The following is a 57,671-nucleotide window of genomic DNA, read 5'->3' on the forward strand; positions in this document are numbered from 1 at the left end:
TTTTTTACTTCATTTTGTAATATTTGAATATCATTTTCATTATTAAAGTTTAACGTTTTTAATCCATTTATTTTTTCTTTAGATAGAGATGAAGATGAATTTTTATAAAATTCAATTGCAACCTTTTTATAATAATTAAATCCAAACTCATAATTTTTCATCAAAGCATTATTTGTATATAGTTTTGAATAATCAACATCTTTTAAATTATTTAAGAAATTTTCTCTTAAATATTCATTCATCGCTTTTGCTGATTCATAATTATAATGTTGTAATGCATTAGAGGCAATGTTTTCATTGTTGTCTTGATATATTTCTGTTCTAATATATTCGCCTGTGTTATCATCAAAAATATAATTCGATTTATCTTTAGAACTCAATGAATATTTATCATACAATTTTTCTAATTTATCATAATTTTTTGAAGATTTTCTTAATAAATCTTCATCACTAAAAGGCATTGCAGATGAAGAGTTCATTGCATTTGTCGCAGCTAAATTAATAGTACCAATAGCATTAATAACATTATCGCTATTAGTTAATTTACTAATGAAAAAATCATTGTTTATATCTAAATCTAATGAATAATCATCTAGATTATATGCTTCTACTAAATTTAATTTCTTTTCTTGATTATCTACATATAAATCACCTAATGCATCACTTAAATAAGAATCTATTTTACTAATTAGATTTTTAAAGTATTTTTTAAATAATAAAACAAGCGTATTAGAAGCAACATCTTTAGCAAAATATGCTAATCCTGAAAAATATAAAACATTTAATTGATTGAAAAATGTTCCTCTTTTACCATTTTTCATAAATTTAATAATTTCTTCAAATTTTTCTCATAAATTTGAATGTTTATTATCATTGATATGAAAAGCTTTTAAATGAGTTTTTAATATTTCAGCTTCATCTATTAAAGGTAAAAAGTTAAAAATTGAAAAATTGTTGTGAAATTTATTTAATAATTCTTCTTTTTGGCCAGGATTTTCCTTTATTTTCTTTTCTAATAAATAATTATTAACCGTCATCATTAAATTTGAAACAAATTTATTAACTATTTCTTTATATATAGAATCTTTAGAAGATATAACATTTTCATTTCTTTTACGTTTTGATCATTTAGAAGGATTTTTAAAATCTCTAATTTCATCACTTGGAGATTTTAAAATATAATCACCATAAAAATTAGCCTCATCATTTTTATCTATGTCAACTAAATATTTCTTATCGCCTTTTGTTGATTTTACTTTAATAATTGATGAACCTTTTCAATCTTGTTTAGCAAAATGATTATTAACAAATTCATCAACTTCATAAATATTGCCATTATGTTTTATATATCTTTTTGCATTATTGCTAATAAACTGTTTTAATAAATCTAAATTAAATTCATTATTAGCACTTTGAAAATTAATATCAGAAACACTTCCATTAGGAGCAGTAAATCTCTTATAATCAGTGTCAGTTAAATTATATAATCGCTTAAATTCGTTTATTCTTTCGTTTTCTGTAGAATAGGTACTTTTAATTCGATTGTAATTTAATACTATTTCATTAATTATGGTTTCTTTATTTGCATAATACTTATTATTAAACTTATAAATTTGTGCGCTATTAATGTATGAAAGTTTGGCATCTTTTTCATTATTATAAGCAACATTGTTTATCCCCAAATAAGCTCTTGTATTGTAATCTAAATTATTTAAATCCATTTCATTTAGTTGATCTAATGTTAAAGGCAAATTTGAATCATTTTCATATAATATATTTTGCTTTAATAAATTTACATCATGGCTTTTTATATTCTTATATAAAAATTTATTTAAATCTGCTTCAGAATTAAATTGTTTATTAATGTTATTAGCATAATAAATTGTTCTTTCATCATAGCTCATTGCTTGACTAATTTCATTTTTAACATGATTTTCAAATTCCGAAGAATTAGCAAAATATTTATCATTGTAATAAAAACCTTCAGATTTATTTCTTTTACCTATTGCCGCTATTGTAATAATACTTGGAACAATTGTGATTGGCAATAATGTTCCAAATAAAATAGATGCAATTTTATGACTTTTTTTCATTATATCTCTCCTTTTATTGATCTAAATATTGTTAAAGGTATTGTTATATTAATAATTAATAAAAGTAAAAATGTATAGATTAAATTAAGACTTGGATCTAATTCCAAAATGGGTGTCAAAATATCTTTATTGAAGAAAAATTTATTATTAAAAAAATAAGAGAAGTTTTTAACATATTCAAACACATTTCATCATAAAGGAAATGAAAGATTTGCGTTAGAATACATACAACTTTCTCTTATTTTTACTAATTTAATATCTTCGTTTTTGATATATATATTGCCAGTATATTTTTTACCATTACTCGTAAGAATATTCATTAATGTAGATTTTCCAGCATTAGTATGTCTAAGAAAATAAAAAGATTTAGTAATTAATTTAAATAAAATATTTTCTAATAACATTTTATTTTTAATTGGTTTTGAAACATTAATTATTTCAAGAATAATATCTTTTTTAATGTATTTATTAGAAAAAGTGTTTTCCATAATAAAATTATACATTTTTATTCTTTTGAATAAAATGATTAGATTAAATTAGGACAAAAATTTTGAACTCAAATTTTAACTTTTAATATAGTTTTCCACACATTGTGCTGCATTTTTTTATTTGCTTTTTTATTTAGAAAAAAGCTAGTTTTAATAATTTTTATAAATACTTTTTAACAATTTTTCTGATGGTTAGAACATGAGAGAAAATTTTAACAAGTAGGAAAATAAAATTGTTCATCCCAACTCAGTTTCTAATGCTAAAAATATTTTTAGTTTTCTTTTTGAAAATGAAGTTGAAGATTGAAAAGTTCTTTAATTTGTTTATTAGGTTTATAAGCAAGTTATTTAAATTTCTTGGATTAGCATTTAAAGTTGAAAGTATGATGTTCAGACTTTTTTTGATTTGGCGTTCGTCTTTGCCCTCTACATTTTTGATTTTGAAAAGTGATTGAATAGTTTCATAAATAAAATCAATAGTATGGTTTATTTTATCTTTTGAAGATATTTCCAAGAAGATTTTATTAAGTACTAATAATAAATTATATTTATTATTAATTAATCATTGTTTCCAGAAAATGTCAAAATCTTGTAGATGTGAATATAAATTAGAACGGTTAATTAAACTCTTCAAAATAAATTCAGAAAATTCTTCAAATGTTTTAAGCTCTGATAAATACTTTGTAATTTTAGTATAGTTTTGATTAATCTTGAAATTGGTTAAAATTTCAAGTAAATTAGTGTTCAAGCAATCTTTTAAAAATGAAAGGACAATATCTTGAAGCACTTCTTCATTATCATTTAAAGTTCGAGAATTAAAGATTTGCTTGAAAATATCATATGAATATTTTTGGTTACTTACTAAAACTGATTGAATAACTTGTTTTAATAAATATAAATTAATTTTATGTCCTTCAAATCAATACTCTTTTAATTTGTTTTGTATTACAAATAAAAGTTTTTCAAACTTTCCATTTTTTAAAAATAAGAGTAGTAAATCACGAGTATTTTTCTCTGATGTTAAATAATTCAATATTTTGCTTATTGATTCATATTCATAATAGTTAGGGATTTTTTCTTTAATAAAAACAGTCAAAAAGTTTGAATAATCATAGTTGTAGTATCTTACATAATTATCAATGAATGATGATATTGAAAAATAAGGGTTTAATAAGCTGCTATATTTATTTTCAAGTTTATTACGGATTAATAGTTTTTGGTTTAAAGTGTTACCATAAATTTTTTCAAATAATTTAGTAGTTGAAATATTATGTTCAAATATTTGGTCATAAGAATAAATATCTGATTTTCAATATTCCATATCATATTTATATTTATAATGCACGTTTGAATGTTCTGAACCTAATAAAAAGTTTTGCTTATTTAAAGAAAGTTTGCAATAAAGATCAAGTGCAATTTTTTTATACCCTTTTTCAGTTAGATAAAATGAAAAAAAGTTTTCTTCTAATAAATCTAAATTACTTGCAAAATAATGAAAATCATAAGTGTTAACAAAATTCAAATTAAGCTCATTAGCCACTTGCTTTTGCATATAATTAAATTTTCTGAAAATATAGTCAAATAAAGAAAGTTTATTGTCCTTATCAACATCTACAAATATTTCACTCATAACTTTTTCTAAATATAGAAAAGGTTTAACATAAGGAACTATAAAAATATGAGCATTGGTAATACTAGTTATTTTTTTCATCAAATGTTGAAATTTAGATTTCAGATTTGCAAGTTTTTGTTCAAATTCTTGCAAATTATCATCTAACAATTTTTGACGTTCTTCATCAGTGTGTTTTTTAATTGCATAAAGTTTAGTAATAGCAATATTTTCAAGAAGGTCGCTAAATCCAAGTGAAATGGTTAAAAGGTTTGCTTGTTTTACTTTTTGATAAATTACTTTAAAAATATTGTCTTGCAAGTTTCAAGATTTGAAATAATTTGAAAAAAAGTTTTTGAATGGATTTTTTACACTTCAATCTTGCATTTGAATGAAGTCAATTATTCTTTGATTTTGATTTAATTTCTTTTTATCTTGTTCAATAATTGCAGTTCAAAATTCTATATTAGAAAGTGGCATTGCAAAATTATCAAAGTTTTCCAAAATACAATTTTCAGATTCATTAATTAAATTAGCAAAAAATGAAGGATAACCTAGTCCTGAAATTGATTTATCAGCTTCTAGTTTTCCATTTGAATTAAAACCATATTTTGAATTTTGCCCCGAAGCAAAAGTGTCACCTAATGCAACATAACTAACTTTACCTAATAATGTATTTTTACTTGGTTTTTTAGAAAAGAATTCATCTAATTTTTCTATATTCATTTTTTTGCCCTTAATCATATGAGACATTATCTAAATTTTGTAAGTACCTTATTAAAACTTTGATACTTTTAGCTGTGTCAACCATTCCGCCTTGTTTCAAAAAGTTATTAGCTTTACCATATTTTTCAATTTCTTCAAATATTGCATCACTTTCAATGGCTGGTTTTAAATTGATTTCTAAAAGTCTTTCAGGATATTTTGAAGAAATCAAGCGGTATAAATATTCTACTATTTGACTTTCATTTAAAACTTCAGTTTTAATAGTAGTAGTTGCAATGAATTTAGCAGCCATTTCTTCAGTTTCTATTTTAGGAATCAATATTCCAGGAGTATCTTGAAGCATATAGTTTTTGCAATTAATTCATTGTTTAGCTTTTGTAACTCCTGCCATATTACCAACTTTAGCTGATGATGATTTTGAAAGTACATTGATTAATGTGCTTTTGCCTACATTGGGAAGTCCTAAAACAATGCATTTTAAGGGAGGAGTTAATTTATTTTTCAGTTCATTTTTCTTTTTTGATTGTTCATAAAAGAAGTTAATTTCACTATTTACTTTTTTATATATTGAATGTGATTTTAGATTGGTAAGTAAAACTTTACCTAATTTTTTATATTCGGCTAAAAAAGGTTGGAGCTTATTCAAATCACATTTATCTATTTTATTGAAGATAAATAAAATAGATTTACCATTAATTATTTTATAAATATCAAGATTAAAACTTGATTTAGGAATGCGAGCATCTAAAACAATGATAAATAGATCAAAAAGCTTGTGAGTTTCACGTAGTTCTCGCAAGGTTTTTGCCATATGTCCAGGAAATCAATTTATCATTTATCGCACCATTTATTTTTTAATAAAGTCTTTACCTTTAATTACTTCAAATTCAGAAAGCCCAGTAAATTTGTTTTGACGCATAATTTCATATAAAACAATAGAAACTGTGTTGGCTAGATTTAAACTACGGCATTCTGCAAACATAGGAATACGAAGGCAATTTGAAATTTTTTGTTGCATTATTTTTTTAGGAATGCCTGTGCTTTCAGTACCAAACATAATTCATAGTTCAGATTTTTCGATTAATTCTGCGGCAAATTTTACATCAGTATATGTCTTTTGTCCATATCTTGTAATGTAATAAATATTTTTTGAACCATATTTACGAGCAAAAGCATCGTAGTTTTCATGAACTTCATGAGGTATTTCACTCAAAAAATGTCCTGCTGCTTTACGTTTTAATCAATGAGGATGCAAATCAAAACCAAGTGGTTTTATAATGTGAAGTTTTGCATTGCAAGCATAACAAGTACGGATGATATTAGCAGTATTAGGACTAATTTCGGGACTATATAAAATTATATTGATCATAACTAAATATAATTTTAGCCAAAAATTAAAATAATTGGAGCAATCCAATTATTTTGCTGGTTTTGTAGCCTTTGCGGTTTTTTTTGCGACTTTTTCAGCAGCGGTTTTTTTTGCAGCAGGAGCTGGTTGATTTGCTTTGATTTCTTTTAATCTTGCTGATTTTCCAGTTAGATTTCTCATATAGAATAGTTTTGCTCTTCTAACTTTATTTTTTCTGGTAACTTCAATACTTGAAATCAAAGGCGAATTAATTTTGAAAATTCTTTCAACACCAATTCCATAAGAATCTTTTCTAACTTGAATTGATTTATTGATACCTTCACCATAAGCAGCAATAACAAGTCCTTCAAATACTTGGATTCTTTCTTTATTTCCTTCTTTAATTCTAACATGAACTCTAACGTTATATCCTTCCCTTACTTCTGGAAGGTCTTTTCTAATTTGTTCACTTTCAACACTTTCAATTAGTTTAGTTCTCATTTTTTATCCTTTCAATAATATCTTTACGATTCTTTAATGTTTTTATATATGCCTGTTCTTTCCTTCATTTTTCAATTTCTTTATGATTTCCACTTAGAAGTACAGTTGGAACTTTAAGACCTTTGTAGTTTTCAGGACGAGTGTATTGAGGATAATCCAAAAGTCCTTGATTTTCAAAACTTTCGTTTTGATGACTATCTTTTTTAATTACACCAGGACACAGTCTTGCAACAGCTTCGCTTATTACCATTGCAGGAATCTCACCACCTGTTAATATATAATCTCCAATTGATATTTCTTCATCTACAAAATGTAGTACTCTTTCATCAAAACCTTCATAATGCCCACATACTAATGTAATTTCAGAATACTTCGCTAGTTCATGAGCCTTTTTTTGATTGAACATTTGTCCTTGGGGGCTAAGTAAAATCTTATGTGAAGATTTTACAGTTTCAAGAGCTAGATCGATTGGTTCTACTTGTAAAAGCATTCCGCTTCCACCGCCATAAACCATATCATCTACTTTTTTGTGTTTTTCTTTTGAAAAATTTCTGAAATCAATAATGTTTATTTCTAAATGTCCTAATGCTATAGCTTTAGCTATGATACTTTGTGATTTAAAGGTTTCAAAATATTCAGGAAACAAACTTAGGATATTAATTTTCATACTTATTTTTTAGCAGTTGTTTTAAGTGAATAATTTTTATAAAAATCATTTTGTTTCAATAAGTTACGTACTGTTTCAGTAGGTTTAGCACCTTGTGATAAATGTTTTTCTACAAGTTCATAGTTCAAGTGAAGTTTTTTTGAGTTAGGGTCATAATATCCTAATTCTTCAATGAACTTACCATCTCTAGGTGCTCTGGCATCTGCTGCAACTATTTTATAGGTTGCATAGAATTTTTTTCCAGTTCTTTTTAATCTTAATTTAACCATATTTACCTCTTATAAATTAAACTTGATAAAGTATATCATAATATATCTTGTTAAGTAAAAATACTTTACAAAAAAATATTTGTATTATTGATGTTTTAAAATAAGATAAATTGAAAAAATGGTAAAATTATCATTATGACTGTATACGAAAAATTAAAAGAAAAACTTGAATTAGCACATTGCCCTTTTTCAGGGGTTAAGGTTGCATGCTGTGCAATTACTAGCGATAATAAAGCATTTTATGGAGTAAATGTCGAAAATCCAGCACTACCTAGCGGCTTATGTGCTGAAAGATCATGCTTATTTGGATCTGTTGCTTATGGTGCACAAGTAGGATCATTTAAAGAAGTTCACGTATTAAGTAATTCAAAGAAAATTTTATATTGCTGCAGTGCATGTTTACAAGTTATAACTCAATTTATCCAACCTGATGGAAAAGTATATTTCTATAATGTAGATGGCACTATGAGAGAAACAAGAAGTATCAATGAACTTGTTCCTTATCAAGTAAAAATGGAAGACGTCAAATTTCAATAAAAACATAAAAACTCAGAAATAAAATCTAATCTTCTGAGTTTTTATTTGCTAATTTTACTAACTTTTATGCATTTAACTTGCTTAATAATATAATAAACTAATATAGAAGTTTAAAGAAGGGGATATGAAAAAGCAAAATTTATTACTATTTTCATTAGTTCCAGTAGTGGTTAGCCCTATTGCAGTAATGTCATGCTCTAAAGAAATTACAGCTGTAATTACGAAACTTGAAAAAAAGGATATTGATTTTTTTACTCTAAAAATTAAGAATAATTTTTTGAATTTGATTGATAAATCAAATAACGAAACTTGACTAAACGAAAATATTTTAAAGTTTTCAAAACCACTTTTTAGTGATGCTTCTATTGATGAAATACCTACAAATTTGAATATAAGTGATGAGCAATATACTAATTTAAAAATTAACTTTTTAAATTTCTTTTATCCATTTGAATCTCAAACTATAAGTGAGAAAAAATCAGCTAATGAATTTATTAAATCAAAAGGTATTGCTAATATTGCTAGAAAAAGTAGTTTAATAGCAATTAATAGCTTGGAAGAATATAATACGCTAACTAAACCTTTTTGAGATAGTCACGCTTTATTTGATGCAATAAAAAAAGAATTTGATGCAACTTATAATAAAGAATATTTTGCTAAAAAATCTTTAATTTTACTTTCAAGTATTCCTGATCTAACTATGGATTTTGGAACTGAACAAACCGAAACTATTTCTTTTAAAATTAAAAATATTGAAAAAGAATCTAAGAACAAAGTTAAATTAAATATTAATGTTTATCATTATTTAAAAAATAAAAATTTAGGTCTTTCTACAATTCCAAAATCTGAAAGCAATAACTACATTATTGAAATAAATAAATCAGATATTTCAAATATTACAATGGTTGAAGTTAATGCAACTATTAACGAACTTAACTTCATAGAATAATATAATTAGTAAAAATTTACAATTTATGGCTATTTTTAGTCTATAAATTGCACAGATCTTAATGAAAAAAGAAATTTTCTTTTTTTTATTACATTGATATATAATTTTTTTAATTTTATTAATACTCATTAATATAAGGAAATAAAAATGGTTAAATTACTTCAATTTTTAGATAGAGATTTTGCTTCTGGCGAACCACCAAAGGCTTTTAAAACTTTCCATTTAATATTTTTATTTTCATTTTTAGTTTTTGCCATTGTACTTTCTATTATTTTATATAAGAGTAGATCAGAAAAAGTAACACGTTTAGTTGTTGGTCTTTCTTGAATGGTATTAGTAGTAGTTGAAATCTTCAAACAAATCTATGCTACTGGACACATTGATAAAAATGGTAAGGTTTACTGAACTTATGAAGGGGCGGCGTATGCTATACCACTGGTTCTATGTTCTATGCCACTTTATTTCATACCAATGTATTTAATAAGTTGAAACAAAAAAGTTAGAAAGGTGTTGCTTGACTTTATTTGTGTATATAACTTATATGGCGGAGCATTTGTTATGATGATATATCCAGGAGACGTATTTACCAAAAACATCTTCATATCATTTCATACAATGATATTCCATGGAACAATGTTATTTATTGGTATCTTCTTATTGTGAACACAAAGAGTTAAGATGAGTTTTAGAACAATACTAAACACGTTCATTATTCTTTGTATGCTATGAATTGTTGCTATTGTGGGAAATGAATTCTTCTATCAATTACATAAGGCTAAAAAAATAAATGTTCTAGTAGATATTCTAAACATTAGTCATAGAAGACCTAATCCATTTGCAGCAACCATTGCTCAAATTGTACCCGGTGTAAAAGATTGAATGGTAACAGCATTCTACCCACTATTCACTTTAATGGTTTGTTATACAATATTCACTGTATTCTGAGCTGCTTGATTATTAATTCCAAATATGATTGAAAAAGCTTGAAAAAAGGATAGAAAAATTGCTTTACAACTTGCAAGCAAAAAAAGACGTGAAAAACTTATTGCCGAAACCTTTTATGCTACACCTGCTGAACTATTAAATACTAATCAATAAAATGGCTTAAAGTCCATTTTTTATTTCCTTTTTTGTTCATATTCTTATTACATAACAATAACTATTTATTATTACGTTCTAGTTCAAGTAGTTTATCTTTTATAGAAACTCCTGCTGCATATCCCACTAATTTGCCATTTATCCCTATAACCCTATGACAAGGAACAATAAGTCCAATGGGATTTTTATTATTAGCACTACCTACTGCTCTATATGCTTTAGGGTTACCTATTGCTTCTGCAATTTGTTTATATGTTCTAGTTTCGCCATAAGGAATTTTACAAAGTTCTGCTCACACTAGTTCTTGAAACTTTGTGCCATGTGATTCATAAGGAAAATCTAAAATTTTTCTACTACCTTTTAAATATTCTAAAACTTGGAAATAGACTAAATCAGTGAGTGAGTTAGGTATATTTTTAACATCAATGCTTTTTTGAATGATTGAGAGTTCTGTGATTTTTCCAGCTTCGTTGTAACATAACTTCAAATAGCCTAATGGAAATTTATAAATTGCAGTTTTAATCATAATTAAATTATACTAAAACACCACAGAGCTTGCACTAGCTTGGTGTGGTGTTTTTGATATTATTGTTTTAAAATAAAAGTTAATTTTTAATAGTTATTTTGTTATTATTCTTCATCAACTACGGCTTTTCCACCACGTTTCTTAACTATTTCATCAGCTAAGTTTCTTGGTAGTTTTTCATAGTGATCAAATCACATTTGATAGTTACCACGTCCGGTAGTCATTGAACGTAGGTCAGTAGCATATCCAAACATTTCACTTAGTGGGATGTAAGCTTTAATAACATTTGCTCCATCAGCACGAGTTTCATTTTCTCTAACTTGGCCACGACGACGAGAAATATCTCCCATAACGTCTCCAAAGAAATCTTCAGGTACAACAACAGCAACGTCCATAATAGGTTCTAGTAAAACAGTTCCCAATACTTCTCTACCTTTTGTAAGTGATTTAGAAGCAGCTATTTTATAAGCTAGTTCAGATGAATCGACTTCATGGTATGAACCATCAAATAATGTTGCTTTAACATCGATTAAAGGATAACCTGCCAAAATACCAATTTGCATTTTTTCACGAAGTCCTTTTTCGATTGACTTGATGTATTCTTTAGGGATTTTACCACCAACAATTTTGTCAACGAATTCAAAGCCTTTATCAGGGTTTGGTTCATATTTAATTCATACGTGACCATATTGACCTTTACCACCTGATTGTTTCTTGTGCATACCTTCAATATCAGCTGATTTAGTAATGGTTTCACGGTATGAAACTTGTGGTGCACCAACATTTACTTGTATATTGAATTCACGTTTTAAACGGTCACAGATAATGTCTAAGTGAAGTTCACCCATACCAGCAATAATAGTTTGTCCAGTTTCTTCATCAGTTCAGTATTTGAAAGTAGGGTCTTCTGCAGCTAAACGTTGTAAAGCTAGTGAAATTTTTTCTGATGCATCTTTAGATGCAGGTTCTAAAGCTTGCGAAATAACAGGTTCTGGGAAATTCATGTTTTCAAGCACAACATCTTTTTGTTTTTCATCAATCAATGTGTCTCCTGTGGTTGAAAACTTAAGACCAACAGCGGCTGCTATATCACCAGTTCTAACTTCTTCAATATCAGTTCTACTGTTAGCATGCATTAAAATAATTCTACCAATTCTTTCGCGTTCACCTTTGGTTGAGTTATATACATAAGAACCTTTAGTTAAAACACCTGAATATACTCTGAAGTAAGTTAAATTTCCTACATAAGGGTCATTCATAACTTTGAATGCTAGTGATGAGAAAAATTCTTCATCTTTTGCAGGTATAGCGATTTCGGTTTCACCTTTATATGCTTTCATTGGAGGAATATCAACAGGCGAAGGTAAGTAATCAACAACAGCATCTAGCATCAATTTAACACATTTGTTTTTGAAACTTGTTCCACAAACAACTGGGAAGTATTCAGCAGAAATAGTTGCTTTTCTTAATGCTTTTTTAATCAAGGCAGCACTAACTTCTTTTTCTTCAAGTAGAAGTTCCATAATTTCTTCATCAAAATCAGCTAGTGATTCAGCTAATTCTGAACGCATCAACATTGCTTCTTCTTTTAAGTGTGCGGGAATAGGAATTTCTTTATAGTTTTCTTCAATCTTACCATCAAATTCGTAAGCTTTCATTTCAACAAGGTCAATTGTACCTGTGAATTGTGCTTCTTCACCGATGTTTAATTGAATAGCGTGAGCATTAGCTCCTAATAGTTTTCTTAAAGATTCAACTGATGCTTTGAAGTTAGCTCCAGCTTTATCCATTTTGTTTACATAAACAATTCTAGGAACTTTGTAGTTTGTTGCTTGTCTTCAAACAGTTTCTGTTTGAGGTTCAACTCCAGATTGAGCATCAAGAACAGCAACAGCACCATCAAGTACACGAAGAGAACGTTCTACTTCAACAGTAAAGTCCACGTGACCTGGAGTGTCTATAATATTAATTCTTTTACCTTTTCAGTATGCAGTAGTAGCAGCAGAAGTAATAGTAATACCACGTTCTTGCTCTTGGATCATTCAGTCCATTTGTGATTTACCTTCATGAGTTTCACCAATTTTGTGAATTTTTCCAGTGTGATAAAGTACACGTTCAGTGGTAGTAGTTTTTCCAGCGTCAATATGCGCCATTATTCCTATATTTCTATAGTCTTCAATTTTATATTCTCTAGCCATACTAATGCCCTATCATCTGAAGTGAGCAAATGCTTTGTTTGATTCTGCCATTTTGTGAGTGTCTTCTCTTTTCTTAACAGCACCACCAATTTTATTTGATGCATCAATTATTTCATTTGCAAGTTTTTCTTCCATTGTTTTTTCGTTTCTTAAACGAGCATATTGAATTAATCATCTTAATGCAAGTGTTTGTTTTCTTCTTGAACTTACTTCAACAGGAACTTGATAGTTACTTCCACCAACTCTTCTTGAACGTACTTCAAGTTGAGGCGAAACGTTTTCTAAAGCTAAGTTAAATACTTCTAATGGTTCTTTTTTGGTTTTTGTTTTAATAATTTCAAATGCGTTATATAGTATAGATTCAGCAACCGATTTTTTACCATCCAACATAATTGTGTTAATTAATTTAGTAATAATTTTTGAATTAAATATTGGATCAGCTAGAACATCTCTAACTGGTGTTTTTTGTTTTCTTGACATATTATTTTCTCCTTATTACTTTCTAATTAATTAGCCTTAGGTTTCTTTGTGCCGTAAATTGAACGACCTTGTTTTCTTTTTTCAACACCAGCAGCATCTTGTGTTCCACGAATTATTGTATATCTTACTCCGGGCAAGTCTTTAACTTTACCACCTCTTATTAAAACAACTGAGTGTTCTTGCAAGTTATGTCCTTCACCAGGAATATATGCAGTAACTTCTTGACCATTTGATAATTTTACCCGAGCGTATTTTCTAATAGCTGAGTTAGGTTTTTTAGGTGTCATTGTTGCAACCCGAGTGCATACCCCTCTTTTAAAAGGACTAGGTATCTTTTTTTCTTTTTTATGTAAAGTATTGAACATCATACCTAAAGCAGGTGCTTTAGATTTTGTTCTTTTATCTTTACGACCGTGATTAATCAACTGACTAATTGTAGGCATTTTTTTGTTCCTTTCGTTTTTATAAAAATAAAATAAGTATTAAAAATACTTGTACTATTATACAACAACTTATCCGGTAGTTTCATTTTTTATTTTTTTTATTTTTACTTAATAAAAACTAATAATAATTGAATTATATTGTGGAATTTTAACTATTTGTGAATATAACAAATCAATTAAAAATTTAAGTTCATAAAATAATTATGGTTTATTAGTAAGATAGAAAAATAGTCTTGTATATAGTCATTTTTATATTAAAATTTTATGTATTGCATTTATTTAACAATAAATGTTAATTAAAAAAATAAAAAGGAAATATACGAAATTATGAATAAAAAAGTCAAGATAATTCTTTTATCTACAGTAATGACCCCCCCACAATTATTCCCTTATTAGCGGCTTCATGTGCTAATGAAGATCCTGAAAGTGAAATAAAACAGATTAAAGTTTCTGTAACTACATTAGATAAATTTGCTAAAGATGTTACTGATTCAGATATAAAAATCACAGGATACCGTCCTTCAGTATTCAAAATTAGTCAACGCACCAACCAAACAGTAGCGATCCAACTACGCTAGAAGTATTAGTGGTGTTAACAAACATTAAAAAAGGTACAAAAGCACCAAAATTCTTTACAATTAAAGGATTTAAAGCCGATTCAACTGATGAAATAGAGGCATTTTAGCTAAAGAACTTGAAAAAATTAGCGGAGTTTCAGTAGAAAATCACGCTAATAAAATAGCTAATACAATTACTTCAAGTGATATTAAAGTTGCAGAAACTACTTTTATTGATAAAAATACATTCGAATATTTTATTAATCCAAAAGTTGATTTTAACGATAAAACTAAACTTAGTGTTTCAGTAAGATTAAAACATAAACAAAGTGGTATTTTATCAAAAGCAAAAACTTTTGAAATTACAGGTTTTAAAACTCTTTCAGCAGAAGAGAAACAACAAATTAAAAATCTTGAAATTGCATCAAAGAAAATTACTGTTGATGTAGAAGGTAAAGAAAATAAATTTGCTAAAGATGCTGTAGAGGGAGATTTAAAATTCACAATTCCAAAAATCGATGGTTTGATTGATGATCCTTCAAAATATGAAATTGTTGAAAAATCATGATCTGTAACTAAGAGCGTTTTAAAAAATCTCGAAGTATATTTCCAGTTAAAAAATAAAGACACTAAATTAATATCAAGTAAACGTAAGGTGGAAATTAAAGGTTTCAAACAATCTGAAGCTTCTACTCTTGAAGAAAAGGCATTGCAAGAGGCATTAAATGCTATTACTTTATCATATGAAGATGGACCAGAAGTTCTCAAGAAAATAGATGTTGGTGATTTAGATATTGCTAAAGTTAAATTAGAGGGCAAAAAAGAAGGTTTTGATTATAGGCCTAAGTTCAAAAATGAAACACCTAATAAACAAAACTACAATGAAGGTTTTAGAACTGTAGTAATTACTGTGAAAGAAGGTTCAAAATCACTTTCAAAAGAAATTAATCTTGAATGCTTTAAATCAGATTATGATGTAATCATAAAGCAAAGAGAATTAGTAAAAACAATTGATTTAAATCAAACCTCAGAAACCAAATCTACGGTGGAATCATTGTTTCAAGGTGGAAATAATGAAATTGATATATTTTATGATTTTGATCAAAAAACATATTTTGACAAAAAATATACAGAATCAAATAGAAAACCTATATTAGATATGTCAAAAGTTAGTTGAGCATTCGGAACAATATTTGGTAATGGTAAATTAATTAAATTAGGCGAAAATAAATATAAGGCAAAAGTAACGTTAGCCAAAAGTTGAAAAGTAAGTGGAAAATGAAATTACATATATGATACAAAATTCATAGAAACTAATGAACTAAGTTTTCAAATAATCGATCAAACAGCAATAGATAAACTTGCAGAAGATAATAAAGATAAATTTGATTATCCTGATAAAACTACTATAGTAGTAGAACAAGCTGCACAAGATAAAATCATCTTACCAAATGTTAAACTTCAAAATATCCCCGTTAAATTCAATATAACAAGTTTGCAAAAAGATTCCGAACATCAAAATTAATAATAAAATATGAAGCCGAAATTGAATATAAAGGCAACAAATTAACTTCTAAAATAATAACAGCAAAAATTTCAGGATTTAAACAAGATGAACTTGGAAAAGAATTTAATGGAATGAATATAGATTATGAAGATAAGAGTAACACCGAAGTAGATAATGTACAACTAGAAAAATTCAAATTAAAGAAAAACTCTTCGGATTATTCTCCATCCAACGACATAACTAAAGAAATTAAAATCATTTCAAAAGATAAATACAATGGTAAAGTAACTATTGAAGTTATTCTAAAACAAGGTTCTAATCAAGTTTCAAAAGAATTTATTGTTGAAGATTTTAAAAAGAAACATTTTGATTTTAATACCGAAGTAGACAATAGTTTTACAATTAAAATTAAAGATATAGAAAAAGCAAATGTACTACCTAGTGCTGTTAAAAAAGAAAATATTCTAATTGAAATTAAAGACGAATATAAATCAGCTATTGAAGTTCAAAGTTACGAATTTACCGAACAAGATAATGAAAACGGTAAATTAAAAATAAAAATTACATTAAAAGATTTGATTAATAATCCTCATTCTACAAAGGATGTTATAAAAGAAGAAACAGGATTTAAAACATCTACTGCTACAACAAAAAAATTTAAATTACAAGAACTATATAATCTATCGATTTCTGGAACATTAATTTCAGTAGATCAAAGTCAAAAAGATGAAATTATAAAACTATTTAAATCTATGAAGACTTATGGAGATGAAAATAGAAGATTTTTAGCATACAAAAATGGTTCTTTCTATACAAAAAATAGTAATGGTACAAAAATAGAAGGTATTTCTATATCAGATAATTCTATAAGCAAAAGTATTTACGCATGGTAAAAATAGTAACATAGCAAAAGATTCTTCAACAGGAACCGGAAACAATAAAGGTATTACTCTCTTGAACGATGGCGAAAAATGAATTGTTAAATGAAGATTAATTTTATTAGAAGACAACACCGAAGATGATCAAGTCTTTGAACAAGTACTATCCCAATAATCAGATTAATACAAAACATCTTATTTTGCATAAATAATTATTTCAAAAAGAGAAGATGAAGCAAAAAAGTCTTCTCTTTTTGATTTCCTATCAAAAATGCAAATATGTAAAAAGGCTATGTCAAACTATTAATATATAGTAATTTATTAAATTTAAGTAGTATCCAAATTTAAAGAATAAAAAGAAATTTTTATTGAATATAATGCCTAATAAGTTGAGTAATTAGAAATTTGTTGTATATTTAAAGTACAATTTAAAGTAAGAATGGATACGGATTTCAAAAAAATTCATTTTTTGAATAAGGAATTTATTGAACATTATTCTATTATTTATAGAAACATTTTATTACAACAAAATATCATAATAAGTTCACAATTTTTTATTTTTGTCTTAAACATTATATTCAATAATTTTATTTGAGTAAAAATAATAACTTCTCTACTCTTATTGATTTCACTGATACAAATAATAATTATTATAAAATTACTTACTTTATTTAGAACACTATTTAAAAGTGAAAATATCATTAAAAAAATATATATTTTATATCGTATAAACAAAGTATTAAAGATAAAATCTATAAACATATTTTTCAAAAAATATCTTTATAAAGTAAATAAGACACTATTAAAACAAATAAGAAAAATTAACAAAAAATTTGTTTTACACGGTAGTTCCGCAATAATGTGTAATATAAATTTATTTTGAAGAGCTGCTAATGATATAGATTTAATTATTTTAGATTATGATTACAATAATAAAAAAATAGAAAAATCATTTGAAAATCAAAGGTTTTTAAAACTTATAAGTGAATTTTCATATATTAATTACAAAATTCAAGATATTAGTATTGAAATTCTTACTACAAAATTTATTCCATACACTCATATAAATAAACATAATCTAATTTGAACGTGTAATATATATTGACAAATTGCGATGAAAATTTTTCAATTAATTGAATATGTATTAACAAGAACCGACAATAAAAAGACAATTGAAATAATTATAGATTTGATGTGAATATATAATATGCATACCAAAAATTTTAAACGTATTAAAAAGATAAATAACGCGTTAAATTATTTATTATTGAGTAATTTTTTTGTATATTATTACCTTCCTTATAAAGTAAGGATAACAAATAACTTAGAACAAATAAATGAAAAAATAAAACAAATTTTTATTAAAAATAACTGATTAAATAATTTAGATAAAAAATTCTATGATTTTCTCATTAATTTAAATTTCTTAAATAGGATTTTCGATGCTAATTTACTTAAAAAAATAAATAACATAGAAAAAGTTTTGATGTTTAAAAGGGATCTAATTTGAAAAGAGATCCTTAATATTGATAGTCAAAACAATTTAAAATCAATTAAATTAAAAACAAATTTAAATAAAAATTTTTGAATAAATTTTGACAAATATTCTAAAGAAATTGTTTCGTATTTAAATTTTGATGTTAATGATTTACGGTGTTACTTATTAACAAAAATAAATATTTAGTATTAAAGGAGAAGCAATGCTAATAGAAATAAAACAAAAAAATGAATTTGACATTGATAAAAATTTGAAATTTTTACAACAATTATTAATTTGTATTAAGAAAAAAGATATAAAAAAAATTAATGAAATTTTGAATAGAAATAGTTATATACATATATTAGAAAATAAAAATAGATATAATGCCTTGGAATTAAATAAAAGAATTAATGAAATTGAAAAAATAACATTAAATACTATAAATAGCAAAATCCATAATAATTCTAAAATTAATGCAATTAAAACTAATTCAGTTAATAGTGCAAATTACTCTATTGATGGTTTTAATTGAACTGAAGTAGAAAATATACAACGTTCATTATTTTCACCCACAGTAATAGAACGCGCTTCGTTTAAAAATTATAAATTTTTTTTTAATTATAAACAAATCGAAGACAAACTTCTATATGATATAAATTGATATAAAAATTACATAACTAATTGAACAAAAGAACTAAAAGAATTAAACGAAATACTTGGAAAAATAGGCGAGGGCTTAAATAATACAGGGATTCCTATTATTGATTCTGCAATAGCAATAAAAAATGCAATTGAATTAGGTTTCTTTATTATTAACGAAATAGGAAATAAAATACAAGATTGTTGTAATTTATACTACGCTAAAATAATTCCATATTTTTTGGAAATGCTGAATCTTGTTATAAATTCTGAAAATGTTACAAAAATATATGCTTTTATGCAATATTCTCATAATTTTGCAAGAAATGAAACATACGGTATTTGATACACAATAATTAATAAGAATTTTAATCAGTATCATAAACTTTTGAAAGATGAAATGAACATAGCTAACCATATATATTGAGAAAATTATATGGCAGAAATTCATAATTACTAAATATAGAAAAAATGAAAAAAGAACTTAAAGATATTTTAGAAAAAGCTAAAATTGTAATTTCAGATGAAAAAAAGCAAAAAAAAATGTTTTGATACATTTTTATTGTATTTATTAGTATTTTCTTTTTTACGCTGTGTACTATTTGTTTATCTATCATAGAATGAGATAAATCAAATAAAATTTTAAGAATAATAATAACAACTATTTTCTATCTTATATTGGTCGCTCCTTGTAATATCTTTTTTATACTAAAAGTAGTATTTTTATGAAAAATTATAATTAATAAAGATATAAATGACTACAAAATTTCCAAGTATATGATTGGTTATTTTTTATTAAAATTTAATTTCTCATATGCAAAAGAAATAAAGATCGAATGAAGAAAATCCAAAATTAATTTATTATTAAAAGATGAAGAATTCAAAAAATTTTCTAGTTTTTTTGATAATTATGATCTAACAAATATTGAATTAATTTTCTCCGAATTTAAAAGCGAACATTTATTGATAAATAAATACAACATATTTTATTTTCTACTCAAAAATTATTTAAAAACAAACGAGAAATATATTGACATGTTAAATGCATTTGTTTGTTTAAATTTTTTAAACAAATTAAAGGTAAAAAACGTTTTTCAAAGATTTAATTTTAAATTAAATGAAAACATAATCACGTCATATAAAAAAGAATACATATTCACTTTTTTTAAGTTAAATAAAATATTTGATTTTGAAAGAAAGCAAAAACAAAATCACGATAAAAAAATAGCACGTATGAACATAATTAATATGATAAGTAGTCTAATAAATTTTTATTTTGTTTTTGCATATTCAATTTTTTTAAGCACATCATTTGTTGCTAGTTATGACAATTTGAATCATTTTGGCTTTAGTAAATTATCAATTTTCTACATATGATTGTATTTGATGTGAACATTCTTTACTATAATAATTGTTATTCTATTTGTTTTTGTTTTAAAGTATATGAAATTAAAGAAATCCGAAAAGATAATATTTATTTTTTCCGGATTAATTGTTTTAATACAAAATTTCTTAATGTGTATATTCCATGAATTGGGATTTTATCTAAAAAATAAGAATTGATCTAACTTATATATTGGTTTAGTGTTCTTGTTTTTAAACATAATAGTATACTCATTTTGATTTAATGCTCTTATTAATATTAATTTAAATTTGAATAGCAAAAAATATGAATTAGATAAAGAATAAAGTATCCAAGTCTAATTTACTTAAATTTAAAATGGAGATCTTACCTCCATTTTAAATTTAAAAAACTTTTTATAGTCTATTGGTTTTTTATTAATTTAATTTATTCCAATTGCAACACCTTTATTTTTAAAGGTTTCAGTACCATTTCCCCAAATTAATTTATATAAATCTGGATAATCAATAAATGGATTTCTAATTCCACCTTGAGCTTCTGCGATTGCTTTATTACGTTCAATTTCAACTAAATTTACAGGGTCAAATTCACTTCATTCATAATAACAATCTAAGAATTCTTTGTGAAAATAAGGAAATGTTTTATAAAACACTTGACTACCGGCTCCACTATAACCATTTTTGTGGGTTATTTGAAAGTAAAAATAAGCACGTGCGGTGTCACCTTTGAATCAATCAATTGGTTCACAATATTTATTTGAAATCTTAGTTCCATTTTTACTAGTTATTTTAGGATTTGAAACTTTAAAGTGTGGATGATTCCCTCTTCAATTATTTACTGCTTTATCAGAAGGTCATACAAAATGTGCATCATTTCTTGTAGGATTAGCCTTATTGAATCATGATTGCGGAATCATATGTTCTCTATTATACATAGAGCCTTCACCACTAGAAGGTAATCCGGTGCCATGTCCACCAGTACCTTCATATTCACCAATTTGGAAATTATAAGGATCAGAGCCATTTGGATTTTCTGAATAAATGTCTAATATAGTTCCATCATTTTCTAAATATTTATCAATAAATGCAGTTTCATAAGTTCTATATAATTGAGCATAATTATTGTGAAAGTTTTTCAAATGTTGTTTTTGGATAGTGAACAATTTTTCGAATAATTCTCTACCTCTTAATCCTTCTGCATCTTGGTAATAATTATTGCTTGCATCATATTTTACACTTACCGGGGTTCCGGGATTTGGACTTGGTGTCGGGGGGGTCTGAGGTTGTTCTTGATTACTTCCACCTCCTTGTTGCTCACCTTGACCATTTCCGCCGCCTTGGTTTCCACCACCCGGATTTTGAGGGTTTTGAGGCTGTGATTGATTGGCAGGAATAGAAACCGAACCACTTGCAATTACTTTGTTAGAAATTTTTCCTAAAATGTCATATTTAATATTAATTTGTTGCTTTGTAGCATCAAAATTTATATTAGTAATTTTTAGATCATATTGTTCATCTAGATTTGTAATAGAAAAATCATTTGAAAGTAAATTATTTATATCAGCATTAGTTTTTAATGAAATTAATGGATGAAATGTTGGTTTTGTATTATTACATTTAGATGAAAAAATTAATGGTGCGAATATCACACTTGGAACAAATGTGAATAGTAGCGTTGTTTTGAGACTTTTTTTGTTCATTATAGTCCTTGTTAATTTTTTAATAGCTATAAAATTTTATCATAAGCTAAATATTAAAAAAATTTAACTTGTTATAAACAGAAATAAGCATTTATTAATTACAAATTAATAAAAAATGTGATCTAGTTAGTCACATTCATTATTTCAATTAAAGTTTTATATGGCAAATTGTTTCTGGGTGTTTATCAACATAATCTTGATGATAATCTTCTGCTAAATAGTAATTTTGAAGTTTTAATACTTCTGTTACTACTTTGCCTTTTATAGATTCAGCAAGTTCTTGGATTTTAGATTTTATTATTTTTTCATCAGAATCATCTACAAAATAAATTCCACTGCGGTATTGCTTTCCATAATCAGGTCCTTGGTAATTTAAAGCAGTAGGATCAATTGCTGAAAATAATTTTTCTACTAAAGTTTGAAGTGGAACTTTGGTTGGATCATATTCAATTTCAACTGTTTCAGCTGCAGTAGTGGAATGTGATTTTACAAGTTCATAAGATGGATTTTTGATATCTGAATTAGCATATCCCACAGTAGTTTTAATAACCCCTGCAATTTTTTTGAAATATGCTTGAACACCTCAGAAGCATCCACCTGCTATATATATTTTTTTCATTATTTATTTTTTTATCCTTCTATAGTGATTGAACTATTTTTCTTTGAAAATATCGAACCTTTGTCAATAGTAATGATATTAACAAAAGTTTTATAAAAACTTGAATTAACAATTATTCCCGTATAAGTGAAATAAGATATGAAAGTCATTAGTAATATTAAATACATGAAAGCTGCCACAGGACCGAATTTGTTATATTTAATTAAAGGTGTAATAGAACCGAAAATTAAAATAAAGAAAGAAGTTGGTATTGAAGTTATTAAAGCGCCCGGGTGAATTTGAGGAAATTTTAATTTAAAGTTGGGCGCATACAAGTAAAACACTCCAAAACCCAAATAAGTAGAAACTGGTAAAAATAAAATTATTGTGAAATAGTAAATTACTAAAAATCAAGTTTTTGGCGTTTTATCTCAACTTACTCATTCAGCTGGATCAGTTAAGTTTTTAGGCATTGAAGCAAATCCAGCTTTTTCAATTAAAAGTGTCATAAAAGCAGTAAATGCTAATAATAAAATCGTTAATATCACAATCAATGTAATACATACAAAAATGCCTTTAACCATACTTTTTCAAGCACGAAACGCAGTTTTGTGTTCATAAAGTGCATCAATTGATAAGATGAATTTTGAATATCCTTTTGAAGCGATTCAAATAACTGAAATAATTAATAATGTGAAAGTAATAGCACCATCTACACTTGTTCAAATTGTAGATATATCTTGTGGAAGAATAGTTTCAATGTTAGGAATAATACGTCCTAATATAACATGACGGAAAATAAAGTTATATTCCGGGCGAATTGAAGTAATAATAGAAACTAAAATCAATGAAATTGGAATGAATGATAAAAATAAATACATAGCATAACCAATTGGAATGAAAGTAAATTCATTCGATTTTAGTTTTTTGTAAGCGTTATTAACAATTTCTTTACCTTTGGCACGACTGCTTTTTAGATATCTTGGAATAGCTAAAAATAAAATACCATAAATAATTCATTTAAATATTTTTTCAAAAATATTACGGTTAGGAGCAGTTTGAATTATTTGACCATTGTCATATTCTTTTTTATTAACCTCAACAAGGTCATCTTCTTTATGCTGTCAACCGCTTTTAATTTTTCATTTTCATTTATTTTTTCTTCGACACATATTTTCCTCAGAAATTAGTTTAATAATAGTTTATCTAAAATTTCATCTAATTTACTTATATTGGCTTTACCCATTGTTTTTTTCATTATTTGACCAATCAAGTATTTTTTATTTCGATCAATATTTGAATTAAAATCATTTTTCAAATTAGGATTTTCATCCAATATTTGTCTAATTACATCTTCAAGTGATATTTCTTGAACTTCAATGAATAAATTATTATCTTTAATTATTTTGTCTAGAGGTAGATCTTTATTATCTTGTTTCAATTGCAAAATATCTAAAACTTTTGCTTTATTTATTTTTTGCTCAATTAAATATTTGAACATTTTTTCAACTTCTAATAATGAAATATTTAAATCTGATATTTGCATTTTATTAGCATTTAAAAATGGAATAATTGTCGCAAAAAATAAATTAGCTTTTCTTTTAATGTCATCTAGATTTATTTTGTCAAAGTAAATTGAATATTCAATATTGTTTAATAATTGATTAATCTGAACTAGATTAAGTCCATAAGATAAATACTTTTGCTCTTTTTCATATGGTAGTTCTTCAATTTTGGTGTTTTCAATAACTGAAAGTGGAACTAAGATATCAGGAATATTAGGTTCTGGGAAATATTTATAATCAATACTATCATTTTTAGAACGCATTAAAATAGTTTGAAGTTTTGCCTCATCAAATCTTCGAGTTTCTTGTAAAACTTTTTTGCCTTCTTCAACTAGTTTTACTTGACGTTGGAATTCATAATCAATTGCTTTTTCAACATTTGCAATTGAGTTCAAATTTTTTATTTCAACACGTGTGTTGAAATCATTAGTGCCTTTTTTACGAATAGAAATGTTAGTATCAACTCTTAAACTACCTTCATTCATTTTAGCATCACTAATATTCAAACATAAAGCTGTTTGCCTAATAGCTTCTACATAAGCTTGTGCTTCTTTAGCTGAATGAATTGTAGGATGAGACACTATTTCAATTAAAGGAACACCTGCGCGGTTATAATTTAATAAAGTAGAAGTTTCAGTGTGAATTGATTTAGCTGTATCTTCTTCAAGATGAATTCTTTCAATCGAAATTTCTTTTCAAATGCCATCAACTTTAATTTTTATTTTTCCATTTTTACCAATTGGGAAAAATTGTTGGGTTATTTGATAGCCTTTCGGAAGATCGGGATAGAAGTAATTTTTTCTGTCAAATCTAACCAAATTGTCTATTTCCATATTTAAAGCTTTAGCAAGTTTTATTCCTTTTATAATAGTTTCGTTATTAACAAGTGGTAAACTTCCAGAATAAGCTAGGTCTATATTTGAAACATTTTGATTTTCTGGTGAATTAAAATCATTTAAAATAGGTGAAAACATTTTGGTTTTGGTATTAAGTTCTAAATGGATTTCAATTCCAATTACCAATTCTCATTTACTATTCATATAGTTCTCCTAATATCTTTTCAATAAAAAGAGCATATTCCATTAACTTAGTGTCGCTATATAGTTTTGCATCAATTGAAATATTAAAAGGCATATGATTTTTAGGATTTTCACCTAATTTTAAAGTAAGCGAAGGATTGCCAACTAAATTTCCATAAGTTAGAATATAGTCCATATAAGAAGATTTATAAGCTTTACCATCTTCTGGAGCAGATGCATTAGATGCTGGAAAAACAAAGATGTCACATTGTTCATGAATTTTTGTGAAATAATTCGATAAATATCTCCGCATTTTTTTAGCTTGATTGAAATATTTGCTTTGATTTTCTTGTTCTAAGAAATAAGAACCTAGTATCAAACGTGATTGTACCATTTTACCTAAATTCTTGCTCCGAGAATTTATCATAATTTCTTCTCAATTTTTACCTTCTTGTTGCATTCCAAAATTTATAGCAGCAAGGTTTGATAAATTTGAACTTGCTTCTGAAAATGCAATGATACGATAAACTGTATCAATTGATTTTAAAAGTTTTTCGTTAACTTTTATCTTTATAAGATTAATGCCTTTTGCTACAAGAGTGTCCAAAAATTTTTGATAAGATGAAGCAACATAATCTTCTAATTGGTCAAAACAATCTAAATAGCAAACTGTTTTAGGTTTTTGTTCTTTGATACTAGATGCTTCAAAACTTAATTCTTTGCTAGTCAAATCAGATTTTAAATCTTGTTTATATAAAACAGAACTCAAAGTTATTAAATCAGAAACATTATGAGCGAAGTATGCAACAGTATCCAAACTTGTAGCAAAAGCAAAAAGACCATAACGCGAAACTGCTCCGTAACTTGGTTTAAATCCACATTTACCAATGTTTGATGCGGGCTTACGTACTGAATCTCCTGTATCGCTTGCTATAGCAAAAGATATATTTTCATTAAAAGTAGCGGCAGCACCTGATGAAGATCCGCCAACTAAATACTTTTTATTTTGCGGATGCAACACTTTTCCATAAGCAGAATACTCCCCGCTTCCACCTAAACCAAATTCATCAAGATTAGTTCTAGCTATACAAGTTGCACCAGCTTGTTCTAATAAATTAATTACAGTTGCATTATATTGTGGTTTAAAGTTATTTAAAAATAAACTTGATGCCTTGCATTCAACATTTTTTTGCGCATAGTTATCTTTAATAGTGAAAACACAATTTGATAATATACCTTTGTCTTGCAATTTAGCGTTTTCAAATACATAAGCTACTGCATTATTTTTGTCAGACTTTAGCTCTTTGATAGCTTTTTTGATGTCACCTTTAATTATCATTTAGCACCTTCTTTAAACTAACAAATGAATCAGTTTTGCTAGTGGCATTAGCCAAAATTTCTTCACGTTTCAATAAAAAAGTAGAATTTTCCTCATCTTTACGTAGTAAGGAAAATTCAAGAGGTGTTTCTGAAATTTTATGCAATGGTTTTAAATTTACAATTTCATCTTTAAATTGTTCTAATTCTAAAAGTCCATTTTCTACTTTACTATACAAATCCAAAGTAAGCGAAATTACCTCTTTACTTGGTTTTAAATAAATATCTTTTGCTAATTTCTTGATTTTTTCTTCATTCATAAACGCCTCTTATCAATGTGGATGACATATAAAAGTTTGATTGTTGTATTCTTCAAAATCTTCACCAAGATTTTTGAAAGTTATTGAATAAGAATGTAAGAACATTCTTCTAGCACGTTTGCCCCCATATTTTAAATCTCCTAATATTGGAGCTTTCAAATATTCAAGAGTGGCACGAATTTGATGTTTTTTACCAGTTAGAATTTGAGCATATTTGCGATTGCCTTCAATTTTAAAAATGGTTTTTGCTTTAACACCAAAATTTTCATCAACAACCATTTTTTCATTTTTGATATCTTTTTTAAGTCTAACTGTAACTTCTTTGTAAGATTCTTGGAAATCTGAAACAAATTGATAAATCTTTTCAAAATGGTTTTGCTTCTCTTCAAATTCAACAAGTGTTTTGTAGTTTTTAGCATAAACTACAAGTCCAGAAGTTTTTTTATCAATTCGCCCAATAGATGAAGGAATAAAAGACGAAGTTTTTTTGTAGTTTAAATATTTAAGCACTTGATCATTTAAACAATTTTCTTCTGAATGCATTGCAATGTCATAGTGTTTATCAACAATAAGTAAATTCTTGTCTTCATAAATTACAGAAAAATTTATTTGGCTACTATTATGTTGCAATTCTTTTTGAATATCAGAAAGACCATAAACTATTATTTCATCATCAAGTTGGAGTTTGTACTGTTTATCATTGGTACGTTTACCATTGATTTTTATATCTTTTTCACGGAATAATTTTTCAATACGAGATATAGGAACATTATCTAGCATTCTCACTAGATATTTAAATAATGACCTATTAATGTCATTATTTTTAGCTTTAAAGGTTTTATTCATCTTCTTCAGTACTGTCTGATTCTATAATCACAGGTTCAGCTGGACGTTCAACTTCAATATGACGTTGTGAGTCAAATAAGTTGAAATCTTTGTCTTCATCGGTAGATTCTTCAGTATATCTTGCAAATTCAGGAAATGGTGGAAGTTCAGCTAATGTTTTAATTTTGAAATAATCATAGAATTTATTGGTAATTCCATAAAGAATAGGATTTCCAGGAGTAGGAGCAACTCCAACTTCTTCAATAATTCCTTTAGTTAATAAAATTGAAACTACGTGGTCACTAACAACACCTCTAATGTTTGAAATCATACTACGAGTAACAGGTTGCTTGTAGGCTACAATTCCAGCAACTTCAATACCAGCATTTGATAAATGTTGTTTTCTAGTAATAGTTACTAAATCTTCAATGTAAGTTTTAACACTAGGTACAGTTAAGAATTTAAATACATCATTAAATTCAGCCACCATAATTCCACGTTTTTCAGCATTGAAATCTTCTTTGAATTTTCTTAGTAATGCTCTAGCTTCATGTACAGTAGCAAATTTAAAGACATCTTTAATTTGAGTGCTACTTACTCCTTCTGATCCTTGGATAAATAATAATGCTTCTAATGCTTTGTAATTATTGTTCAACATATTCCACTCCTTTTGTAAATTGAATAATTCCGTCTTGTTCTATTTGTTTCATAACCACAATTTGTTGTCTTGATAAATCTAATACTGCTAGCAATGTAATTACGAAATGTCCCATTGTAGGCACGTTGAAGATTTCATTAAATGGTACTTCATCACGATTTTTGAATAATGCTTTAATTCTTTTCTTTTGTTCTTCTGGGCTTACTGCCACTGTTGTTATAACAACATTTCTAATTAATTCGGCATAAGTTCTTTCAAACATTTTCCGTAATGTTACAACTAATCTCGAACTGTTAGCATGACCATCAAGTACTGATTCATCCATTTCACGAATAAATTCTGTTATATCTTCCGGGGCTTTTGAATAGTAGTTATTTCTATCTTCTTCATGTTCTTTTAGAGTCTTAGAAATTTCTTTGAATTTTTCATATTCAGCAATTTGTTCTAATAATCTCTTCTTTTCTTTCTTAACTTCTTCTTCAACTTCAGGATCTTGTAGTAGCATTCTTGCTTTTAGTTGAAGCAATGTTGCTGCCATAACTAAGTACTCTGAGGCAATATCAAAATCATTGGCTTGTAAGTTTTTGATAATATCTAGGTATTGAGAACTAAGTTCAGCAAGGTCAACTTCAAAGATATCTAAGTTTTTTTCTTTAACTAAAGTTACAAGAAGGTCAAGTGGTCCATCAAAGTTAGAAAGACGAATGTTGTATTTAGAATCTTCTACTTTTTTTTCGTTTGGAGTTTTATTATCTTCATTTGCTTTTGGTTTTTCTTTAACTTCAAGTTTTTGTTTGTCTTTTTGCTTTTTTTGCTCTTCAAGTGAAATTTCTTTTACATCTTTTTTTGTATTATCAATTATCATTTGTTATTCCTTCTTTGCTCTTTTACTGTACTTATTATGCTTTGTCTCATCAGAAGTGATATTTTGTTCAACATAATTTGAAAGTATTTTATCTCTTACTAAGTTTCCTAAATCAGCTGGAAGCAAGGTTTGGAAATTAATTGGTTTCATTGGAGAGTGAAATGTTACAGTGACTTCAAGAATTCCTTTACGACTTTTATCATAAGCATTACATGCATTATTAATGGTGGTAGGAACTATTGGAACATAAGCCATTTGCGCAATTCGGAAAGCACCACTTTGAAATTCTCCAATTTTTCCATCTTTTGTACGCGTACCTTCTGGAAAAACAATTCCTGCTAGTTTGTTGTTTTTGATATATTCAGCAAAGTTTTTTAATACTTCAGGAATTTCACGTGGTTTAGAAAAATCAATTAAATAAGTGTTAATGAATTCTGCGATTTTTTTAATTGATTTTCTTTTTGCAATTTCTTGACGAGCAATGAAACCAAATTTTCTGCTGTCTTGTGTGTTTGAAAATTCTTTTGATAGTGCCGCAGAAATTATTAATGGATCAAAATAAGTTGAATGGTTTGGTGCTATAACGCAAGAGCCAACCGGCACATTTTCAAGACCTTCAACTTTTAATTTGATACCAAAACATTTCAAAAGTTTGATTGATCTTGTTTGAAATTGTTTGATTTTTTCACCAGTCGAATAGTATTCTGGCATTTTTTTAGCACGTTTGGCTTTTGAAATTAAGGTTAAATAGTGATGTAATATTGGTCCTAAATTTCAAAAAATTCTTGTTTTTAGTTTCACTTTATTTTCCTTCCTGCATAACTATGGCAATAATATAATCATCTTCACTACTAGTTGAGATCACAAATTTTTTGAGTGAGTTATCTAAAAACTCATATCTTCCGCAAGTTTGTTTGATTATACATATCTTACTAAATTCAAAAAACTCGTTATTGCATTTATATAGTGCTTCTTTTATGGCTCAACGTGTTGCGATGAAATGGTCTTTATCTTGTTCGCTTGCTAAAAGTTCAAATTCTTTTTTATGTAAAATTTTTTCAAGAGTATGTTTTTCAATATTTTTAAATCTTGTTTTTTTACATAAATCAATGCCGACCATTTATACTCCAAAATATTTTAATATTATAATTTAAAAACCCACATTTTTTTATACTTTCATATATTTCATATATGAACCCTTGAAAAGTCTAGAAAAAATAACAAAAATTACTTATTTTAAGTCATATTTTCAGCCTTATTATTTTGTATCTTCATTTCAAAATCACCTCCATAAATAAGCATAATATAGACTTGCTTTAAAAGTAAAAATTTGAGAAAGATTTGAGAAACTTTTGAGAAAGTTGTTGAAAAATTGCTGCTTTTTTCAACAAAAAAATGAGCTTTTTGTCCGCTCATTTTTTTGGGTTTTAGAAATCAAATCCGCGAATGTAACAATCTTTTGTTTCTTCAGAGTTGTCTTTTTTATTCTTAATTTTTAGTGGAAGTTTTAATGTTTTATAGGCTTTTTGAATAGGAATAGTTTCTTGGGTAATTTCAATTTTTGCTAGGTCTGCTATTGAAACTTCATATTGATCTTTATCTTTTTCAATTATGTTTACTAAGTTTATATCTTTTAAAGTAGGAAATTCTTCACGTTTCAATGAGTCATTAATTTTCTTCACTAATTTTTCAATTTGTTTATCTGTTGATAATTTCTTGAATTCTTCAGAGTCAAAATAAGTTTTTAATTCATCTTCACTAATATTGTAAAGTATGTCTCCTTCATCAGTTTCGGCAAAATATTCATCTACTTGAAGGTACCCAAATTGTGAAGTTGAACCTAATCTAGAAATTTCTATTACTTCTTCTATTTTTTTAGAACTATCAAATTTATCTTCTCTATCATAAATAAGTTTAAAAGTATTTTTGTTAGGAATAATTTCTTTTAAGAATTTATCTTTATCTTCTTGAGTCCCAGTTTTCAAAACATCATATTTAGCACTTAATTTGTAGTTATAAAACTTAGCGTTATCAGCTTTTTTAACATAAAAAATTGTTGATAATTTTAATAATAGATCTTTTCCATCTTCTTTTAAAAGAAGATCTTTAATTTCTTCAGGAGTGATAGTTTTTGATTTTGGTGTTGATTCTAAGTCAATAATTTTATGTTGTTTTTGTGAATCAAAACCATAAACAAAGAACACTTCTTGATTTCACTTAGTTTCTGATTTTTTCTTTCATTGAATGTTGATGTGAATATTTGTAGGCCCATGGTGGTGTAATCATTTTAGTTCATTTTCAAAACTTAAATCATATTGTTTATCATCAAATTCACCATTTACTAAACAATATTCTTTATATAACTCTAATTGTTTTTTTACATTACCTTTATATTCAGGTGTTTCAAGTTTTTGTTTAAATAAGTCAATGAATTCAGGAGATGAAATAACATCACCTTTATCAGTAGTTGATCACAAAAACTTTAATCCTGCAAATTCATTATAATCAACATTAACATCTTTTTTAAAACCAGGAACTGTAATTTCTACTGTATGAATCTTGGTTGGATCTTTTTTTTCTATAACTTCAAAAAATAGATTTAAATCTGATTTTGTAGCTTGTGTATTTTTTAAATTTAATTTATAGTCATAATACTCTAAATCAGTATTAGAAAAATCTATATATGCATAAGGTTCTAAAACTTTTTTAATATTAGCAAGACTTGCATCTTTTTGAAGTTCAGCTAATATTGCTTTAGCAGTTATATTTTTGGCAGCTTCATTTAGTTTTTCTGAAAAGAAAATACCATAATTATTATTAGTGTAAGAAACTAAATCACTAGGAATAACCATTTTTTGCTGAATTGATTGTTTTTTGGTAGGTTCTTTACATTTCACTGACATCATTGCCACAATAGGGGTGGCTGAAATTAAAAGTGATGATAGTAGAACCTTGTTAATTATTTTTTTCATTATTATCATATCCTTGTATGATTGGTGCATTTTTACAAAAAATATTATATTATAATTATATTTTAATTGTTAAAAATTAATGAGAAATAAACTATTTTTATATAAATGTAATTATAAAAAAAATGCATTTATATATTACTAACTAGACTTTTACGTAGTAAAAGTAGTAAATAAAAGTAGCATTTGAAAAATTATTTGCTACTTTTAATTAACGTTCCACTTAAAATTTATGCAAATTTTTTAATGATCATAAATAATAAGAAATTGCAGTGGGTTTATTTAAAGATAGATTAAAAATAAATAATGAAGTAATTAATAATACTAAATTTGAAGGAATGTCTTCTTGATTGAGGCTATATTTTAAATAACTGCAAAGTTCTTGAATGTATGTTGCAATTTTTCTTTTATCTTCATAATTAGGAGAAAGTTTTGCAGCTTTATAATCTTCTTCGAATTCTTCTATAATTTGTGCAAAATTAATTTTTAGTTCTTCTTGAGGTTCGGCTACTAATTCTAAAAGTGATTGGTTTTCCTTATTTCATTTATTTAATAAATAGTAGTTTTTGATTATGCGGATGTGAAATAACGCTCCATCAAAAATTAAATAAATTAGAAAAATTATAGGTAAGGATAAATATTGAATATAAGAAGATGGTTTTGAATTTTCATAATGAATAATAATTGAAAATAAAATGGTGACTAATAAAGTGCAGATGCAAAGAATAATATATTTAAGTAAATGAATAAAGAAAACTTTTTTAAATTTAATTTTTAGTACTTCAAAATAAGAATCATTTATTCTAAATTTTTCTTGAAGAGAAGATTGTAAGTCATAGTTTTCTTTAATCATTAAAAAATGGGGATTATTTTTCAATTTTTTAATGATGTTATTAGAAGTTAAAACTGTTGCAATATATAAAACAGTTGCCAGTATTGCAAGAACAATAAAGATTGTAAATGTTGAATTTTTCATAAAAATGGTTTGAATATAAAAAAACCTAAACGAATTTAGATTTTTAAACAATTAAATCAAAAGGATCTAATTCGATAGCAGGTTCTTCTAAACCTTTTAATGCTTTTTCTGATAAATATTTTTTGTCAACAATAGCTTCATAACTATATTCATCAAATCATTTATCACTCATTGAAAATATTCCTTTTTTACCTATGTCATCACCTCAACTATTTTCAACTTTTCAGTTAGTAATAGTTCCATCTTCTTTTATATTAACTCCAACTAAGTTCATAGCATGGCTTATAAAAGAAGCTTGCATTTCAAATCTTTGTTTTTTGCTAAAGGGTAAGGTTTTGGTTAAAGTTAAATCAGTAACATAGACATTTTCATCCATAATACCCAATTTTCTTTCGCTAGAAGCAGTAACATCACAACCATATCAAACTGCTTTATTATCTTTCAGTGAAGCAATGATTGCCTGTTTTTGTTCTTCTAAAGGAATGTTTAACGCTTGCATTCCTATTCCTTCATACATACTTTTTACATATTTACTATGTAGTAATCTGTAATAAGGATGAATTTCTCTAGGATCTGAAATGATAGTGATTTTGTTTTCTAAAACTTCAGCTATATATTTTTCATAAAATTCTTTTGGAGTTGATTTGATGGTAAAGTATTTTTTATCTTTATCACGATATGAAAAAGTAAATTCTTCTGGTGGAAGTCCTAATGATTTAACTAAAATGCTATAAGTGTCTTGCAAGGCCTTATCACGAAGATCATAAATTTCAGGAGTTAATTGATTTCTGTTTTCCTCAAATATTTGACGCATTTGAACAACATATGCTTTTAGTCTTAAATTAATTTGCTCGAACATAAATGAAGTTGATGTACTTTGAAAAGTTTCAGGCATTGAAGCTTTTGGTAGTATTCCATATTTTTTAACTAAATCAATAAATCATTCATAATATCCGCCATCACTTATAGGATCATGATTGAAACGTTGGAACAATCTATCGGTATAATCTAATTTCAAACCTTCTTCAAGCATAAAGTTTAAATAAGTGTTTGCTTTTTCCAAATAGTCATAAAAACCAATGTAGTTTTGTGATAGTTCAATGTTTTCTACATTTAATTTTTCCATTAAAGCCAAACGAGCCATATTTAAAGAAGCAAAAATTCAGCATCTTCCACTATTTTTTTGGTTAGTTATTTGACCCACTTTGGTTTCAATTGAAAATTCAAAGTCATGTTTATTAACTACATCAGCATTTAAAGAAGAAGATGCAATTCCATTTTTTAAAATTGAATTTTCAATAATTTTGTTTGCCTTATCTTTAAGATAAGTTTTTCTTAATGATTTTAATAAATCTTTATTAATTAAATTGTTCATATTTTATCCTTTTAATATCCCATTGCTTTTTCATATTCTTCAAGATCACCATAGAAAAGAAAACTTTCTTTTGGTTTTATTTCTAATATCACATTAGAACATTCTTTTATCATAGTTTGATTATAAGTTGTAAAGAGACAAGAACTTTTATAATCTTTAATTGCATCTATTAAAGAATCAATTGATTCTGAATCTAAATGGTCAAGTGGTTGATCGAAGATTAGGAAATTGCTTTCTTCTAACATTAGTTTTGAAAACATTAATCTAACTTTTTCGCCCCCACTTGTGTATTTAACTTGCTTGAATACACTATCATTTGAAAATAGCATTCTTCCTAAAAATCCACGCATACGAGAATCTGAATTATCTTTAGTTTCTTGGGTTGAATTGTTTAATGGTCATTTACTAATTCATTCTAAGATAGTTTCATCATTTTGGAAAAATTCAAGATTGTTATTAGGAAAGTAATTTGGTTTAATTGTTATTCCTCATTCAACTGTTCCAGAAGTTGGTTTTAATCTTCCAAAAATAATTTCTAAAAATTTAGTTTTAGCAATATCATCTTCTCCAATAATTGCCATTTTATCACCAGGTTTTAAAGTGAAAGATACATTTTCAAATAAAGTTTCGCCTTGATCATTTTTATAACTTAGATTTTGTACAGTTAGTACTTGTTTCCCAGGAAGACGATTTAAATCAAATTTAATAAATGGATATTTCCTAGAAGAAGGTTTTATTTCATCAATTACAAGTTTATCTAGTAATTTCTTTCGGCTAGTTGCTTGACGCGATTTTGAAAGATTGGCAGAAAAACGCGCTATAAATTCTTTCAATTTTTCAGCTTGTTGTTCTTTTTTTAGATTTTGCTTTTGTTGCATTTCAATTAAAAGCGCTGATGCTTGTTTTCAAAATGTATAGTTTCCAACAAATTGTTTAGCCTCAGAATAGTCAATATCAATAATGTGGGTACAAATTTCATCTAAAAATTTAGAGTCGTGGCTTACTACTATAACAATATGTTCATAATCTATTAAAAAGTTTTCAAGTCACTTAATTGCTTTTAAATCAAGTCTATTGGTAGGTTCGTCTAGTATTAGTATGTCAGGATTGCCAAATAGTGCTTTTGCTAAAAGCACTTTAACTTTTTCAGGTGCTTTTAATTCTTTAACCTTTAGATTTCATCTACTTTTATGAATACCCAAATTAGCAAGTAATGTTTGAGCATCATTTTCTGCATTTCATCCACCCATTTCACCATATTTTTGTTCTAGGACACTTGCTCTTTCGTAATCTTCTATAGTAGCATCTGGATTTTCATAAATCTTATTTTTTTCAATGTTGATATTATATAGTTCTTGGTTCCCCATAATAACTGCATCGGTTACAATGAAACTGTCAAATTCATTTTGATTTTGACTTAATGAACTAATACGAGCATTTTTTTCTTTAATAATATCTCCACCTGATGCCTCTATTTCACCACTTAATATTTTTAAAAATGTTGACTTACCAACGCCGTTCGCGCCAATAATGCCATAAACATTTCCGGGTAAAAATTTCAAATTCACGTTAGTAAATAATTTCTTATCAGGAAATATTTTGCTTAAATTACTAACCTCTAGCATATTTTCTCCTTTTATAATAGACTTGACTTTAAAAAATAAAGCACAACTTTAATAATTGTACTTTATTTGCAAACAATTGGTAAAAATATTTACTTGCCATTGTTATCCATATCTTTCTGTAGATAACCTCATTGCAATAATTTGGCAATTAATACTATATTTTTCTTCTTATGATAAGTTGTATCTTCTTTTTCATAATTTATGATAAATGAAATTATTGAATCTTCAGAATGTTTTGCAAAATTCTTAAATTCTTTACTTCTTGAATCTTGTCCATCTGCATAACCTGCAAAGAAATGTTTGTCATATCCAATACCTTCAGTTGAAAACCAACCACCAGAAGTATATTTCATACCAACAACCAAACCATCATTGCCCGTTTTATAGAAACCAATAAATTTCTTCTTTAAATCATTTCTACTTAAGGCTTTAGTGTAAGCAAATTCAATACCTTTTGATATGAAGTTTTCAGGATAAGCACCAAGAACAAGTTGTAATCCACTATCAGGTCAGAATTGATTTAAGTCCATATTAGAAAATAGCATCATAGTTATAGCTGCATAGATTCTAGAAGTTGCTCTATAACCAGGTAATTTTTTAATTATTTTATTCAAATCATCTTTGCTGTATTTTTTGTCAGAAACACTATGAATAAATTCTTTTATTGACGGCATAAAGATTGAACCAATCAATTTGTCTGCGCTTATTAGACTTATTAATTCAGCACCATCTCCGACTTGAAAATCAATTTTTAGATCTTGAACTTCTTCGTAAGTTTCACCATTTCTATTTTGTCTACCATATCTTCTAATAGATCTAATTGCTTTTGGCAATAATCATCTAGATTTAACATTATTTTTTATGTCATTAAAGTTTTCTTGGGCTTTGGTTTTAAATTTACCACCAAATAAAAATGAATATATTCCTGAATCTAAACTAAATATGCTTGCTTCGAAAATGTAATTTATCATATTTGTAAATGCTTTTGAATCAATATTCTCAAACAATTTCACGATGTTATCTTTATATTTAGATACAAGCGTTGGCAAGTGAATTGCATTTTCTTTATCTTTTGTTATAAATTTGATAGCACCAAGAATAGCTTTATTTTTAATTTCTTTAATTTGATCTTTAGCTTTAACATTGACTTCTTTTAATTTATCAAATACATTGTCAAGTATTGTGTTGAATAAAGTATTTTCTATAATTACAGCTTTAAAGAAAGTATCAACAAATTTTTCAATAGTATGTTTATTATTTTCAATTACGTTCTTTCTATAATGTTCTTGATCGTTAGATCACATTTTGGTTAGTATAACATCTATTTGTTTTGCTAATAAACTTTGATTGTCGTTGAAAAGTTCTTTTATAAAATCTTTAAATTTTGTTTTTAAATCACTAACATTTCCAGCACTTGCTATGGTTTTAACAACATCTATTCATCTTTTAGCAGTTTTTAAATTTTCAGCTGAATCAAATAAAATTCTAATAACATTTTCTAATAACTCAGAAGTTTTAGAGTTTTTAATAATAAATTTAATTAGATTTTTAGTAGTTTCTTGTGTTGCCGGATCATCATTAATCATTTGAACTACTTTAAATTTATTTAAGAAAGTTTCAATTTTTGTATCATCTGAACTAAATGCTTGAAAAATTTCTTTTATTAGTTTTGTAACATCTTCTTTTGATTCTTTAATTTGTTGCTGGTTTAACACATTTACCAAGAATGGTACAGAATATAATTTTCCAATAAAATCAGGTTTAGAAAGTTCTTGTGTAATTTTTGAAGGTTCTTCAACATTATCTAAAACAATGTCAAATACATAATCATAAATAGATTTATCATCTATTTTGATTCCTTTTAGTATTTCGAACATATTTTGAATTAATTTCTTAAAAAACGCATCATTGTCAGATTTTAATTCAATACTTGTATATTCTTTGAAGTTTGCTTTAATCAATCTAACTAAAATTTCTTGATTTTCAGTTTTTGTTACAAAATCTTTTCCAATTTCTTCAATTTTAGATTTAATGTAATCTTTTTCTTTTTTAACAAATTTGACCAAAATTTCTCATAGATTGGTTATTGATAATCCTTGATAATGAGTAATATCAGTGTTAATCTTTGAGATTATGTCAAATATGGTATCATAAATTTTTTGGTTGTCAAATATAGATTTAACAACTTCTACAAGTTCTGATTTTGAAACAAATTTAAGGATACTTTCTGGAAGTTTATCTACTAATGGAGCAGCACTGGATTTTAAAATGTTTTTGATAGCATTAACTACTTCTTGTTTTTTGAATGAATTGATGTTATCATTAATAAATTTGATTATAGTCTCAAATTTGTTTAATTCTTTGAATTTCTCTTGAGTAGTTTTAAATATTGATTCTTTTACTTTTTCAATATTTAAACCATTATCGCCAATAGCTTTAATACCTGCTTTTAGAATTTCTTCAACCACTTTAAATTGTTCATTTGCTTTTTTAGCAATCTCAGGAAGTAGATTTGAAATTATTACTTTTAAATCAGATTCTTCAACATTAAATGGTGAAGGAATAATTCCTTTAACCACTGAAGCTAAAACAGCTTGAAGTGAAGGTTTACGTAAAATAGCTTCTATATTATTAGATATAAATGAAATAACTTCATTGAAACTATCAGCATTAGAAAATGCTGCTTTTACAAAATCATCAAATGATTTAATAGTTGAAATTTTGCTTTCAATATTTTTAACAATTGCAGATAATGATTTTGTAAATAATTCTTTAATTTTTCCACTTACAATAAATTGATTAATAAAGTGAGTTAGTTTATCTTCGTTTAGATATTTTTGAAGTTGGGTTTTTAAAGAAGTTGGAATTATTTCTCATATAAACTTAGTCAAGAAGTTTGGTTTAGTTTCATCAGTAATTTGAAGTGCTTCTTTTAAAGTATCAAAAATTTTGTCTACAAATTCTTTTTCATGACCTTTGATCATTGAAAGAATTTTGGTAATAACTTTTACTGAAAAATCTTTTGCAAATTTAGTAAAGTCAAATGATGAGATATTTTCTTCAAAATATCTTAATAGTCATCTCATTCCATTTTTTAGTACAGAATGTTTATCTTCTAAGCTAATAATAATTTCAATAAATTTGTTTAGAAGTTTTTCAAAGTTTTCAACTAATATTTGGTTTTTTAATTTAGGGAATTTAGTTTCTAAATATCCTTTAACAAAAGTAGTAAAAATCTTTTTGTTTTCAGCATCCTTAATTAATTTCTTAATTAAATCAACAACTTTATCAGGAACATTCTTATAGAATTCAGAATCTTTTCCAATTAGCTTCTTAATTATTATTGCTTTATCAAAAGTTGATAAATCTTCAAATGTTAATGGATGTACTAGATAATAAATAGTTTCTGCTGAAAGTGTGGTAATACTATCATCAGCATAAAGTTTATCAAGCATTTGTTTGATACTTCCATTTGCTAGTAATGCATTAAGTTCAGGATTATTTAACTTCTTCAAGTAATTAATAATTCAAGATTTTCCACCTGTCATTATGTCTTCGCTTAATAAGTCTTTAATTACAACTTTAACCTTATCAACCGAACCAAAGAATTCTTGTTTGATTGTATCAAATAATCTCTTGTAAAGAGTTTCTGCGGGTTGATTTGGATCTAAAATATTTTCAACAACTATTAAAATAGTTTTCTTTAAGAATTGTTGCTTATCATCTAGATTTACACATAAGGTAAAGAAATTACGAATTAAAACAGAAATTTGTTCTCCTGAAATATGTTCCATAAACGGAACATTAGCAAATTTTGTTTTAATTAGTTTTCCGAATACATTGCTAATATTATGATCTTGAATTAGATTTTTTCTAATTAAATCTTTCGCTAAATTAATTGGACTTAAATCATTTGAATTTAGCACTCTTTCAATTAATTCTTTCGGAGTGGCAATACCATCTAGATTCAAGTCTCTTGCTAAAATAACATTTTTTAGATACTCAGAAATTCTAGTGATGTTATTGTCTGAAGTTAATTTATCATAAATGCTTTGAATTTCAGTTTTTGACAAAATTGAAGTTAAAAATGGTGCGTTTTCCAATTTTTCTTTTGCACCTGATTTATTTAAACCAAATTTAATCAAGTTTTTAAATAGTTGTTGCAAAATGGTTTGGTAAGTTTTTAAATCTTCTTCACTTGACATTAATTTCAAAATTTCAAGTCCTTTTTCAAACGAACCAAAAGTTTTTGAAATACCCGAAATAAATATTTCTTTAAATTTGTCAAATTTAAATTCAAAACCATTTTGAGCAATTTCGCCGATCATAGCTTGTGCTAGTACACTTGAAACTGAGAATTTATTTTCAAATTTTATGAATAAATTTGCAAAAGCACCAATTATATGTTTAACACCAGTTTCATTGATTCCTTCTAAAAGAGGAGCAAATTCTGGATTTGTGGTGATGAATTTAGTTGCGGCCCTTACTATTATCGGATTAATATCTGGTTTAGAAATAATTTCTTGGAATAATTTAGTAAATGATTTTTCAATTTCACTATTTTGAGCTTGGTTAGAAAAAATAGCTTTAATTAATTCTGAAAATGAAGTAACTTTATCAAATGCTTCTTGTGGATTTAATGCTTCATTTCCTGCAGTTAGAAGTGATTTAATTGAAGTTCCAAATAGTTTTGGTAAATTATCTGAATGAAGGATTTCTTTTAAAAGCAAAACAAAATCCTTTCTGTCTATAAACTTATTGTACTTATCTTCGAATTTAGTTGCGATAAATTCGATTAAAGCATTTAGTTTATTGCCAGAAAGGGCATTTTTAATAAAACCTTCGATAGCTTTTGCAAAACTATCTTTAAAGTTTTTTGTAAAATTAGAAGCTAAAAACTCTTTTAATAATTCTAAAAGATTTTCCTTCTTAAGGAAAGTTTCATTAAATAATTTAATAATATGTTCTTTTTTAAGAACTTTAACACCCGTAACTCCATCTTTATCTCAGTCAGTTTCAATTAAAAGTTTTTGGAAGTTATCTAATTGCTGGTTAATGTATTTAGATTTTTTCAATCATTTAACTAATTCTCTTGTAGCAGCTTCTCCATTCTGCTGAAAGAAACTTGGAATGTTAGCATCTGGATCAAGTTTTTGTAAATAATCTCAACGCTGACTTTTTACTAAAATTGAAATAATGATCTCAGTAATTTGATCATCGGTGAAACTTCTAAATCTTCTTGAAATATTTGTTAATGAAATATGAGATTTTACAGAATCATATATTTCATCTTCATCATATAATTTTTTAAGTGATTCTTCTTTATTCTTACCAAACACTGATTTATAAAAATCAGTGTAATCATCACTATTAAGTTCAATAAATTGTTGGTGGCTATTAGCATAATCATCAAAATAAGAATCAGTTCAACCAAAACGTTTCAAGATAGCTTTACTAATACTTGAATTAGTTAATTTTAAAAATGCATCAGTAGCAAGTTTTTTATATCCTGCTATTGTTGGGTGTAAATCTAAAAATACAGAAGTTAGTTTTTCTTGATTTTCGGCTCAGAATTCATTATCAAAAATATTTACAAAACTTACATTAGAAACTTTTGAAGTTCTAACTCCATCATAAATAGCACTAGTAAGTGGAGATATTAAATAATTAATTAAATCTTTACCTTTAATCATTGATTTAACACCATCAGGTAAAAAATCATAAAGTGAAACTAAAAATCTTAAAAATGGTGCGGGATAGTTAAATATTGCAATATTAGTATTTGGGTTAAGTTCACTAATTTTTTGAATTAAAACCTTTAATCTAGCTGAAATTTCAGCTTTTGCTTTACTAATAAACTCAGTATAAAAACTTAAAAGTGACAAAAAGTCTATTGGTTTGCCTTGTTGTGAGGCTTCAATCATTTTTTCAAGAACTTGTTGTAAATTTGATGCTCGCAATAATGAATTAAAAAATCTAAAGAAATCATTAGCACCCAGTGTTAAAGTAATTAAATTTGAATCTTTAATTTCTTTAACTAATTGTTTTTTGAATTCAGTTTTATCTGTATATCTTCCATCAAAAGTATGTTGATATACACTTTCTTCATTTTTGAAAATATCAGGATTAGCTGAAATGTATTCAGCGTCAAGTAAATCCAATCATTCTAAAATAGTAGAATTAGATGTAGCAAAGTTATTAAATTTTTCAACTCTATTTGCTTTATCTTTGTTTAAAAAATGTGCTAAATATACTGGATATGACATTCCTGAAAGCGAACCATCAGAATTTAGTGTTCCCTGGTAATCTTTATCAAGAATGCCAGTAAATCCCGCTGTAATAGAATCACCTAATGCTAAATATCTAACACGTTCATCTTTTTTAATGATATTTTTTGATTTTTGAACTTCAAGTTGCTTTGGATTAGAAGGAGTTTGTGGGTTTGGATTGTCACCTTCTGGATCGGGTGATTGTGACAACTTAAAACTGTTAAGAGTTGATTTTAGAAGTATTGAAACATTATTTGTTTTTTTATTTTTTAGTTGATAGTACACATCAACTGTACCTTTTGAGTTATTAGCTTCTAGTTTAATAACTTCGCAGGTATATTTTAAAGCATCATAATTATAAAACTTGACTTGTTCTTTAGTTAGTTCAGAAGCTTTGATTTCTGATTTATTTGGAATCTCATGAATTTTTACGTTCTGGGCGATTTTATTTAAATCATCTTCACGGCAAGAACAACTCATAGTTAAAAGAGTTGTTGTTGCAGAAGTAAAACCTAATGATGATAATATCATTAAAAGTTTTTTGTTTATTTTGCTATTACTCATAAAGTTCTCTTTTTAAATTTGAAAGGACATTTTTAAATGTCCTTATATTCTTTTAACAATCAAGCTTCGTAGTTGTTACGTACTATTTCAACTTCTTTATAAGCTGCATGTCACAAACTTTTTGTCATTTTATTGTCTTTACGCAACTTTTCAATGTTGTCATATGTTACACCAAGGGGTGTAAATATTCTCTTCAAGTTTAATCCAAGCGAAACATTTTTTAGGAATAAATCATCATGTTCTTTCTTGGATTTGTTGTACTCTTTTTGAGTTTTTTCAATATCTTTATTAACTGCTTCAAGTTCTGCTTGCAAAGTTGCATCATTAGGTGATTGCTTTAATTTTTCATTAATTTCGTCTTTTTTGGTTACAAGTTTTTTAACTTGAGCATCTATATCTTCATATTTAATCTTAAGCGCACTTACTTCTTTATCACGTTTATCATAAACTTCTTTATGCGTCTTTTGAAATCCAGATAGTTTTTGAATTAAGGTTAATGTTTTTAATTTAGGCCCATGAATTACTACAACTGAAGTTACAGTAATTATTGCAGCAGATGTAATTGGTACTAGTGTAGCTGTTAAAATTCTTCAATTCTTTAACATTGCAGTTACCTATTTTAATAGTTTCACCGCAACGTTATAGAATGTTTTGTATCCAGTACCTAAATCAATAATTGGAGCACCTAGTGATCATATTGCTTCTTGAAATGCATTACCTTTCTTTGCTGTTTCAAGATGGTAAAGATGTCTAATTCTTTTATGATCTTCTTCGTTTGGATATCATTTTTCTCAGTGCTTATCATTATGATCATCTTGTTCATCAATTAATTGTTTCCAAATTAGCATTACTGGAGCTAATTCATTTTTCATTAGTTTTTCTGGATCAGAAATATCAATTGATGTTATTTTTTCAAGTTCTGCTTTAACTTTTGGGATGATACTTTCAACAGGGGGAGTTTTATTTGGATTACCATAAACTTTATCAATATAGTATTGAGTATTTCATTCTATAAATTCTTCCAAACATTCTTTACTTACTGCATTTTTCATTACTTCATTATTACGTAGTGAACCAAAAAGTATTGAGTAAGTTTTTTCAACAACTGGGGCAAATTTTGTAATTAGATCTGAAAGTGAATTTGCAATAACTTTAATTTTTCTATTTATTGCTTTACTTAAGAAATCAAATCCTTCACTAGCATCATCTTTTAGTTCAAATGCGCCTTCTAAAATAACAGTTGTCATAGTATTTATAAGTTCAACAAAACCAAACAGTGCATCTTCCATAATTTTGCTATCACTTGAACTAAATTCTAATTTGATTATAGCTTTTGTAAATTGATCAAATAATGTAGATATAGTTTTCTTTTGCGAATCAAGCAAAATTTTAAATGCATCTTTCATTTCAATCGGATTGTTTGATGCTGAAATTAATTTTTCACCATAACTTTCCAATTTTTCTTCAACTTCATGAATAGCACGTTCTTTAGCTCTAGAAAGTGCATAAGAAATTTCATAAGTGTTGATGAAATTTTTAATTTTGATGTTGTCTTGAATTTTCTTTAAATCTGCAATTTGTTTATTTAAATCTTCAGTTTTTGACAAAGGCGAACTTAGAAGTTCGCTTGCTTTTTTCAAGTTTTCTTCAATCTTCAAACCAAGTTTTTCAATTTCTTCATTTTCTTCTGCTTTATCTAATTTTGAATTTAACTCGTTAGTTAAATCTCTTAAAGTTTCAAAACTATGTAATCAATCAAAGTTTTTAACTAGTAAATAGAAGTTAGACATTTCCAGTTTAACTTCAAGAATGTCTTTTATGCTTTTTCTTTCTTGTTCAATAGATTTTTTAGCTTTAGTAATTGCAGCTTCTACATAATCTATATAAACTTTATTTTTAGAATCATTTTTCTTAGCAATTAGATCTTTATAATTTTGAAGAAGATTAGGATAAATAGGATTTACATTTTCAGGTTTATCTGAAAATAAAACTTTTAAAACATCAGCAGTTTGATTAATTTGTTCGTCAGTGATTTTTTGAATTATAGAACTAATTAAATTAGCATAAACTGCTTTCTTTTCTTCTTCTGTTCCATTTTGGAGTTTATTTGATAGTTCAGAAGTTAGTTCTACTTGATACTTAGTTTCAACTGATGACTTTACAGCTTCATATTTTTCTTTTAAGCTTTTATCTTTGTTATCAATTTCAGCTTTGATTAGTTTTTCTAAAAGTTCTAAATTTTCTTTGATGTGAATATATATTAAATGATTTTCAAAGAAGTTGTTGGTTAGTTTTTCTTTAGAAGATATGAAAATTTCATTAGCAAGTTTTAGTAATGATTCAGAAATATGAGTTTTTTCAGTTACAACTGTTTGCTTTCAAAACTCATTTTCCATATAATCATTTACAAGTTTTTTAGAAGGTTCAGTAACTTTTATGATTGTTAATTGATAAATATCATCAAATAATTTAAACTTAGCTTGAATTTTAGAAAGTTCATCAGCACTTCAATTTTCTTTTTCTAAAAAAGAAGTCAGATTTAATTTGTTGTAATCATCAAATTTTTGAACAAAGGCATTTTGGTCAATTAAAGTTTTGAATGTATCTGAAATTACTTCTCAATACATTTGATTTTTTATATAAAATTCATCAATAAAAAATAATCTATCTTTAATTACTTTTTTAATTTCAAGAATATTTTCTTTGATTTTGTTTTGTTGCTTCACTCAATTTTCGTAAGTTAATTTGGTTAATTTTTTATCATGTTTTACTTTTTCAATTAAAGATGCTAATGATGATTTAGTAGCTGATGAAAGTTTTGAAATATTTTCTAAAACGTTTTGTTCTTGAAACTTGATTTCAGGAGCTGTGTTTAATAGATTATTACTTTCATTAGAAATTAATTGTAGTTGTGTTTGGAGTTCATCTACTGCTTCTTGATTAACTTCTGCATCATTCCCACATGATAGTGACATTAAAGGTAAAGCTACCACACTAGAGGGTAATAATGAAGATATTAATAAAATCTTTGTTTTTTTATTCATTTTATTATTTCTCCTTAAAATATATAAAACCTATGTTCTCAAAAATTTGTTTAATTTTACTATAAATATAAAAAAAAAAAAAAAAGGTTTGGAATATTATTAACAGTGTTATCATTTTAACAAGTTAAAATGATAGTAGAAATGCAAGCTTTTCTGCTTCCCAAAAAGGTAAATAATTATGCATCAAATACCCCAGAAGAAAAAAATTAATGTAAAAAAAGCGCTAATAATTTCAACTTCTACAATCTTAGGAGCAACAGCTATTAGCCTTGGTAGTTTTGGGATTGCAATCGCAGCTTCAAAGAAAAAAATCCAAAAGAACAAAAATATCAATTTAAATATTAATAACACTAAAATTGAACAAAAACTTGCACCAAATATCATAAATTTAGATGAAAAAGTTAGATATTTAGCACTTGGAGATTCGATTTCAGCTGGATTTACTGCTATGCTTTCACAAGATCATCCCGGGGCTTTTGATGCTAATACAAATAAGTTTAGTGGTACATCATTTCCAGTTTATTTAGCCAAATTCATTAATAAAATGCAGGGTGGAAATAAACTAGAATGATTTGAAAACCATTCAGTTAGTGGGGGTAGAACATACGAATTGATAAAGCTATTTGGCTGGCAATATGCTTCTTCAATTGGAATTCCACCTGATGATGAAATTAACCATAGATGAGGTAGTGAAAAACCTTATCCTAAGCCTGAAGTAGTAAAAGAAAATATATATAATGGTATTAAAAAAGCTAATTTAATTACTCTAACTTTTGGTGCTAATGACGCAATGGAAGTCATAAAACATCTGTTTAAACAAGAACCTTATTCTTCTATGTTTAGTAATTTAAGTTTTGATAAAATTGGAAGTTTAGCTTCTAATATTTTGAACTTACTTGAAAATACAATTAACGAAGTTAAAGCAAGATATATAACACTAGTTAATGAAATTAAGAAAATAAATCCTAATGCAAACATTGTTTTAGTATCTTATCCAATGCCTTTTAATAGATTGACTCGTGTAATTGATTCTCTTTTACTAAATGTAAAAGGAATATCAACAACTGCTATTGATATTTTAAATGTACAAATAATTAAATCAGTTTCCCTAGCTACTAAAACACTTTATGTAAATATATATGATAAAGAATATTGAAACTATGAACAAAGTCGGCTAACTGAAGTTATAACTGATATTCACCCAACTGTGCTTGGTTGAAAAAAAATGGCAATGGACGCTTATATCAAACTTACTACAGGCCATTCAAGTTTTGATAAATACAAAGATTTAAATTTAACTTGAAATAGTAGTTTTGTAGTTGATAATGAACAATATAAAGTTATTGACACTCTTGAAAGTACAGAAAATCTAGTAAAACAAGGTTTTTATGAATGAAAAGATGAGTGAAACAATAAAAAATATAGTAAATATGAAGATTTTTTATATGACCTTGATAATGATGATATCTATAAAAATATAAAAGATGATTACAAAATCGAAAATGTTGGTAAACGTATTTCTAAAGAAATGATGGAAACCATTGTTGATAAAGGAATATTAGAAAATTTAACATCCGATTCATTTTTAAAAGATTTTGTAGATCTAGATACTCTAACTGCTGTTTTATATAAGACAACTAATAACGTTAAAAACTACGAAATTTTACGTAAGATGTTAGTAAAGGGTAATTTAGGAATTAATTTAATAAATGAACTTCAAAGATATTTCTCAAAAGAAGACTTTGATAAAGATGGTAAACCTGGTGGTAGATATATTGAAAAAGATATGTTTATTGAAAGATTAGTTCTAACTTTCATTAATCCAAAAATAATTCACACTGATTTAATTAAACCATTTATTAGTTCTGATTTATTTAAGAACAATAAAGCTGATTGAATAAAAATTATAGTTTCAATATTTGATAAGTACAATAAGAATAGCAAAATTGATAGTATCATAGATTTAATTTTCGATTATGGTTATGACAAAAATACCAAAACCACTTTCTTAAGTGAAAAAGATGCTAAAAACTTCTTCTTAGACATTTTAAAGAATAGAAAATTAAATGAAATTTATAAATTCTTGGTAAAAATAGTTCTTGAAAATAGTGAAAACACAATCATAAAAGATAATGATTCTTACAAAACAGCAATTAGATTATGATTAACTACCAATCCGCAAGATAAAGATAAACTAATGAAACTAATAGTTGATATGGTTAAAAGTTTTGCAAATGATACTGGCAAAGAAGAAAACGAACGTAAATCAACTCAATTTAGAAAACATTTCTTGGAAAAATTAATTAATCTAAAAGCTAAATATAAAACCACATTCAAAGATAAACACAATATGGTTCCAGAAGATAAAGCAAACATTGATTTAATTAGAGGAAAAAGTATTGAAACATTCAAGATTATTGCAGAATCTGCTGACATTCAAAATAAAATTGCCGAATCAATTTACAACACAATAATTGCAGATAATAATAATGATGAACTTTCACTAGATTATTTATTCAATCACTATGATTTCTTTGATAATTTCACAGAAGCTCAACGTGAACAAATTAAAAAAGCAAAACCTATCAAAGACGATAAAGACAAAAAATAATTCAATTAAAAACACGCCTTATTTTAAAGCGTGTTTTTAGATTTGTTTTTTTATAAAATAAATTATTTAGCGTTCTTCATTGAGTTCATTACTTGTTTAATTTGAGATTCGCTTGCTTTACGTCCCATTTGTAAGAACATTACTCTAATCATTTTTTCAGTTATAGGTGGATTTTCTTTAATTTCTTTTTCATATTTTTTCTTTGCAAAAAATATCCCACCAAAAAATGCTGCTACTCCAGCAATAATAGGAAGTATTACTAATAAAACAATTCCATAGACAGGCATAAATTATTTTCCTTTTCAAACAGTTTTTTTCAAAATGATGTATATGATAAGCGGTAATATTAGAATTAATAATACACTTAAAAAGAAAATTTTTGCATAAAATTTGTGAGCTTTTGATTTTTGTTCTTGAAGTTCATTGTAATTCATAACTTCATTACCAAAAAATGATTGGATATCAACTGTTCTTTTCTTTCTAAAAATACTGAATACCACATGCATTATTAGAACAGAAGCCATTATGCTACATAAAATATAAACTACAAGCATTGGATTAGGAAATGAATTTGTAATTCATTTTTTGAAATCTAGCAATTTTCATTTAACATCTTTTAAACCGAAGAAGATTAATGTAAATACACCAACATAGAAGATTATTGCAACAGTAAGTCATGTACGACTTACTTGTTTCATTATTAATTTACGATATAAAAGAGTGATGAAAGGCGGAGTTGATAAAGCACCTAATTTGATGCTTTCACGGTATGCTACAACACTACGTGATATACCTGAAAGCTCAATTGATTCTATTATGAAAATATATGATGTAATTCCTAGCAAAATAACTGGAATGATATATCAGCCTCATTTAATTTTAGGAGTTATCGAAACATCCACAAATAAATCAGCGTTGGTAGCAAAAAGTGTTATCGCAATAGCTGAAACTATTGAAATTATTAAACATAGTATGATTGAGATTAATTTAACATTTTTTTCTAGTTTAAAAACCTTATAAATTCCATTAGGAATTATGCCATGAGGATCTTCCAGTTTATTACCTTTTTTATCAGTGGAAAGTGCTCTTGTTTGTAAACTTTCATAAGCAATACGATTAACGGTTTCGTTAATGATATCATTATTAACAATAGTATTTTCACTTGTTTGATTGATTATCGGTTTTAAGGGCATACACTAATCTCCTTTTTTAACTTCGGTTTTTAATATTGCTAAAAAAGCTTCTTGGGGAACTTCTACTGTACCAATAGATTTCATCCGTTTCTTACCAAGTTTTTGTTTTTTAAGTAACTTTTGTCTTCGGGTAACATCTCCGCCATAAAGTTTTGCAGTAACATCTTTTCGATAAGCTTTAATTGTTTCTCTAGCTATAATTTTAGCACCAATTGCAGCTTGCACTGGGATTTCAAAGTTTTGTCTAGGAATAACTTCTTTTAATTTCTCAGTTAAACTACGAGATTTGGTGTAAGCACTATCTTTATGACAAATCATTGCAAGAGCATCAATTTTTTCACCATTTAGCAGAATATCAACTTTCACAAGTTCACTTTCACGAAGCCCAATGTGTTCATATTCAAAAGAAGCATAACCTTTGGAATAACTTTTCATAAGATCAAAGAAATCAAAGATAACTTCATTTAAAGGCATTTCATAAATTAATTTACGCCGATAATTATCAATGTATTCAATATCAACATATTTTCCACGTTTTTGTTGACATAGTTCCATAATTGAGCCTAAATATTCTTCAGTTAAAAATATTGTGGCTTTAATATAAGGCTCTTCTATCATTTTTATGTAAGTACGGTCTGGAAATAATGAAGGATTAGTTATGTATTGAATGTCGCCATTTGTTAATGTAACCACAAACTCTACTGAAGGAGCAGTAGCTATAATATTTAAATTAAACTCACGTTCCAATCTTTCTTGTAGCACTTCCATATGCAAAAGTCCTAAAAATCCAATTCGGAAACCAAAGCCTAAGGCTTTTGAAGTTTCAGGAGTTCAAACAATAGATGAATCAGATAAACTAATCTTTTCTAGTGCATCTTTCATATCGTTGTAATCACGAGTATCTACTGGATAAAATCCAGTGTATACAACAGGATTTAATTTCTTATATCCTGGAAGTGGCGAGTTGGTCTTATTGTTAGTTAAAGTAATAGTGTCACCAATATTAATATCTTTTATATCACGAATAGCGGCAGCAATTCATCCAACCTCACCAGCGGAAAGTGTCTCTCTTTTTTCTTCAAATGGATTTTTTACACCAAGCTCAGTTACAAGATAAGATTTTTTGCTAGCCATAAAATAAATTTCATCACCAACACTTATTTTACCCTTGAATAGTCTTGCAAGTACAATAACACCACGATAGTTATCAAAATAACTATCAAAAATTAAAGCTTCAAGAGGAGCAGAGTCATCTGCTTCTTTTGGGGATGGAATTTTTTTGATAATAGCATCTACTACTTGGTCAATATTAATTCCTGATTTTGCAGAAATCAAAATTGCTTCAGATGCATCAATTCCAATAACATCTTCAATTTCTTTTTTGACTCTTTCAGGGTCCGCTGCAGGAAGGTCAATTTTATTGATTATTGGAATTATTTCTAAATTATTTTCAAGAGCTAAATAAACGTGAGCTAGCGTTTGAGCTTGTATTCCTTGGGTAGCATCCACTAATAATAATGCTCCTTCACAAGCTGCTAAACTTCTATTTACTTCATAAGAAAAATCAACATGACCAGGAGTATCAATTAAATGAAACACATAATCTTTGTACTTGATTTGAATAGCATTAAGCTTGATGGTAATACCTCTTTCTCTTTCTAGATCCATAGAATCTAAAATTTGAGGCATAGTTTGACGATCATTAATAGCTCCGGTGAATTCTAAAATACGATCAGCAAGCGTACTTTTACCATGATCAATGTGCGCAATAATTGCAAAATTCTTAATCTTTGATTTTTCCATATGTTTTTACTTATTATATTTAAAAAAATTTTTTTTATACATATAAATATTAAGAATTTACAAAAATTAGATTCAGAAATTTGCCATAGTATAAGTGTTTATTTATAATAAATAAAAACTAACTTTTTTAAATAAGTTGATTTTGCAGATTTTTGTTTTGAAGATAAGGCAAGTGAAGTTAATTTATATGTTAAATTAAATTTTTTATGCAAAAAAAACTTCAAGGGTTTTTACAATATTGTATAGATAATATTTCATATGATCATTATTTTTTTACCTTAACTTTTATTATTCTAATGCAAAATTAAAATAATCAATGATGCTATAATTATTCTATAAAATTTCTAGGGAAAATATTATGCAAAAAAAAGAATTATTTACCAAAAAGGAAAAAGATTTAACTGTTTCTGCACACTATTCTATAAAGGGTTCATTAGTTAAAAAAATAGAAAAAGATGCTGAAAAATATAATATAACTAAATCAAAAATAGTAAACACAATTTTGGAAGATTACTACAAAGATAAATAATAAAAACATTCTATAATTATGCTAACTTTATGCTATAATTATTGTTATACAAATATTGCTAATAAAAAATAAAAATTTTATATACCAAATTAATAAATAACTTTTTAGCAAAAAAGGTGTTATTGAAATGGTGTTGAAGTGTATTATTATTTTAAACAAAAACATTAAAATTATATTTTTGTAAAGTAAAATCATTAAATAATTATGTAAGAAGGGCAATAATATGAAATCAAATAGAATAAAAATTGATAAAACTAATTTTGATTTTAAGCAAAATAATATTTCTAATGAAATATTAACTAAACTAAAAGAAAACAAAATTATTAAAGATTTTTATCTTGATGGTGATTTTTGCTTAATTAATGGTGAATGTATAGAAGTTATGAATGCCCTTATTAAGCAAAGCATAATTGTAGATCATATTATTACTGATATCCCTTATGGAACTGTTCAGGGATTATCTATTGAGGGTTGAAAAAATAAATCAGCAATCCCACAATGAGATATAGTTATTGATAAAAAGAAAATGTTTGATTGTTGTTTTAAAATTTCAAAACCAAACACTAATATTCTATTATTTTCACAAGAACCACTTACTTATCAATTAATTACCGAAATGAACAATTATGAAAAATTTTCTCTATCTAATAAAATGATGTGAGTTAAAAATAATCATGCTAATGGTTTCAATTCTAAAACTACTCCATTGAATTATTATGAAGAAATATTATTAATTAGAAAATCATTAGATGAAAATAATAGCATTGAGCTAAGAAAATATTTTGGCAAATTACTTGAAGCAATACCTGATAGTAAGAAAGAAATTATGGAAAAATTAGGTCAAGGTCTTGATCATTGTTTTAGATTTAAAAATAGAACTTTTTATATACCCACTCTAACAAATTACAACAAATTAATTGAAACATATGCAATAAATAATTTAGATTTCTTTAAACCATATATTGAAATTAATAGACTATGAAAAGAAGAAAATACAGTTGTTTTTAATATTCCTAATAAGGAAAAAATATTTAAAAATGTTTTGGAGTTTAAAAAAGACACTAATAACATACACCCAACTCAAAAACCTCAAGAATTATTAAAAACATTGGTTAATGTATTTAGTGAAGAAGGTGACACAATACTTGATTTCACTAGTGGCTCAGGTTCGACAGGTATTGCTTGTATAACTTTAAATAGAAAATTTATTGGTATCGAATTGGATAGTAATTTTTATGAAAAATCTATACGCTGATATCAAGCAACAAAAAATAAACAATATTACAAATTTTTAGTCGACAAACCTACTAAAATTGATGTTTTATAAAATATTTTTTATATGTAAACAGAAATTTGATATTTCTTTTTTTAAAATATTTTTTTAATTTTTCCTCTATCCTTATTAAATTTTTTCTTCCTATAATCAAAGTTTTTTACAAATTCAATAAGAGAAATGTAATCTTTGCCATCATTTAGTTTTAAAAATTTTTCTTTTTCTTCCAAATTAGAACATATATTAACATTAATAGCAATATTTTTCAGTTTTTCATTTCAAATATTATTAATAATTGGTTTTTTATTTAAATCTTTAAAATTAACTTTAATTTCTCAACTATCAAAATATATTGGAGTAAGCAATCAAAAATCATATGAAAGTGGTAATAAATTACAATGATTACTTTTGCTACTTTGATCACGTTGATTTTTAAAATATTGTAATCTTTTATTTTCGTAGAAAGAATCATCATAAGTAAATGGTATTTTATAACAGTTGATTATAAACACAATATCTCCAGTATCTATATTTATTGTGTCTTGTTTATCAAAAATATGAAATACAAATAAAGAATCTAAGATTTTCTTATCATATGCTTCTAGCAATGTTTTTGCGTTTATACCAAATCTACTATCATCCATTTCTTCGTAATTATTTGAACCACAATTAGAACAAATATTAAATATTTTAGAAAACTTAAAATTGCAAGATTTACATTTGTTTGATTGAAATGTAACAGATGTTTTTACTTCAATTTCTTTTTTGTCTCTTTGATTAATCAAATCAAAACCCATACCACCCGAACCTGAACCTATATAATTTGTATTATATAGTGCTGTAAGTAGTTCGCCAAATGCACCAATTCCTTTAAAGGCTGTAGATACATTTTTACTTTTGTATTCATATTCTAGATTTAATTGATATTGCCATATTTTTGAATATTTATACAAAAAATTAATAAGCTGATCTAATTTTTTATCCATATACAAATTACCCCTATGATACTAATAGTTGTCTATAAAACACATTGATATATTAATTTTACTAAAAACTTTGCTTGCTAAAACTAATTTTAGCAAGCAATTTATATCAAATTTATAATTAAAAAAGATATTTCATTCATATAAATAATTTAATGAAAGTTTAAATACAACAAACATTTTTTTTATTTCAAATAAAAAAGCCCAATGATCTTGGGCCTTAATTTAACTTAACTATTTAAATCATTTTTTGATTTGTTCGCGAGTTCCCAGAACATAATGTTCAGTATCAACATTAAATATTTCTAGAACATTAGGGTATTTTTGCTCTTCTAGATAATCAAGTTCAAATGATATATTTTCAAATTTCTCATTTGAATTAGAAATCTTAGGAATTGCTTTAAATAAATTGATGGTATATGGGTGAATTGGGCGAGCATAAATATTTTCAGTTTTACCAAATTCAACTATTTTACCTAAGTGCATTATTTGAACATTATCAGCTACATATTCAATCATACTTAGGTCGTGTGCTATTAATATCATTCCGATATTTTTTTCATTACACAATTCTTTTAATAAATTTATAACTTGAGCTTGAATTGAAATATCAAGTGAAGCTATAGGCTCATCTGCTACTATGATTTTAGGTTGGGTAATCAAAGCACGAGCAATAACAATTCTTTGTAATTGTCCACCTGAAAATTCATGTGGATAACGATAAGCAAATTGTTTCAGAAGACCAACATCTTCAAGTGATTTATAAATTATGGTTTTACAAAGAAGTTGACCAATGTAAAATTTAGCAAGTGGTTTAAAGAAATTAGAATTATATTTATTGAATCTATCTTTTCAAACAACATTTTCATCGGCAATATTTTTAGCAGCTCATTTTAGGTCAATACCTAGAAGGATGTAAAGATTTTTTAAATCTTTATCTAGGTAGTATTTTTCGATTTGAAATGATTTTAGGGTGTCTTTTTTAACTGCAATATCAGATTTATAATAACTAATTAATGCATTAATTTCTTTGAAAGATTTTTCATCAGTTATTTTTGATTCTAAATAACTTCAGAACATCTTTTCAATTTCATCAAATTTTGTATTACATTTTTGTTGGCTGCTACGTAAGTTCAAATAAAGTTGTTTTTGTTCTTGTAGTTGTTCATAGGCTTTTGTGATTTTAACACGATAAGATTTTAAGAACAAATTCATATCTTCAATATAAGTTTGTTCTGCTTCTTTTAAAGCATTTTGTGCTTGCTTTAGGTTTTCAGTAGAATAGTTTTTCTTCTTACCATCTTTTATAATTTGCTTGGTCTTTAAAATTTCGTGTTCAAGATTTGCAATTTTTTTATCAAATTCTTCTTCTGATTTTTGTGAAAGCACAACATAAGAAGAAAAGTCAAATTCAAAATCTTCATTTAAAATCTTTTTAATTTCAATATGTGGTTTTGAAAGTTTAAGATCAAGACTTTTAATTTGTTCATCTGTTAGTTGTGGGCTATTTTCACCTATATTTTCAGTTTGGACTAAATGAAAATTAATTTCTTTTAAATACTTAGCAAAAAATGCATCTGCATAAGAATCTAAATCAGCAATTACTTTACGTGCTTCTTCAAATTGCAAGTATTTACATTTTTTGCTTATTTCTTTTAAAACACTGTATTTTTTAAGAAATAGAAGTTGTGATTTTAAATTGAAAATATAACTTTTAAGATCAAGAGTCATTAACTTTTCAATTTGTGAAATTTCGCTTTCATTTTTATATTCGTTTAAAAAGTTAATGAAAGTGTTTTTGCAAGTACGAAGTTGTTCAATTTTTTCTAATTTTAAATTCTTGTAATCTTGTTTTAGTTTTAAAAGAATTTTTTTAGCTTCATAAGCTTCTGCAGAAATTTTGGTTAATTCAATTTCTTTTTTTAGACGCTTAGAATTTTCTCAATAATTAGTTTCTATACTTGAAAGTTCGCGATTACGATATTTTTGTTGATGTTCATAGTAGATATTAAATAATTTGTTGGTGTTGGTATAAACATTATTAATAATCTTACTTTCCATCAATTGTTTTTCTTCTAGATATAGAAAGAAACGTGAGAAACTATCTTCAAAACTATCATCATCTGAAAATTTGAAGTTTGCAAATTCTTCTTCTCATTTTGCAAAGAATGGTTTTGCAAGTCTATTGATTTCACGATAGTTTTGCACTTCTAGTTGCATAGCATTAATGTGGAAGGTATATTTAAAAGCTTTTTTGACATCTTGTCAATCTAAGAAAATATCGTCCAGTTTTTCTTTCAAAATACCATTGATTATTAAAGGCTCTCTTAAAATGCTATAAATAGTGTGTTGACCATTTAAAGAAGCATGAGGATCTTGAAAAATCATTTGCACATTACGACGCAAATATTTCGTTCTTTGACGAGTTAATTTTTTTCCTGAAATGATTTTTTCATTTAAACGAATAAACCCATTGTAATCATCATATAAACGTAGTATGCTACGTCCAACAGTAGTTTTACCAGAACCCGATTCTCCAATTAATCCAATAATTTCACCTTCATGAAGATTGAAAGAAACACCATCAACTGCTTTATTGATATACCCTTGATTAACAAAATATTTCTTTAGATTTTCAATCGAAAGAATAACTTTGCGAGTTTCAGGTTTTTCAATAACTTGGGTTATTTCTTTAGTTTTACTTTTCATTTTTTAAGGCTTTCTTAAAGGCTTCTAATCTCTTTTTAAGTTCAAGTGGTAGTTCTACTTTTTTAGCTTTAGGATGAAGCAATCATGTTGCAGCAGAGTGAGTTGGAGTAATAGGAATTAATGGAGGTTCTTTAACATAATCTAGTTCAAGAGCATAATCATTTCTTGGCGCAAATGGATCACCAATTGGAAGGTTGGCCATATCGGGCGGTGTTCCTTGAATGGTATAAAGTTTTTCATCTTTATTTTCAGGAATAGCACTAATTAAAGCTCAAGTATAAGGGTGCGCTGGTTGAGTGAAGATCTCTTTTTTAGTTCCACGTTCAACAATTCTACCAGCATACATTACATAAATGTAATCACAGAATTTAGCAATAACAGAAATGTTGTGGCTGATTAAAATTATTGATATACCTTCATCTTGTCTTATTTTTTCAAATAAAGCAAGAACTGAAGCTTGAACTGTGGGGTCTAGTGCTGTTGTAGGTTCATCTGCAATAATTACATCAGGTTTCAATGCTACTAC

The 57,671-nt window shown here is 26.3% G+C and carries 47 protein-coding genes and 2 pseudogenes (1 of these 49 running past the window's edge); 12 read left to right on the forward strand and 37 right to left on the reverse strand.

Translation table 4 applies throughout. The features are described 5' to 3' along the window. The 8 genes and pseudogenes from JN03_RS08150 to rpsP form a co-directional block, all read right to left on the reverse strand. Nucleotides 1-2,093, reverse strand: a 2,093-nt coding sequence (locus JN03_RS08150) for a hypothetical protein (RefSeq protein ID WP_134076406.1), incomplete at its 3' end; no start/stop codon positions are given. Beyond that, a complete protein-coding gene (locus tag JN03_RS08155) occupies nucleotides 2,093-2,596 on the reverse strand; it encodes a P-loop NTPase family protein (protein ID WP_134076407.1) in 504 nt (167 codons plus the stop codon). The genes JN03_RS08155 and JN03_RS08150, both read right to left, overlap by 1 nt. 145 nt (nucleotides 2,597-2,741) lie before the next feature. Beyond that, nucleotides 2,742-4,916 carry an SGNH/GDSL hydrolase family protein gene (locus JN03_RS08160; RefSeq protein WP_134076408.1) on the reverse strand — a complete coding sequence of 725 codons (2,175 nt, stop codon included), beginning with the start codon at nucleotides 4,914-4,916 and terminating at the stop codon, nucleotides 2,742-2,744. A gap of 10 nt (nucleotides 4,917-4,926) precedes the next feature. Beyond that, a complete protein-coding gene (gene ylqF / locus JN03_RS08165; protein WP_134076409.1) occupies nucleotides 4,927-5,751 on the reverse strand; it encodes a ribosome biogenesis GTPase YlqF in 825 nt (274 codons plus the stop codon). 12 nt (nucleotides 5,752-5,763) lie between these two features. Continuing rightward, nucleotides 5,764-6,285: a tRNA (cytidine(34)-2'-O)-methyltransferase gene (locus tag JN03_RS08170; RefSeq protein WP_119863948.1), complete on the reverse strand. Its 522-nt coding sequence runs from the start codon at nucleotides 6,283-6,285 to the stop codon at nucleotides 5,764-5,766. A gap of 135 nt (nucleotides 6,286-6,420) precedes the next feature. Continuing rightward, nucleotides 6,421-6,765 (reverse strand): annotated as a pseudogene (gene rplS / locus JN03_RS00035) (50S ribosomal protein L19); the annotation flags it as partial. Next, on the reverse strand, nucleotides 6,755-7,432 hold the full coding sequence (gene trmD, locus JN03_RS00040; RefSeq protein WP_036441604.1) for a tRNA (guanosine(37)-N1)-methyltransferase TrmD: 678 nt from the start codon (nucleotides 7,430-7,432) through the stop codon (nucleotides 6,755-6,757). The pseudogene rplS and the gene trmD, both read right to left, overlap by 11 nt. Nucleotides 7,433-7,434: 2 nt before the next feature. Further along, nucleotides 7,435-7,701, reverse strand: a complete 267-nt coding sequence (rpsP, locus tag JN03_RS00045; protein ID WP_036441606.1) for a 30S ribosomal protein S16 — start codon at nucleotides 7,699-7,701, stop codon at nucleotides 7,435-7,437. Nucleotides 7,702-7,836: 135 nt separating this feature from the next. Between rpsP and JN03_RS00050 the strand changes: the two genes are divergently transcribed. From JN03_RS00050 to JN03_RS08180, 3 genes are all read left to right on the forward strand, one after another. Further along, a complete protein-coding gene (locus JN03_RS00050) occupies nucleotides 7,837-8,238 on the forward strand; it encodes a cytidine deaminase family protein (RefSeq protein WP_036444193.1) in 402 nt (133 codons plus the stop codon). Between the two features lie 124 nt (nucleotides 8,239-8,362). Further along, nucleotides 8,363-9,187 carry a hypothetical protein gene (locus JN03_RS08175; RefSeq protein ID WP_036441613.1) on the forward strand — a complete coding sequence of 275 codons (825 nt, stop codon included), beginning with the start codon at nucleotides 8,363-8,365 and terminating at the stop codon, nucleotides 9,185-9,187. 147 nt (nucleotides 9,188-9,334) lie between these two features. Further along, nucleotides 9,335-10,285: a TMEM164 family acyltransferase gene (locus tag JN03_RS08180; protein WP_036441616.1), complete on the forward strand. Its 951-nt coding sequence runs from the start codon at nucleotides 9,335-9,337 to the stop codon at nucleotides 10,283-10,285. 61 nt (nucleotides 10,286-10,346) lie between these two features. Here JN03_RS08180 and JN03_RS08185 read toward each other — a convergent pair whose 3' ends face one another. The 5 genes from JN03_RS08185 to JN03_RS00085 all read right to left on the reverse strand — a co-directional run bounded on the left by JN03_RS08185 (nucleotide 10,347) and on the right by JN03_RS00085 (nucleotide 14,482). Further along, a complete protein-coding gene (locus JN03_RS08185; protein ID WP_134076410.1) occupies nucleotides 10,347-10,811 on the reverse strand; it encodes a methylated-DNA--[protein]-cysteine S-methyltransferase in 465 nt (154 codons plus the stop codon). 104 nt (nucleotides 10,812-10,915) lie between these two features. Continuing rightward, nucleotides 10,916-13,009, reverse strand: coding sequence for an elongation factor G (gene fusA / locus JN03_RS00070; protein WP_134076411.1), 2,094 nt, complete (start codon nucleotides 13,007-13,009; stop codon nucleotides 10,916-10,918). A 9-nt stretch (nucleotides 13,010-13,018) separates the two neighbouring features. Further along, a complete protein-coding gene (gene rpsG / locus JN03_RS00075; protein ID WP_036441624.1) occupies nucleotides 13,019-13,489 on the reverse strand; it encodes a 30S ribosomal protein S7 in 471 nt (156 codons plus the stop codon). 26 nt (nucleotides 13,490-13,515) lie between these two features. Continuing rightward, a complete protein-coding gene (rpsL, locus tag JN03_RS00080; RefSeq protein WP_036441627.1) occupies nucleotides 13,516-13,932 on the reverse strand; it encodes a 30S ribosomal protein S12 in 417 nt (138 codons plus the stop codon). 358 nt (nucleotides 13,933-14,290) lie between these two features. Beyond that, a complete protein-coding gene (locus tag JN03_RS00085) occupies nucleotides 14,291-14,482 on the reverse strand; it encodes a hypothetical protein (RefSeq protein ID WP_134076412.1) in 192 nt (63 codons plus the stop codon). A gap of 200 nt (nucleotides 14,483-14,682) precedes the next feature. On the opposite strand from JN03_RS00085, the pseudogene JN03_RS10030 reads away from it, so the two are divergent. From JN03_RS10030 to JN03_RS08205, 6 genes and pseudogenes are all read left to right on the forward strand, one after another. Continuing rightward, nucleotides 14,683-14,808, forward strand: a pseudogene (locus tag JN03_RS10030) (hypothetical protein); the annotation flags it as partial. 204 nt (nucleotides 14,809-15,012) lie between these two features. After that, nucleotides 15,013-16,014 (forward strand): hypothetical protein, encoded by a 1,002-nt coding sequence (locus JN03_RS08190; protein ID WP_208317674.1) that lies wholly within the window; start codon nucleotides 15,013-15,015, stop codon nucleotides 16,012-16,014. A 113-nt stretch (nucleotides 16,015-16,127) separates the two neighbouring features. Next, nucleotides 16,128-16,889, forward strand: a complete 762-nt coding sequence (locus JN03_RS00095) for a lipoprotein 17-related variable surface protein (protein ID WP_036441639.1) — start codon at nucleotides 16,128-16,130, stop codon at nucleotides 16,887-16,889. A gap of 844 nt (nucleotides 16,890-17,733) precedes the next feature. Continuing rightward, nucleotides 17,734-18,558 (forward strand): MAG4530 family protein, encoded by an 825-nt coding sequence (locus JN03_RS08195; protein WP_134076413.1) that lies wholly within the window; start codon nucleotides 17,734-17,736, stop codon nucleotides 18,556-18,558. A gap of 16 nt (nucleotides 18,559-18,574) precedes the next feature. After that, the gene (locus tag JN03_RS08200) at nucleotides 18,575-19,453 is read left to right on the forward strand and encodes a hypothetical protein (RefSeq protein WP_036441645.1); all 879 of its coding nucleotides are present in this window, start codon (nucleotides 18,575-18,577) and stop codon (nucleotides 19,451-19,453) included. Nucleotides 19,454-19,464: 11 nt separating this feature from the next. Continuing rightward, complete coding sequence (locus tag JN03_RS08205) at nucleotides 19,465-20,682, forward strand: MFS transporter (RefSeq protein WP_036441648.1); 1,218 nt, start codon at nucleotides 19,465-19,467, stop codon at nucleotides 20,680-20,682. A gap of 95 nt (nucleotides 20,683-20,777) precedes the next feature. On the opposite strand, the gene JN03_RS08210 is transcribed toward JN03_RS08205, so the two are convergent. From JN03_RS08210 to JN03_RS08255, 18 genes are all read right to left on the reverse strand, one after another. Continuing rightward, nucleotides 20,778-22,055 (reverse strand): endonuclease, encoded by a 1,278-nt coding sequence (locus JN03_RS08210; RefSeq protein ID WP_051599137.1) that lies wholly within the window; start codon nucleotides 22,053-22,055, stop codon nucleotides 20,778-20,780. Between the two features lie 148 nt (nucleotides 22,056-22,203). After that, the gene (msrA, locus tag JN03_RS00120) at nucleotides 22,204-22,674 is read right to left on the reverse strand and encodes a peptide-methionine (S)-S-oxide reductase MsrA (protein ID WP_036441651.1); all 471 of its coding nucleotides are present in this window, start codon (nucleotides 22,672-22,674) and stop codon (nucleotides 22,204-22,206) included. Between the two features lie 11 nt (nucleotides 22,675-22,685). Then, nucleotides 22,686-23,825 (reverse strand): YhjD/YihY/BrkB family envelope integrity protein, encoded by a 1,140-nt coding sequence (locus tag JN03_RS08215; RefSeq protein ID WP_036441654.1) that lies wholly within the window; start codon nucleotides 23,823-23,825, stop codon nucleotides 22,686-22,688. Nucleotides 23,826-23,839: 14 nt separating this feature from the next. Next, nucleotides 23,840-25,258, reverse strand: a complete 1,419-nt coding sequence (gene gatB / locus JN03_RS08220) for an Asp-tRNA(Asn)/Glu-tRNA(Gln) amidotransferase subunit GatB (RefSeq protein WP_036441657.1) — start codon at nucleotides 25,256-25,258, stop codon at nucleotides 23,840-23,842. Next, nucleotides 25,251-26,576, reverse strand: coding sequence for an amidase family protein (locus JN03_RS00135; RefSeq protein ID WP_036441660.1), 1,326 nt, complete (start codon nucleotides 26,574-26,576; stop codon nucleotides 25,251-25,253). The genes gatB and JN03_RS00135 overlap by 8 nt, the downstream gene beginning before the upstream one ends. After that, nucleotides 26,566-26,874, reverse strand: coding sequence for a hypothetical protein (locus JN03_RS00140; RefSeq protein ID WP_036441662.1), 309 nt, complete (start codon nucleotides 26,872-26,874; stop codon nucleotides 26,566-26,568). The genes JN03_RS00135 and JN03_RS00140 overlap by 11 nt, the downstream gene beginning before the upstream one ends. Nucleotides 26,875-26,883: 9 nt before the next feature. Beyond that, entirely contained in the window at nucleotides 26,884-27,720 is an 837-nt protein-coding gene (locus tag JN03_RS00145) for an RluA family pseudouridine synthase (protein WP_036441665.1), read from the reverse strand. After that, complete coding sequence (gene scpB / locus JN03_RS00150) at nucleotides 27,713-28,357, reverse strand: SMC-Scp complex subunit ScpB (protein ID WP_036441668.1); 645 nt, start codon at nucleotides 28,355-28,357, stop codon at nucleotides 27,713-27,715. Before scpB ends, JN03_RS00145 begins: the two co-directional genes overlap by 8 nt. Next, nucleotides 28,344-29,222: a segregation/condensation protein A gene (locus JN03_RS00155; protein ID WP_134076414.1), complete on the reverse strand. Its 879-nt coding sequence runs from the start codon at nucleotides 29,220-29,222 to the stop codon at nucleotides 28,344-28,346. Before JN03_RS00155 ends, scpB begins: the two co-directional genes overlap by 14 nt. A gap of 3 nt (nucleotides 29,223-29,225) precedes the next feature. Beyond that, on the reverse strand, nucleotides 29,226-30,023 hold the full coding sequence (locus JN03_RS00160; protein WP_134076415.1) for a lysophospholipid acyltransferase family protein: 798 nt from the start codon (nucleotides 30,021-30,023) through the stop codon (nucleotides 29,226-29,228). A 1-nt stretch (nucleotide 30,024) separates the two neighbouring features. Then, on the reverse strand, nucleotides 30,025-30,342 hold the full coding sequence (locus tag JN03_RS08225; RefSeq protein WP_036441675.1) for a 4'-phosphopantetheinyl transferase superfamily protein: 318 nt from the start codon (nucleotides 30,340-30,342) through the stop codon (nucleotides 30,025-30,027). A gap of 307 nt (nucleotides 30,343-30,649) precedes the next feature. After that, a complete protein-coding gene (locus tag JN03_RS08230) occupies nucleotides 30,650-32,194 on the reverse strand; it encodes a hypothetical protein (protein ID WP_134076416.1) in 1,545 nt (514 codons plus the stop codon). A 220-nt stretch (nucleotides 32,195-32,414) separates the two neighbouring features. After that, entirely contained in the window at nucleotides 32,415-33,167 is a 753-nt protein-coding gene (locus JN03_RS08235) for a hypothetical protein (protein ID WP_134076417.1), read from the reverse strand. 43 nt (nucleotides 33,168-33,210) lie between these two features. Beyond that, a complete protein-coding gene (locus tag JN03_RS00180; protein ID WP_134076418.1) occupies nucleotides 33,211-34,542 on the reverse strand; it encodes a C1 family peptidase in 1,332 nt (443 codons plus the stop codon). Nucleotides 34,543-34,553: 11 nt separating this feature from the next. Continuing rightward, on the reverse strand, nucleotides 34,554-36,167 hold the full coding sequence (locus JN03_RS08240) for an ABC-F family ATP-binding cassette domain-containing protein (protein ID WP_036444229.1): 1,614 nt from the start codon (nucleotides 36,165-36,167) through the stop codon (nucleotides 34,554-34,556). 89 nt (nucleotides 36,168-36,256) lie between these two features. After that, on the reverse strand, nucleotides 36,257-43,000 hold the full coding sequence (locus JN03_RS08245; protein ID WP_134076419.1) for an SGNH/GDSL hydrolase family protein: 6,744 nt from the start codon (nucleotides 42,998-43,000) through the stop codon (nucleotides 36,257-36,259). A 32-nt stretch (nucleotides 43,001-43,032) separates the two neighbouring features. Then, the gene (locus tag JN03_RS08250) at nucleotides 43,033-43,605 is read right to left on the reverse strand and encodes a coiled-coil domain-containing protein (protein ID WP_036441696.1); all 573 of its coding nucleotides are present in this window, start codon (nucleotides 43,603-43,605) and stop codon (nucleotides 43,033-43,035) included. 9 nt (nucleotides 43,606-43,614) lie between these two features. Further along, nucleotides 43,615-46,044 carry a synaptonemal complex protein 1 gene (locus tag JN03_RS08255; protein ID WP_119863961.1) on the reverse strand — a complete coding sequence of 810 codons (2,430 nt, stop codon included), beginning with the start codon at nucleotides 46,042-46,044 and terminating at the stop codon, nucleotides 43,615-43,617. 178 nt (nucleotides 46,045-46,222) lie between these two features. Here JN03_RS08255 and JN03_RS08260 point away from each other — a divergent pair, with 178 nt between their 5' ends. Continuing rightward, nucleotides 46,223-48,655, forward strand: coding sequence for an SGNH/GDSL hydrolase family protein (locus tag JN03_RS08260; RefSeq protein ID WP_134076420.1), 2,433 nt, complete (start codon nucleotides 46,223-46,225; stop codon nucleotides 48,653-48,655). A gap of 62 nt (nucleotides 48,656-48,717) precedes the next feature. Here the strand turns inward: JN03_RS08260 and JN03_RS00210 are convergent, their stop codons facing one another. The 3 genes from JN03_RS00210 to lepA are packed head-to-tail and all read right to left on the reverse strand — an operon-like array spanning nucleotide 48,718 to nucleotide 51,651. Next, nucleotides 48,718-48,942: a YneF family protein gene (locus JN03_RS00210; RefSeq protein ID WP_036441721.1), complete on the reverse strand. Its 225-nt coding sequence runs from the start codon at nucleotides 48,940-48,942 to the stop codon at nucleotides 48,718-48,720. A gap of 3 nt (nucleotides 48,943-48,945) precedes the next feature. Further along, nucleotides 48,946-49,848 (reverse strand): MSC_0882 family membrane protein, encoded by a 903-nt coding sequence (locus JN03_RS08265; protein ID WP_036441724.1) that lies wholly within the window; start codon nucleotides 49,846-49,848, stop codon nucleotides 48,946-48,948. A gap of 3 nt (nucleotides 49,849-49,851) precedes the next feature. Next, on the reverse strand, nucleotides 49,852-51,651 hold the full coding sequence (gene lepA, locus JN03_RS00220) for a translation elongation factor 4 (protein ID WP_134076421.1): 1,800 nt from the start codon (nucleotides 51,649-51,651) through the stop codon (nucleotides 49,852-49,854). A 358-nt stretch (nucleotides 51,652-52,009) separates the two neighbouring features. Between lepA and JN03_RS03515 the strand changes: the two genes are divergently transcribed. Continuing rightward, nucleotides 52,010-52,180, forward strand: coding sequence for a hypothetical protein (locus tag JN03_RS03515; RefSeq protein WP_166666745.1), 171 nt, complete (start codon nucleotides 52,010-52,012; stop codon nucleotides 52,178-52,180). Nucleotides 52,181-52,403: 223 nt separating this feature from the next. Further along, nucleotides 52,404-53,507 carry a DNA-methyltransferase gene (locus JN03_RS08270; protein ID WP_208317676.1) on the forward strand — a complete coding sequence of 368 codons (1,104 nt, stop codon included), beginning with the start codon at nucleotides 52,404-52,406 and terminating at the stop codon, nucleotides 53,505-53,507. Between the two features lie 41 nt (nucleotides 53,508-53,548). On the opposite strand, the gene JN03_RS00230 is transcribed toward JN03_RS08270, so the two are convergent. The 3 genes from JN03_RS00230 to JN03_RS08280 form a co-directional block, all read right to left on the reverse strand. Further along, nucleotides 53,549-54,439: a MamI family restriction endonuclease gene (locus JN03_RS00230; RefSeq protein WP_134076422.1), complete on the reverse strand. Its 891-nt coding sequence runs from the start codon at nucleotides 54,437-54,439 to the stop codon at nucleotides 53,549-53,551. Nucleotides 54,440-54,670: 231 nt separating this feature from the next. After that, nucleotides 54,671-57,145: an ATP-binding cassette domain-containing protein gene (locus JN03_RS08275; RefSeq protein ID WP_134076423.1), complete on the reverse strand. Its 2,475-nt coding sequence runs from the start codon at nucleotides 57,143-57,145 to the stop codon at nucleotides 54,671-54,673. Beyond that, on the reverse strand, nucleotides 57,135-57,671 hold the final stretch of the coding sequence (locus JN03_RS08280) for an ABC transporter ATP-binding protein (RefSeq protein ID WP_036441754.1). Its footprint extends 546 nt past the window's final position; 537 of the gene's 1,083 nt are visible here — the last part of the coding sequence; its start codon lies beyond the right edge, outside the window — the gene reads right to left on this strand; its stop codon occupies nucleotides 57,135-57,137. The genes JN03_RS08275 and JN03_RS08280 overlap by 11 nt, the downstream gene beginning before the upstream one ends.

The organism is Metamycoplasma hyosynoviae (assembly GCF_004365165.1).
In the GTDB taxonomy this organism is placed as follows: Bacteria; Bacillota_I; Bacilli_A; order Mycoplasmatales; family Metamycoplasmataceae; genus Metamycoplasma; species Metamycoplasma hyosynoviae.